Source organism: Ligilactobacillus salivarius (assembly GCF_035231985.1).
GTDB lineage: Bacteria > Bacillota > Bacilli > Lactobacillales > Lactobacillaceae > Ligilactobacillus > Ligilactobacillus salivarius.
Genome location: NZ_CP117983.1, coordinates 115,344 through 173,014, shown reverse-complemented (window position 1 = coordinate 173,014; position 57,671 = coordinate 115,344). Strand labels below are relative to the sequence as shown.

The following is a 57,671-nucleotide window of genomic DNA, read 5'->3' as shown; positions in this document are numbered from 1 at the left end:
CGATATAAAATACTTCCGACTACTACGGCCACCAAACGTGCAGTCAAACTCAATTCTCCATATGCTACTTCACCAATAATAATAGCAGCTAAACCAATAACGATTGTTCCCACACCCATGTTTACGTCAGCATAACCGTTATTTTGTGAAATCAATCCACCTGCTAAACCAATTAAACCGTTAGAAATCATGAGCCCTAATATTTTTGTATTGTCAGTATGGATTCCTAATGAACGTGCCATTTTTTCATTATCACCAGTAGCGATAAATGCTTGTCCAATATCAGTATTTAGAAAAACTGCCAATAAAATTACGATAACTATTGTAAAAATAATTCCCACACAGACACTGTCAAAACCGTCTGGTAAATTCTTTAAAAATTCTGGTGAGAATAATGTCTTTTGATGCATCAAACCAACATTGGCTCTTCCAAGTATGCGTAAGTTAATAGAGTAAATACCTGTCATTACTAAAATACCTGCTAGTAAAATAGGAATTCTACCTTTTGTATAAAGTAAACCTGTCATTAATCCTGTTAATAATCCTGCACCAAAAGATAATGCAGTTGCGACAATTGGATTAACTCCATGAACCAAAGCTGATACACATACAGCTGCACCAAATGGGAATGTCCCTTCAACTGTCATATCAGGGAAATTTAAAATTCTAAATGTTAAGAATAAACCTAACGCTAATATTCCCCATAATAAGCCTTGACCTATTGCTGATGTTACTAAACTCATTTTATAATTTCCCCCTTCTCATTTGCTTGCTTTATAGCACTCGCTGGTACTTTCAAACCAAGCTTATCTGCTTGTTTTTGATTAATAACTGTAGAACCTTTTTTCACTGTTTCGACTGGCATTGTTGCTGGATTCTTACCCCTAAGTTCTTGAGCTGCCATCTTACCTGTTAATTTTCCTAATTCATATTGACTAACACTAACAGTTGCTACACCGCCACCTTTAATCATTGAGTCAACACCTGGGAAAATTGGAATATTCTTCGCATTAGTATTCTTTACTAAAGTAGAGAAGCCAGAAGCAACGGTATTATCAGAAGGTACATAAACAGCTTGTACTTCACTTGCCATAGTTGCAGATACTTGATCAATATCATTAGTAGAAGTTATTGTATAAGTTTTAACTGTAATTCCTGCTTTTTCAGCTAACTTCTTAAATTCCTTATATTCGGCAGTTGATGAATCATCGCTGGATGTGTAAATTACTCCAATGTTTTTCAAGTCTGGCATGAATTCTCTAATCAACTTCACTTGAGCAGCGACAGGTTCCTTGTGCATTACCCCAGAAACTGTACCACCTGGCTTTTCTAAAGTTTTTACCAAACCAGTTCCAACTGGATCACTTACAGCTCCCATTGTAATAGGAATCTTACTGTTTTCATTTGCTAGTGATTGAACTGCAGGTGTAGCAATTCCAATAAGTACTGATGCTTTTTCCTGTACAAATCTATCACTCATTGTCTTTAAGTTACTTTGATCACCTTGAGCATTTTGGTAATCAATCTTCATAGTCTTACCATTTACAAAACCTTCTTCTTTCAATCCATCCACTATTCCTTGATGGATTTGATCTAAAGCTGGATGACTTAATGTTTGTAAAATAGCGACTGTAGGCATTTTATTTTTGCTTTCTTCTTGCTTTTTTTCTACGTTAAAAGCTACTCCTAAAAATACTGCTAATGCAATAATTGTTGCTATTAATCTTTTCATTTTTCTTAAAATCCTTTCTTTGAAATTTATCTTCAATTATTTGTTCAAATTGTCGTACCAACAAAAAAGGCACCTCCCACATTTTGCAGGAGATGCCTAAAAAAACAAAACCCGCACGAAGTACTTAATCCGTGCGGGCAATTGAAGAAATATAATATATAGCCAGCACAGATACGACAATCTGACAAGGTCGTATCTGCACTCACAGAAACAACCCTAATACTGGCTTTGCCAACGAATATTCAATTCATTAATCTTAGAGTTATTCATAATACTTCTTCCTTTCCGTCATTTGTTGTAATTGATTATACAAAAGGCTTTATATTATTGTCAATATATTTCTTAAAAATAAGTTAATTTTATTTAACCAAGGAAAACGCTTGCAATAAAGAGAAATATATGTTATAAAATAAGTGTAAGGAGTCAAAGGATTCCCACAATTAGTACGAATCATACAACTGAATAGTCGTTGTTGCAATAAGTCCTTAGAGGGTGATAGAACCAACAACTTGAGTTTAGACATTTTAATATGTCAGAAAATCTTGATTTTGAATTGCGTTACTAATTGGATTAATTAGGAGATCTTGTTAGGTTATGAACCAACAGATAGAAAATATTTTTAAAGGTGTGGGAACAATTGAGTAGAACTCCTTATTATAAGATTAACAACTCTTAGCTTCATTGAAGACAGGGAACATTAGATTCCAAGTGATATTAAAGTTAAATGAAGAAGCTAAGGGTTGTTTTGTTGTGTTTTTAATTAGAATTTAAAAAGCAGTACTGGTGAAAATACCAATACTGCTTATTTTTATTGTCGATACATTTTTAATTCTAAAAAGTCATCGTTATATTTTTCTAGATATGTTTGACCTAGGTCAGCATATACTTCCATTTTACTCATCTGCTTCTTAGTAGGATAGAATTGCTTATCAGAAGTTATAGACTTAGGAAGTAATTTAGCTGCTTTATCATTTGGCGTAGCATAACCAATATATTCTGCATTTTGTGCAGCATTCTTTGGTTCTAACATGAAGTTAATGAATTCATACGCACCTTTAACATTCTTAGCTGTCTTAGGAATAACAATATTATCAAACCACAAGTTAGTTCCATCATCTGGGATTACATAGTGAAGATGAGAATTATTATCTAACATTTCTGATGCTTCCCCCGAATATGTTACTGCCAAAGGCGCTTCATCGTTTTGCATATACGTTTTAATTTCATCTGCTACAAAAGCTTTAGCATTAGGTGTTAGATTCTTTAACTTATCATATGCCTGATTAATCTGAGAATCATTCTTAGAGTTTAAAGAATATCCTAAACTATTTAGCCCAATTCCTATGAACTCTCTAGCACCATCAATAAACAAAATTTGCTTACGGTACTTAGAATTCCACAAGTCATTCCAATTAGTTATTTCACCTGGTTTTATATACTTATCGTTATATACAATTCCCAGTGTTCCCCAGAAATAAGGTACAGAATATTTATTATGCTTATCAAAACTTAAATCCAAGAATTGTGGATCATTGTTATCCATTCCTTTTATCTTGTGTTTATCTAATGGCAATAGCAATTTTTCCTTTGCCATTTTTTGAATCATATAATCACTTGGAACAGCAATATCATATGGTGTTCCACCTTGCTTAATCTTAGTAAACATTGCTTCATTAGAATCGAAAGTTTCGTAATTAACTTTATATCCTGTTTGTTTTTCAAACTTCTTTACCAATTGTGGATCAATGTAATCTCCCCAATTGTAGATATTTAACACTTTCTTACTACTGCTATTCGTTTGTGTATTTTCTGTACGATTAAGTCTCATAACACCTAAGGACAAGCATACAATAATTACAATAATTCCTGATATTAGTGCTAGTAATTTTTTCATTAGTGTAGCACCTCTTTTCTAACTTGCTTACCTTGGCGGCGATGGTTGGCGCTATTATCACGACTGATAAAATAATAACCTATCACTAAAACTAAAGAGAATAAAAATACTAACGCACTCAAAGCATTAATCTCTAAACTGACTCCTCGTCTAGCACGTGAGTAAATTTCAACTGACAGAGTTGTAAAGCCATTTCCTGTAACAAAGAATGTAACTGCAAAATCATCCAATGAATATGTGAATGCCATAAAGTATCCTGCAATTATTCCTGGTGTTAGGTAAGGAAGTACAACATTTGTTAAAACTTGCCAGTGGTTTGCACCTAGATCATAAGCTGCCATCGTCAAAGAATCTTGCATTTCTTGTAATTTGGGCAATACCATCAAAACTACAATTGGAATACTGAAAGCTATGTGGGATAATAGTACGCTAGCAAATCCTAATGATAAACTATGTATCCAGGAACCTAATAATGTAAATAGAATTAAGAAACTAGCACCTATAATAACATCTGGCGATACAATCAAAATATTATTTAATGATAATAAAGCCAGTCTTGTTCTGCGTTTTTGGTAACGATAAATTGAAATTGCACCAAAAGTTCCTATCATAGTCGCAATCAATGCAGATAAGAAAGCTAAAATAAAAGTTTCTAACAAGATTATCAATAATCGCGTATCAGCAAATAATTCTTGAAAATGAACCCAACTAAAACCTTCAAATCTATTCATCGTTTCACCGCTATTAAAGGCATAAAATATTAAGTAAAAGATTGGTGCATATAAGAAGATAAACATTACCCATAGATACACATTTTTCCAATTAATTTTCTTCATCTATTTATGCCCCCTTTTCTCGCCGGTAATTACCATAACAATGAACATTATAACAATCAAAACAACACCAATTGTTGAACCCATTCCCCAATTTTGTGTTACCAAGAAATGTTCTTCGATAGCAGTACCTAGAGTGATTACCCTATTTCCTCCTATCAAACGTGTCAACATAAATAGTGAGAGCGATGGAATAAATACTGCTTGAATTCCACTTTTTACCCCATTCATAGATAATGGCATTACAACTTTAAAGAAGGTTTGCCATTCATTAGCACCTAAATCTCGACTAGCACGTAAAACTGACGGATTAATTTCTTCAAGGGCATTAAATATTGGCATTATCATGAAAGGTATTTGAATATAGGTCGCAACAACAATAAAACTAAAATCAGTAAATAATATCTGTTTAGGTCCTATTCCAAAAAAACTAAGAAAATGATTTACACTTCCGTCAATTCCAAAAATACCAATAAAGGCATAAGCTTTTAACAACAAATTAACCCAGGTTGGTAAGATGACTAACAATAGCCAAAGTTCTTTATGCTTTAACTTCGTCAAAAAATATGCCATGGGATAACTTACTAAAACCGTAAAAAAGGTAATAATAAAAGCATATAGGAATGAGTTAAAAGTCATCATTAAATACTTGCCTGAACCGAAATAATTTCCATAGTTACTTAAAGTGAAGTTCCCATGGATGTCTATGAAAGAATAATAGACAATTAACAACACTGGAGCAATTACAAATAAACCTATCCATAGATAATAAGGGATTGTTAATAAAGGATTTATCTTTTTCATTTACTATTCCCCCTATTAATCATTATAGCTATCCAAACGAGCATCAAAATCTTCTTCTGATTCATTGAATCTCATAACATGGATATCTTCAGGTCCAAATGAAAGTCCAATATTTTCACCTGGTACAGCTCGCTTGGTAGAATGTACTAACCATTTATTACCTAAGGCATCTGTACAACGAATTTCATAATGAACCCCTCTGAATAATTGTGTATCTACTTTAACCTTCAATTGTCCCTTTTCTGGGCTTGTCAAAACTAAATCTTCAGGTCTGATCACAACTTCAACTGGTTCGTTAGGCTTCATTCCCCCGTCAACACAAGGAAATTGTTGATCAGCAAACTCTACCAACTCATCTTTAATCATTATTCCATTTACAATGTTAGATTCTCCAATAAAATCTGCCACATAATGATTAATTGGTTCATCATAAATATCTACTGGCGTTCCACTTTGAACAATATTACCATTATTTAAAACAAAGATTTCATCACTCATCGCCAAAGCTTCTTCTTGATCATGAGTAATAAAAATAAATGTTATTCCTAGTTTTTTTTGTAATGAACGTAATTCATATTGCATTTCTGCTCTTAACTTTTGATCCAAAGCTGAAAGCGGCTCATCTAACAAGAGAACCTTGGGATCCAATACGATCGCTCTTGCAATTGCAACACGTTGTCTTTGACCACCTGACATTTCAGATATAGCTCGATCTTCATAACCATCTAAACGTACCATGCGCAAGGCCTCAGTAACCTTTTCCTTAATTTTATCAGCTGGAACTTTCTTTATTTTCAATCCAAATGCGATGTTATCGTACACGTTCAAATGTTGGAATAATGCATAGTCTTGAAATACTGTATTAACTTGTCGCTTGTTAGCTGGTACATCATTTATTCGTTTACCATCAAAATAAACGTCCCCCGATGTAGCATCAGACAAACCTGCAATAATATTCAAAATTGTAGTTTTCCCACAACCTGAAGGACCCAGCAGCGTATAGAATTTACCCTCTTCTATATCAAAACTTACATCTTTCAGTACCTGAACATCGTCATCATAGCTTTTAACAACATGTTTAAATGAAATTAATGGCTGCTTCAACTTTTTCACCTCGTTATCTTTTATTGTCTTCAAAAGATAAATTGTAGCACACTTTTATATATAAAAAAAGAGAAGTGCAAACCCTTTACACTTCTCCTCTGAAATATATATTTACCTATTACATTAAGAAATATTGAACACAAGCTGCAATTAAACCACCTGCTAATGGGCCAAACATTGGAACCCAAGCATAACCCCAGTTTGAATCACCTTTATTAGGTACTGGTAATACTGAGTAAGCAAATCTTGGAGCCCAGTCACGAGCTGGATTCAAGGCAAATCCTGTTGTTCCACCTAAAGCTTGACCAACTACCATGATTAGTAAACCAACAATCAATGGCTTCAATCCTTTTGTAAAGTCTCCTAAGTTTAATAATGTTAGGATGAATACAAAAGTTGCGATTGTTTCACTTAAGAAATTGTATAAGCCATTGTTAATAGCAGGACCTGTTGCAAAAATTCCTACTACATTACCGTCATTAGCGTCTTTGGCATTCTTAAATTGTGCTCCATATTGGATGATGACTAAAACTGCACCAACAAAGGCTCCTAAGAACTGACCTAATAAGTATGGCAATACTTGATCCCATGGGAAGAATCCAAAGATTGCGAATGGGATTGTAACTGCAGGATTTAAATGTCCTTGAGAACCAAAGCTACCAGCTACATAAACACCAAATGTTACAGCCATACCCCAAGCAATTGTGATGAATAGCCAACCTGAATTACGTGCATATGATGTTTTAAGGTTAACACCAGCACCCGTGCCCACACCTAGTACGATTAGGACCATTGTCCCTAAAAATTCTCCTAAAAACCCGTTCACACAAATCACCTCTATTATCTAGTTTTATCAGCAGTTTACTTTAAATATGCTAAGCTTGATTCTGCAATAGTTTCATCTAATTGCTTAGCTGCAGCTGCTTTTTCTTCTTCATTCCATTCCATAATGCGTGCCATTTCATCAACAAAGGCATCTTTCTTCATCATTAATTCATCTTTATGGAAGAGAACATAGTTTGTACGACGTAATAAGAAGTCTACTAAATTCAAGGTCATTTCTTCGTTTACAGAGTAATGTAAGCTCAATGTATCAGCTAAAGTTAAACCTGGAGCTGCTTCTACATCGTCTGCGTAAGAAATTACACGACTTGTGTTTGAACCAAAGCGATTTGCTAAGTCAGCAGCATCTGCAGCTGGCATACCTTTGTCCATCGCAATCTTTTGGTAGAATTTCATTGTTTCATCAACGTTTGTAGGATCGAAGTGTCCACCTGAAACTTGTAATTTCTTGGAATCAACTTCGCGTACATCTTTATTAAATAATTCTTTGAATAACTTACGGATTAATTCCATTGCCCCAGCTGCCATCTTACGGTAGTCAGTAATCTTACCACCAGAAAGTGTGATTAAACCATCATCACCTACTTTAAGTGAAGAACCACGAGATACTTGTGATGGGCTTAGAGTCTTTTCTGCTGAAGCTGTCTTCAAGCTACTGATTGATTTTTCAACTTCGCCACGACTTGCTTCATCTTTACTGTATGCTACAGCTATCTTAATTAAGTTTTCGAAACTTTCATCTGATACTTTACCAGTGTTAGATCCACCACCGTTATAGTCAGAACTTCCATTACCAGATAGAAGTGGTCTTAAACCTGCCCAGCTTGCTTCGATATCATTAATTGTAATTTCAGCTTCTGGGTATCTGTTGTTGATAGCTTTTAATAAGTAATCTACATCAGCTTGTTCAACTCTTGGATGCTTGTAATCACCAGTGTAGTCTGTGTCTGTTGTACCAAAGTATGTTTTGTTTTCACGTGGAACAACGAAAATCATACGACCGTCACCAATTCCAGAATCAAAATATGTTGGTTGAGGAACTCTTAGACGTGAGCTATCTACAACTAAATGCACACCCTTAGTTGGACGAATTACTTCGCCTTCACCATTCTTGTCATCTAAGCCTAATGTCTTAGTTACCCATGGACCTGTAGTATTAATTACCATCTTAGCTTTGATTTCAAATTCTTCATCTGTTAATAAGTCTTTAGCTTTTACACCATTAATACGCCCATTATCATCATGAAGAACACCTACAACCTTAACGTGACTAGCCATTAAGCCACCTAATTCATCAGCTTCTTTAATGTTTTCAATAACTAGACGAGCATCATTATTTACATAATCAAGGTAAACACCTGCACCTAATAACTTATCGCTCTTCAAGTTTGGTTCGCGTTGTAATACTTCTTCACGAGAAATTGTGTAGTTAGCATATTGTGTGCCTGTTACTCCAGCTAAACGGTCATATAAGTCCATCGCAATCTTAACACTGAACATGTCGAATGTTGAACTTGGATCGTCATAAATAGGTAATAACATTGGGAAAGGTCTTGGAATATGTGGAGCAATTCCTTGAACAACTGCACGTTCTTGTACAGTATCTGCAACAACACCTACATCAAATGTCTTTAGGTATCTGATACCACCATGAACTAATTTTGTAGAACGAGAACTTGTTCCTTCAGCAAAGTCTTGCATTTCAACTAAACCAGTCTTCAAACCGGAAGCTGTAGCTTGGAGGGCAACACCTGCACCTGTAATTCCCCCACCAATTACTAACAAATCTAATTCTTCATTCTTTAATTTATCAACTGTGTTTTTACGTGTTTTAATTGAAAATGTCATTGTATCTTCCTCCTAAAGATTTTCGTTTATTTTATATTTGAATATACGTGTTGCTTCTACTGCGTTCTTCCATCCAGCATATAGATATTCTCTAGCATCATCGGACATTTCTGGTTCAAATCTACGACCAACTGTAAATAATTCTTTCAATTCATCTGTGTCTTTCCAGAAACCAACTGCTAATCCAGCTAAGAAAGCTACACCTAGAGCTGTTGTTTCTAAGTTTCCAGCTCTTTCAACTGACTTATTAAGCAAATCAGATTGGAATTGTAACAAGTAGTTATTCATAGCAGCTCCACCGTCAACACGAAGGACTGGAATCTTAATACCTGTATCTTTTTCCATCGTATCTAATACATCTCTTGTTTGGTAAGCAAGTGATTGTAAAGTAGCTTTAATAAAGTCATTCTTAGTTGTACCACGTGTTAATCCGAACACTGCCCCACGAGCATCACTATCCCAGTAAGGAGCACCTAAACCTGTAAAGGCTGGGACAACGTAAACTTCATTATGGTTAGTTGATTCATTAGCTGCTCTTTCTGATTCAGGAGCTGATTCAATAATTTCCATACTATCTCTTAACCATTGAAGTGCTGAACCAGATACAAATACTGAACCTTCTAAAGCAAAATTAATCTTGCCATCAATAGAATATCCAATAGTTGTTAACAAGTTATTCTTGGAAAGAACTGGTTTATTACCTGTATTCATTACAATAAATGAACCTGTACCATAAGTATTCTTAACTGTTCCATCTTCTAAAGCTAATTGACCGAATAAAGCAGATTGTTGGTCACCAGCCATACCGGAAATAGGAACTTGACTACCAAAGAAGTGGTATGCTGCAGTTTGACCATAGATTTCAGAATTTCCTTTAACTTCTGGTAATAGAGCTTCAGGAATATTCAATAATTCTAAAATTTCTTTATCCCATTTCAAATCATGAATGTTGAACAACATTGTACGACTAGCATTAGAATAATCTGTTACGTGAACTTTACCACCTGTTAATTTCCATGTAAGCCATGTATCAATCGTACCGAATAATAATTCACCTTTTTCAGCACGTTCTTGAGCGCCTTCTACATGATCTAAGATCCAACGAATCTTTGTTGCTGAGAAGTAGGCATCAATGATTAAACCTGTCTTTTCATGAATAGTATCAGAATAACCTTCATCAATTAATTTTTGTGCAATGTCACTTGTTTGTCTTGATTGCCAAACAATAGCGTTATAAATTGGTAATCCTGTTTCTTTGTCCCAAATAATAGTTGTTTCACGTTGGTTAGTAATACCAATACCTGCAATTTGTTTTGGTTGTATCCCTGAGCTAATAAAAGAATTAGCTATTGTTGATAATACTGCGTTCCAAATTTCATTAGCGTCATGTTCTACCCAACCTGGTTGAGGGAAATATTGACGAAATTCTTTTTGTCCTTCAGCAACTTTATTTCCTTTTTTGTCGAAGATAATCGCACGTGTACTTGTAGTACCTTCGTCGATAGCCATAATATATTTATCTGACATCATTAGACCTCCTTATGTACCTCTTTTAAGAAAACGTTTTCTTTAATTTATGAACTAAGCATATCATGTAAAATATAGTTTTTCAACATATAAAATAATTATCTTATTATTCACAAATTAGTGTTTTTAGTTTTGAAAACGCTTATTAATAAAGGGTATAGATTTGTGAATGAGATATTTTCTCATAATCTAATCATTTTTGCTCTTGTTGTGCATATCGAGAAAACGCTGATGCTGTAAGTGTTTAAAACATAATTTGCACACGTTGAGAAAATTATGTTAAGAATGTTACATTTGTGTTACAAAATATAATTTCGTATATTTAATCCATAAAAAAATCAGCGAACCAAATTTAATCAAAAATTTGATTCGCTGACTTCAAACTATTATTAATTATTTAACTAAACAAATTGTTTGGCATCATCCACTGGACTAAGATAAACATAATTCAAATTTGTTCTTTTACCAATTCTAGCCAATTCCTTGATAATATCCTTTTGTTCTGGTGTCAAATATAAGTCTTTTTTCACAGCATTCACTTGTAGATAAAGTACCAATCTTCCTGTCCAAGCCAATGGATGACTACTTGTTTTATACTTTTCATTTACATTTGCTAGAACTTGACGAATTTCTTCTACACCTTTACGATTATCATTTTCAAAACTGTCATATAACTCTACAACTAATCTTTGTAATTCTTGTACTTTTTCCATATTTTATCACTCCATACTTAAATCTAGCTCTAACTTCACTACTATTTTCAAGTAGGCCAATGATAATTATTGATAGTTTTGTGCACTTTCCTATCTTTTTTTCTCGAGAAATCATTATCTTTCTTCCTACAAGTCTACTGTATCATACGTCAAAGTAATATTTAACCCTTTTAGCCTCATGCTTTCTAAACATATCAGCATTTGAAAGTATATCATGATTATAATACTGACTAAGGTGTTGCTCTTTTGCTATCACTCAGTAATTACTTTATTTAAAATCCGAAATACCTGCTAATAAAAAAGTATGCTCAGTTTCCTAAACATACTTTTTAATACTCATTATTTCTCGTGAAATTCGCCTTCAATTACGTCGTCATTATCTTTGTCTGTTTTTTCTGGCATTATTACTGCTGCAATAATATAAAGGAATACTCCTGGGAAGAATCCAGTTACCATCATCAATGCAGCACCAATAATTCTAACTAGAGCCTTATCTGCTCCAAAATATTCTGCAAAACCACCTAATACACCAGTCAAAACTTTATCATTTGATTTAGTCAATTTTTTCATATTTATCTCCTCCTTAATTAATTTACAGTAATATCGCCATCATTACTTATAATATCTAATACATTATCTGAGTTAGAATTCTTCTCTAAAACATTACCATTACTTGTTGTTTGTTCAAATAATCTTACGTCGCCATCATTACTTTGAACTCGATAGCCATCAACTGTTACACGAGAAACTAGTACGTCTCCGTCAGTATCATCTATCTTGTATCCACCTTGAATTTGTGTATTACTCATCTTAATGTCACCATCATTATTACGTAAGTTACCACCTTGAATAGACAAATTATTGTAATCCACATCTCCGTCAGTAATATTCATTGCAACTTGCATCAATGATCCACCATTTAAGCGTACATCTGTGTCATTTAAGTCTAACTTACCATTACTTAACACCGTATTGGTCATACTAATATCTGAATCACCTGCAGATAATTCTACATTTCCAAAATTAGCATCTCTTAAATCTAGTTTAGTATCATGAATAGATGCCTTAACTTGATCTGCTTCAATTCCTGTCATATTAACCTGTGATAATAAAGAATCAGATAATTTAAGATTTAGTTCATCTAATTTACTATCCTTTGGTAAAGTAATTATCATCTTATTTCGATCAGAATTTCGATAATAATCATCATACATGCTCATTCCATTAAATCTTATGCTATGACTACTTAAGCGTCCTTTAATTTCTAGTTGATTACCAGACTTCTTTACCGTTGGGGAGCTAGATTTTGCACCTTCGTATCTTACAGAATAGTTCTTTCCTTCTCTAAATTCCACATTAACATCTTTAACATCTATATCAAGTTTGTTAATGTCTTTATAGGTATGAGCTTGAGTAACTTTAGTACTATCTGCAATAACAGGTTTTAAATCTTCAAAAACAATACTTTTATTTCCTTTAAGTCCAAAGCCAATTGCTAATAAAATAGCGCCAATAATGGAAATTATAAAACCACTTATTATTGTCTTTTTCATAGCTATCTAACCCCCTTTTTGTTGAAACGTCTGTAAATATATCGAATGAAGTTCGCTACCATTTTTACAACTGTTACTATTATCAAGTAAATTATTGGTAGAATAACCATTAATGCTCCGATACCAATAATTCCTATTCCAAGATAAAATAGTCCCACTCCTAATTTTGTAAACAATAGGAATATTCCTACATATAAACTAGTTAGGGTTATAAAGATAGCTGCTCCAGCTAAGGCAATAATTGTTACTGCTACTGCAAAAGCTACACCAATTGCTGCTACTAAAACTCCTAGTAAGGCTACCCCTATAATTAAAGTTGCTGGTGTCGCAAGTAATGCCAAAATGATTAGCCAAGCAGTCTTGATATTTGTCTTAGGTAAAATGCCACCACTTTCCTTACCATCATCCTTCAATGAATAATCTGCTAGTATTCGTAGACTTAATTGTCTAGGTGTTCCAACTTTTTCTTCAATTTCTGCACGTGTTTGTACCCCTGCATCTTCTAAATATTCTGTGTAGAAATCCTCAATATCTTTGATCTCACTATCATCTAAACGTCTTAAATATTTTTTTAATTCTTGTAGATACTTTGTTATTTCTGAGTTCATTATTATTCCCCCTCTCTATTTTTTTCGAAAATTGAATCCAAACTAACTTTATAGTCACTCCACATTTTTTTAACTCTTCCTAAATGTTCTTCCCCACTATTTGTTATGCGATAATATCTACGATTTCTCCCTTGATATGATTGATCATATGTTTCTAATAAACCATTATTCTTTAACCTGCGTAATACTGGGTAGAGTGTTGATTCTGAAATTGAAATTGCTCTTTGCATATCCTGTGTCAATGAGTATCCATAATAATCTTGCTTATCTAAAAGCGCTAATACTAAACCATCTAGTAAATCAGAACTAACTTGAATTTTCATCATCATCCCTCACTTTCTTTTATATCTTATCTTCAACTATATTATATATCATATAATATTACGTTATCAACCATAATATAGCATAAAATACAAAATTTTTGCATAAAAAAATCTATCAGAAAATTTTCTGATAGATTTATAAGTACTATAAGATATTTTTGGTACTTTAGGTCTTAACCTAATTGATTTAACATACTTCTGAAACTTAATCCTCCTGTGACTTTCCAAGTCCTAAAGATCTTTAATATACTTCTGAAATTACGCCTAAATTATATCATAAAAGAAAGTAGATCTTAACCTAATTGATTTAACATCCTTCTGAAACCACAGTTCCCGCATTTGTCGTTTCGTTTGTGGTCTTAACCTAATTGATTTAACATCCTTCTGAAACCGATCAAACAATGTTACTGCTTGTTTTAGAGGTCTTAACCTAATTGATTTAACATCCTTCTGAAACATGGTTTCTTAAAATGTTCTAGTGAGATCCGGTCTTAACCTAATTGATTTAACATCCTTCTGAAACATGCTAAAAAAGTAGATATTGAGGAGCTAGGGTCTTAACCTAATTGATTTAACATCCTTCTGAAACAAATTTCCTTTAAATGTTCATAACCATTCAGGTCTTAACCTAATTGATTTAACATCCTTCTGAAACAGGAATGATACCCAAATTTATAAAATCAAAGGTCTTAACCTAATTGATTTAACATCCTTCTGAAACGTTTCTCAGCATATTCAAGAAACTTCCTTAGGTCTTAACCTAATTGATTTAACATCCTTCTGAAACCACAGTTCCCGCATTTGTCGTTTCGTTTGTGGTCTTAACCTAATTGATTTAACATCCTTCTGAAACCGATCAAACAATGTTACTGCTTGTTTTAGAGGTCTTAACCTAATTGATTTAACATCCTTCTGAAACATGGTTTCTTAAAATGTTCTAGTGAGATCCGGTCTTAACCTAATTGATTTAACATCCTTCTGAAACACACTGACGGTAATTCGGAAATGATTCCAGGGTCTTAACCTAATTGATTTAACATCCTTCTGAAACTTTGATAAATGACATTGTTCAATGGTCTGTGGTCTTAACCTAATTGATTTAACATCCTTCTGAAACTTCTTCGGAGTACAAAAAGAGTACAAATAAGGTCTTAACCTAATTGATTTAACATCCTTCTGAAACAATTAGTTTATCTGGTTCAACATTACAAACGGTCTTAACCTAATTGATTTAACATCCTTCTGAAACATAACTCTCATGTTGTATTTTATGAAGACCGGTCTTAACCTAATTGATTTAACATCCTTCTGAAACAGAAGGCTATAAACAATTGCCACGAGAAGAGGTCTTAACCTAATTGATTTAACATCCTTCTGAAACTCATCAACCACTTGAGGGATATTTTGGGAAGGTCTTAACCTAATTGATTTAACATCCTTCTGAAACAGTAAGTCCTGCTGCGTAGCCGGCATTATAGGTCTTAACCTAATTGATTTAACATCCTTCTGAAACGTTGTCTTTATTAACTCCACCCATCGCACTGGTCTTAACCTAATTGATTTAACATCCTTCTGAAACTCTGAACCACAACTGTAGTTTTTGGTAATTGGTCTTAACCTAATTGATTTAACATCCTTCTGAAACCCTCCTAAACTTCAAAATTTTCTTTCAAGAGGTCTTAACCTAATTGATTTAACATCCTTCTGAAACCCACAAGCTTTGTAGCTGTACTTTCGTTGAGGTCTTAACCTAATTGATTTAACATCCTTCTGAAACCCAACGATTGTTCAGATAAAAATGTGCTTAGGTCTTAACCTAATTGATTTAACATCCTTCTGAAACACATATTAAATCACTCCTTTAAATCAGCTTGGTCTTAACCTAATTGATTTAACATCCTTCTGAAACTGTTGGTAGAGTAGGGGGGACGCGATGCAAGGTCTTAACCTAATTGATTTAACATCCTTCTGAAACTGTGGTCTACATGGTCTCGATTCATTCCCAGGTCTTAACCTAATTGATTTAACATCCTTCTGAAACTCTCCACCTAGTCTGTTAACTAATTTATCTGGTCTTAACCTAATTGATTTAACATCCTTCTGAAACATCTACTAGGCATTTCGAATAACTGGAAAAGGTCTTAACCTAATTGATTTAACATCCTTCTGAAACACATGAAAGAGAAGTTAGCGCAGATTGTTTGGTCTTAACCTAATTGATTTAACATCCTTCTGAAACTTAAATTTTGCCTTTTAGTCCTAGATGTAGGGTCTTAACCTAATTGATTTAACATCCTTCTGAAACTTTCAATGGTGCATGGTTATCAATTCCTACGGTCTTAACCTAATTGATTTAACATCCTTCTGAAACGTTAAACGAGCTTAAAAGAGTTTATATTGAGGTCTTAACCTAATTGATTTAACATCCTTCTGAAACTCTAAAGATGAACTTATCACTTTTTTAGAAGGTCTTAACCTAATTGATTTAACATCCTTCTGAAACAAGTGATTAGAACATTCAAACATGCTCCACGGTCTTAACCTAATTGATTTAACATCCTTCTGAAACTCGTGATACCTATTTCTTTAGCTCGTTCTAGGTCTTAACCTAATTGATTTAACATCCTTCTGAAACTATAGCATTGTTTCTTGGTTTTGCAAGTGTGGTCTTAACCTAATTGATTTAACATCCTTCTGAAACTGGATGCCCTCTTCTTTCTGGATCTATTAAGGTCTTAACCTAATTGATTTAACATCCTTCTGAAACTTGTCCTTGCCATTCCATCAAGTGTTGAACGGTCTTAACCTAATTGATTTAACATCCTTCTGAAACCGTTATTTTATAATCAAAATTTAACGATTCGTTAGTACCAATCAATATAATCCTCATCAATATAGTAATTATCACAGTTTTCAAAGAATCTCTGATCATTCTTTTCTGTGAATTCAATTATAAACATTGATGCGTTAGTCGCCTTAACAAGATTTACAAGTTCCTGAAACTCTTCTTTAGTGAGATAATGTGCGACATTGGTTAGACCTATAATTCTTTCTCTGTTTAGTTCCACATGTAATTTAACATCTGAAGATATTCTATCATACGCATTTTTCCATAGCAATGCCTCTGTATGTACCTGACAATACTTAAATAGTCTTGTTAAATCATTGTCATAATCTACTTGTAAAGGTATATCAATTTTATACAAAACCTCTCGAATACGATCATACAAACCATTTACTGATTTTAGTATTGCTTGTCTTTCAACATCTGTGATGTCTTCAATAATCTTCTTGATCAATACATTCATATATTTTTTGCTAATTTGGTCTGTTAACATTACATCCCCATCCCAATCAACGCTCGTACTTATATCTTTTCGATTATATTTATCATCACTTAATTGAATATTACTTCCGTACCCATTTAAAAAAGTATCAATAAATTCTTTATACACATTTACATTATTCGTTCCTAATACAGTGATTTTTCCAGCATTTATTTCAATATCCTTATGCCCGGTATAATATAATTTCATAGAATAATTGTCCTTTCTGCGCTATTTCTAACTTCTTTTATCTTTTTACCCAATAAAAAATGCATATCATTGTATTGCTTTTCAGTTAATATCAAAGATTGCACTACCCCTTTAGAAGGTAAGAAAGATTCTATGCGTTTTTCTGTAAATTCCGCTGATTTTTTGTTTACACAAACTCTTACATAAACAGAGTATTGAATCATAATAAATCCTTCATTTATTAAATTCTTTCTAAACTTCCTATATTCCTTTCTTTCCTCACTTGTTTCTACTGGCAAATCAAACATTATCATTAATCGCATTATTCGGTACCTCATTCGTAAATTCTACCTCCACATCAAATTCAACAGTTTCTTGATTTAAGTATTCAATTACATCTCTTACATACTTAGCAATTGCATTCTTTAACAGCATTTGTTTTTTATTGTATTTAATTTCTAAGTTCAATAAATCAACTAATCCATATTTAATGTCTGGTGTAAACTCTAAAAAATTCTTATCTGCCAACCAATAATCTACAACTGGTCTAAACGGTTCCATTAAATCTGATCCAAAGTTAAACATATTTTCTTGACTTTGATGATGAATTCCTAAATATGTTACATAACCTGCAGAAACAATTTCTTTATTTACAGCTGATAATAAAATTGAATATCCATAATTTAGTGCTGCATTCATAGGTGTAAAATCTTTTCTACTGTATTTTTTGCCAAATAGCTTTTCAAAATACTTTCTTGCCACTACGGCTTCACGATTGGTCATATCGTTTATTTCTAACTTATCTAATTCATTTTTCAAATCTTGACAATCTATTTGATAATTTTTGAGAACCTTTATTTGATTAATAATTTTACTTCTAACAATTTTCGTCCATAAAATTTCCTTTACATGATCATTCCATTCATATTGCTGTAAATATGTACCTAATGACCTATTATTGGAATAATAATTTACTGTTTCAGTCACAGGTTCATTTTTATTATCTGTAAAAATTACTTTGATTCCAGATTCTGCTAACTTACTTACTAACGCACTAGTGATAACTGCTTGAGTAGTTGAAATAAGTAATATATCCATATCTACTAACGGTATTTGATTAATCCCATCCTTATTTTGGACTATCATCGCATTATTAGAATACGATAACTTAGAATGTTGGGTGATAATTACATTTCTGAATCCCATAAATCTTCACTTGCCTTTCTACTATCAATTGTTTTATAATATACTTGTAGGTTTTAACCTCATTGATTTAACATTCTGAGTTGAAATCAAACAAAGCTTTTATAGCTGAGTTTTTCTTTTTGATCCATATAATTATGGACAATACATAAAAAGGAGTCATTTGACTCCTTTTTATTTTTTATTTCTAAAAAGAATTACTCTAAATCTTTCACTCTAACAACTCTTGAAAAAATTCCTGTTGGTGATTGATATATTAATTTAGCTTCTGGCGATAATTTTATACCACCTATTACTTGCATTTGACCTAGCTTGGTTTTTATTCCTAAAACCTTTAAGTCTGTTATCATTGCATTAGCGTGTAATCCAATTAAAATTCTGTTCAACACTTCAAATTTTCCAACTTGCTTTAGTTTATTGCCTTCATACACATTGTGGATAGGTAATTTCTTAAACATTTCCAATCCTTCATTTAGCCTTTGTCTAAATTTATTAATATCATATAATTCAAAATACTTGTTAACAACTGATAATATTTCTTCATATACATCTACTAATTCTTTGTCTGTTACTTTTGCTTCTTTATCTTTTTCCTTAGCTAAAATCTTTAACGCACGTTCTGACAAATGCAGTTGCATCGCATTATACTTATATTCGGAACTTCCTAAGGTATATTTTTGACCTCCATCTATGATCAGTTGTCCATAGTAAACTTTGTCTAAAATAACTTCAAAATTTTGTTCTGCTTTAGATAAACTTGCTTTTGCTATTTTTTTCAATAATGTTTTCTTTTCATCAGTATCATTTAATCTATCTAATTCATCAGTCCAAAGTCTAGGTACACCTACAAATTTATATATTACTCCCTTCTTCTTTTGAATCTTAACAAGCATCATATAACCACTTATCTTTCCTTTATAACCTCCATAAATATTTGTTGGTTTATCTTTCTTTATTGGAATCAAGTTAACCGTCTTAGCATTATATTTAGTTTGATCGTAAAACGCACCGTTTTTAGTAGTTACTTCTTTCGAAACTAACATATATTTGTAATCATTAATTTTTTGTATATAGGCTTTCATCTCTGGCACATTTAAAACAAATTCATTATTTACCTTATCATGTACATCTTCTGCTTCCTCATCTTCCAATTTCCATAAAAAGTTAAATTTATTCATATATTTCAAGTAATTACTATCTAGTTTTTTAAAATCATCATATACAAAATAACTGCGTAATTTAGGATAGGTTTTATACAGATATTGTCCAATAAAGGTTGTTAAATACCCATCTATTGCATGATGGTAATCGTTAACTTCTCGATTTTTTATCAACTCATATTCTTTTCTTAAATCACTATTCAGTCTTGCTCTTACTTCAATGATTTTTGTATCACTATATTGTTTTTTCAATGTGTTAGCAACTAATTTTACTACTTGGCTTGTTTCTACTAATTGACGCTTAATAAAACCTTGTTTAACATACTTGTTTATACTATCTGTCTTAGTTAATAAGTTGTTATATTTTTGCTTAGTTATTAAGTCTTGTTCATAAAGTTTACGCCAAAAGTTCCCCATCTTCGCTGCATACAAATCTGCAGCTGTCTTATCTGACTTTTCTTTATTATTTACATCTTTACGAGTTAACACTCTATTATTAAGAGAATCATCTTTTATAAATGATTGTGGAAGAATATGATCAATATCATACTTTTGATGTAATTCATCAATATTTATTTTTTCACCAGTATACATATCCCTACCTAACTGCATAAAGTATAGATAGTACCTATCTCTTATATTATTGGCGTTACTATCTAATTCTGATTGTAACTTTTCTAATTCATATTCAGATATTAGTTCGTCTGCAATTTTCTCATAAATTTCAGATATTTTCTTATAACGAGTATTCGTTAATTTACTCTTTCGTTTTTCCCGGGTAAATTCAATAGCTATAGATGTTGGCTCACACTGCATCACCTTTTCAATATCTTCGACAACTTTCATTACTTGTCTAATGGCTTTTTTATTTTGAGGAGAGGTGTACGCCTCATCTAATATATCTTCCAAATCATATTTATCAGCATACTCACCATTAATTTCAGCCAGCTTTGCTTGAATACTTTCATCATTTACAATTTGCATAAAATTATTAGATGTATTCCATAATGCATCAATAATCCTTTCACCATTCTCATTAGTAATCTGTGTTAGTAATTTCTTTGATAATCTTCCCCATCCTTTGAAATGAATATTTGATAATTTCTTAATCTGCTCGTCAGTCAACCATGATATTTCACTTAATTTCTCTTTGTAGATATTACCATCTTCAAAAATAGTTGAATATTCAATAATTTTTTCTAAATCTTCATTTTTACTGTAATCATCTACTACATTTCCTAATATTGCTTTTAAATCAATATAACTTGACAGTGAAGAATTAAACTTTTTGTTGTCGGTTAGTCCAGTAATACTTTCTGCATCACAATTTAAAGAAGTAGCTAAATTTTTCTTCGTCACACTTTTTTCAGTCTTAAATAGTTTAAGATAAACATTCTGCTTTTGTTCAATATCTAATTTTTTTTCATTTACTTTGATATTGTTCAATTCATTAAGTACTTTAAATTTCTCGTATAACAAACTAGAAGCAGGCAATACATCTTCACCAATTATATATGTATCTTTGGAAGTCATGCGTTTAATAAAACGATTAGCAGATTCTGTTCTATCAACTAAATTTTCAAAATTCCATGGAGTTATTGTTCCTTTTGATTTTCGAACCATCCACGCAAATTTTGTTTCTTTTTCGTTTTTATTAGACTCTGTCTTATCTACCAGTGGTCCAACATAGTATGGCACCCTAAAAGTAACTAGTTCATCTAATTTATATTTAGCAAACCTTCTATTCTTTTCTACAGGATTTTCTTCTGCTAACCATGGATAATACTTAGCCTGATTTTCAATAATTCTATCTAACTCTATTTGATGTAACTGATGAGGAATCACACCATTTTCACCAGTTCTTTGCTTAGGCATAAAATTACCTTCATCAATTAAGCCTATAATCTTTTTAGCCGTATCTGAATCATTGTCTTTAATGGTCTTCTTTACAGTTTTATAGAAATTTTCCTGTGCGTTAGCAGCTTTAGCTTTTTCATTATTAATATAATTACTGTAAGCATTCTTTAAGGTCTTTCTATCTTTTGTATTTAGAGTATTGATAAATTCCTTGTACATTTTTAAATGAACTTTGTGCATCTCATACTTTTCTATCATGGATTCAGATAATGTATATCCAGTCGGAACAATCATATTTAATTTGAACTTAAAGTAGATTTCTCTAGTCTTAGTTAGTAAATCCATTTGGTTATCATCTAGGGAATGTGATAATTCATTAAAAATGTCATCAATATTTTCATCATTAAACGTTATTTTTTTATTTTTATCACTCTCTATCAATGTTGAATCTTTAATCAATAATAAATCTTCAATATTAAATTTATATCCAAAAATAGCTTTAGAAAATGCAGTAACTATATTCTTTTTCTTCTTATCTTCTACTAATAGTTTCCCTACACTCTTTTGTTTATCAAGATTTTTAGTCTCTTCATCTAAGATTATTTTTTCTACATCTTCAAACTTTCCGCTGTTAAGAATAGCAACACTTTCATCACCAATAATATCCTTATATAAACTGTTAACCTCTTCTAGAAGGAATCCAATCGATGTTCCACTATTTTTATAGTTTTTTGCAGGAACATTTTCTAAGAAATTGCCACGATACTTGACAATATGGTGAATTGCTAAATAGATTTCTCTTAAATCAAACTTCTCATCTTTTTTCATTAAATCTCTTCGCAAATGATAAATTGTTGGATACTTATCATAGAAATTTGAATCAGATACATCTGGGAATAATAATGAACCTAAATACTTCTTATTACTGTCTTTTGGAGAAAGATTTGAAGACTTTAATCTAGCAAAAAAATACTCATCTACTTCTGCCATATACGGATCAAAAATTTCTTCTAATAGTTTCAATCGCCATTTTCTTCTATTAAGTCGTCTTCTTTGAGTTCTGAAACCTCGACGTTCTGCGGCGGTATTTCCTTCCTTAAACAAACGAGTTCCTATTAAATTCTTTCCTTTTTTTCTCTTAATTTTGAAATCATCGCCTATTACTGCCCATCCTATAGATGAAGTCCCTATATCTAATCCGATGTGATATTTTTCCATTTTATTTAATCCTCCTTTGTTTAAACACAATTAAATTATACAATAATTTTTATCAAATTTCCAAATATATAATAAATAATTTTAGACATGGATTTACCCTGATTGAAATGGCTATTGTTTTGTTTATCCAAAACAAAAAGGCATGCAGATCAGATCCACACACCTTTTAAACTATTCTTTATTTTTTACCAATTTATATTGTGCAACTAATGCTTTAGCATTTCCGCCATGGCCGAATTCTCTGAACTCATTGTCACTTTCATTTTCCCATTCGACATAATCTTCTTGATCTTCCCAGATATTAATCATCAAGAATTCATAGTCTTTTCTCTCATCATGGCCAACAAGTGTAGATTTTAAACCAACTGGACGATTGAATGAATCATCCCATTTATCTAAATGAGCATTAAAAATTTTTTGTTGCTCTGTATCCAAAGTTATATATCTAAATTCAAAATATCCATCCCATTCTTTAAGATTTATCGTGTGATAGATTCGATAATCTAATTGACTATGAAAAATACTTTCTTCGTTTGAAACATCTAATAGTGCAAACTTTTCTGAATCAGTTACAGATTCTAATAGTACCATTTGACGATCTTTATTGTTTTCAATAATTTCTTGTAGTTGTTTTTCAGGTCCAAAAGTTAAATTTAAATTTTTTAGCATAGTATTACTTCCTTCCAACCTTCTATCAAACTCTTTCAATCTAAGTATAACACCAAATTTGATCAAAAAAATAGCCTGACATTTTTGCCAGACTATTATTTATTTTTAATTTCAGATACTAATTTCTGTAAGTCTTTTACTACTTGTTCCTCAAACCATGGATTTTTCTTTAACCAAATTAAATTCCTAGGTGAAGGATGTACCAAAGGAAAGTACTCTGGCAGATACGTTTGATAATCTTTTACAATATCAGTTAATTTAGTACTACTTTTTAGATTCAAATATTTCTTAACAGCGTAGCTACCTACCAAAATAGTTAATTCAATATTTGGCATTAACTTTCTTAACTTTGGATGCCACTTTGCTGCAAAATTCTTTCGTGGTGGCAGATCTCCACCCTTACCTTTGCCTGGAAAATAAAAATCCATTGGCATAATCGCAAATAAATCTGAATTATAAAATTCATCGCGAGACACATCTAACCATGTCCTCAACCTATCCCCACTTAAATCATTCCAGACCATATGCGTATCTTGAGCTTTTTGTCCAGGTGCTTGACCTACTATTAATATTTTAGCCTTAGGATTAGCGTAATATAGAGGTTCAATCCCCTTTTCAGTGTATTCTTGATTTTGAGGATCTAGCTTTATCTCTTCAAAAACCTTTTGAAATTCATCAGCCGTTTTAATCATCTCATTTCACAATTTTTGGATTATGCAATGCTCGAACTCGGATAACTTCAGGAATTTCTAGTAACTCTTTCTTTAGTTCTTTGAGCTTTTCTTCTGAAATATCCGCAGCATCAATCATTGTATAAGCAATTTTACCACGTGAACGGTTAATCATGTTATCAATATTTATTTCTTCTTTAGCCAAAATAGTAGTAATTCTACCCACCATATTAGGAACATTTTGGTGAATAAGAGTTAGACGCAATGGAGCATCAAATGCCATTTCTACATTTGGCAAGTTAACGGAATTAACAATATCTCCAGTTTCAAGATACTTTCTCAAAGTATTAGCAGCCATCTTAGCTCCATTAACTTCTGCTTCTTCTGTTGTTCCACCTAAATGAGGAGTTACAATTATTTGTTTGTGATTTAAAATTTTCTCAGAACTGAAGTCTGTGATAAATAAACGTAATTTTTTAGCATTAAGTGCCTTGATTACTGCATCTTCATCCACAATTCCCCAGCGTGAATAATTGAGTAATACTGCCGTATCTTTCATCACATTAATCTCATCTTCACCAATGATATTTCTATTTTTATCAGTGTAAGGAATGTGAATAGTAATAAAATCACTTTGTTCTAGCAATTCTTCCAAACTTTCAGCTCTAGGAATATCATTGGAAAGTTGCCATGCTTTTTCAACAGAAATATATGGGTCATATCCAATTACTTTCATCCCCAAATCCATACATGCCTTAGCCACACGTGAACCAATATTACCTAAACCGATTATCCCTATTTTCTTTCCATATAACTCAGTTCCAGCAAAATGATTTTTACCTTTTTCTGTTTGTAAAGAAACATCTGCCCCAGCTAATTTTTGGGCCCATTTTACAGATGCAAAAACTGGTCTAACAGATAGTAATAACATTGTTATAATAAGTTCCTTAACCGCATTTGCGTTTGAACCTGGAGTATTAAAAACCGCAGTTCCTTGTGAAGTTGCCTTCTCTAAAGGAATATTATTTACCCCTGCTCCAGCTCGAGCAATCGCTAAAACACTAGTTCCAAAAGGTGTTTTATGCATATCTTGGCTTCTAATCAACAAAGCATCAGGTTTAGTACTTTTATTCACCGTGTACATATCTACTGGTAATTCATCTAGTCCTTCTTGTGCAATTACGTTATAAGTTTTTATATCTTTCATAATTATATTATTCCCCTTTATTTTTTAACTCAAATTCCTTCATAAAATCTACCAATACTTTTACACCTTCTAGTTCAAAAGCATTGTATAAACTAGCTCTCATTCCACCTACTAAACGGTGTCCTTTTAAATTCAATAGTCCTGCTGATGTGGCTTCTGCTATAAATTTTTCATCTAACTGCTTATTGCCAGTCACAAAAGGAATATTTGTTAATGAACGATCTTCTCTTTTTACTGGAGAACTAAATAATGTAGAATTATCTAAATATTCATATAGTAATTGTGATTTTTCTTCATTTAGAGCTTGCATCGCTGCTACTCCACCCTGTTCTTTTAACCATTCAAATACTAATCCTGCCATATAAATCGCAAAAACTGGTGGTGTATTCAAAGCTGATTGCTTATCAGCTTGCTTCTTGTAATCTAACATTGAGGGTAAATTGCTTACTTTTCCAATTAAATCACGTTTTACAATCACCACTGTTAGTCCTGCAATACCAATATTCTTTTGAGCACCAGCGTAAATTAATCCAAAATCATCTACATTATATTTTTGTCCTAAAATATTAGACGACATGTCTGCCACAATAGTTTGTCCGGCAAGTCCAGAAGGTAAGTCTCGATACATTGTTCCTTCAATTGTATTATTAGTAGTTAAATGAACATAATCATAATTTTTGTTCTTCAATTCAACTTGATGCACTAACTCAGTGTAGTTACTATCTTTAGAACTTGCGACAACATCTACATCAAATTTATGTAATAATTCTGCTTCTTGATACGCTCTTTGAGACCAATGTCCTGTATCTATATATCCGATTCTTCGATAATTATTAGCTAAATTTAGTGGAACTGCCGTAAATTGTAAAGTTGCTCCACCTTGTTGAAATAAAATATCATAATCATCTGGAATTTCCATTAAATATCTCAAATCTTCTTCTGCTTTTTGAAACATTTCTGTGTAAAGTGAAGATCGATGACTTATCTCCATTACACTCATTTGACTACCTTTAAAAGAAGTTAGTTCATCTTGTGCCTTTTTTATAACTTCTTTTGGTAACACAGCTGGACCAGCTGAAAAGTTGTATACTTTCGTCATTTCCTTCACCTTCCAAAATAAAAATTCAGTAACAATATGATATTCATTATTATATAATATAAAAACATTTCTAATAATAATCTAATATTACTACTTTAAAAATTATCGTAATTTCAAATAATTGTCAATTATTTTCTTAATAATATTTGCTACTTCCTGTAATACTTAACTCCTCACTATCATAATTTAACTTTTATGTAACATTTATGTAATTTAAAACTTCACAAATGAGTTATTTAGAATTAGGGTTCATTGTCCTATCTAGCTATATTCTTATTATTTTATTTAGCACACAATTATTACAAGATTTTACATAAATGTAATATATTTATATAGTTACTTGCAATAAAAAAGGGGTACAATGTAGATATTAAAATAATTTACTATAATCTTCAGGGATTATATTAAGGAGTGACTTACTTGAAAAAAACAGCACAGAAGTTATTAGTAGGTACAGTCGGTGCTGCAGGAGTACTTCTGGCATCAAGTACTGCCGCTAATGCCGATTCAACTACTACACATAAAGTTAAGCAAAATGAAACAGTTTGGGCCTTATCCAAGAAGTATGGTGTTTCTATTCAATCTATTGAAAAGTTAAACCGTATCAACAGCAATCATTTAATTATTACAGGTCAAACTTTACAAATTCCTTCAAAGGATGGCTCTCAAACTGTAAATAAAAATGATAATAAATCTACTTATACCATCAAGAGTGGTGATACATTATGGAGAATTGCCCAAAATAATCACATTTCTCTTGATGAGTTGTTATCTTTGAATAACTTGAATGCTAGTGACATTATCTATCCTGGACAAGTTATTAAGTTAACTTCAGCTGCTGCTACAAGCACATCAAGTACTCAACAACAAGTACAAGATAAAGCAGCTGTTACTACTCCAGCAACTGATAATCAAAGCAGTCAAGCACAAGCTACTTCTGCTTCCAGCAGTTCACAAGCTGTTTCAACAGCTCAAAGTAGCTCTGCTGCAACAACCGCTACTAGTTCTTCTGTAACTACTCCAGCTGCTTCACAAGCTGCTACTACAAGTTCAAGCAGTTCTGTTGCTCAACAACCTGTTGCTAGCTCTAGTTCTGCAGTTCAACAAAGTTCTTCACAGGTAACTACTCAAAGTAGTTCTGAAGTAAAAGATGACAATACACAAAAAGTACAATACACAGCTAAAGCTGGTGACTCATTGTACTCTATTGCTCAAAGTTTTGGAGTTTCAATTGATTCTCTTCGTTCAAATAATAATCTTGGTGCCACATTATTACCAGGACAAACATTAACAATTGTTAACCCTACAAAGACACCTAGCCAAGAAGAAAGTTCTTCTTCTAATAGTGTTGCTACAAACAATACTGCAGCTACTACAACTCAAAGTAGTAACTCACAACAATCAGCTGCAAGTAGTTCTAGTTCTGTTGCCCAAACAAGCAGCAGTCAACAACAAACTGTAACTACTCCAGCAGCATCAAGTAGTTCTGCTGCTAGCTCCAGTTCTGTTGCTCAAACAAACAATACTCAACAAGCAACTACAACTAATACTGCAGCTACAAACAACAACGCTACAACAGTTAATACTTCTAACGTAACTACAACAACTAATACTGGTTCTGCTTCAGCTAGTGCAATCATTAGTTACGCACAATCATTCATTGGTGTTCCTTACGTTTGGGGTGGATCTACACCATCTGGTTTTGACTGCTCTGGCTTAGTACAATACGTATACGCACACTATGGTGTTAACTTACCTCGTGTAACAACAGCTCAAGAAAATGCTGGTACAGTTATCCCTGTATCTGCTGCTCAACCAGGAGATCTATACTTCTGGGGTGCTAAAGGTTCTTCCTACCACGTTGCAATCGCAACTGGTGGTGGTAGCTTTATCCATGCTCCAGAACCTGGTGAAAGTGTAAAAGTTGGTAGCACTCAATACTTCCAACCATCTTTCGCAGTTCGTGTGCTTCAATAGAATACTTACCACAAGGACTTAGGAGTCTAGATCCTAAGTCTTTTTATATAGTAAAAAAATGGGCTGATATGCACTATATACATATCAGTCCATCTTTATTCTTTAATCTAAATCTGTACCATTTGATTCAATTACTTTTTTGTACCAATAAAATAAGTCTTTCTTTAAACGTTCCAAACTTCCATTTCCTTCGTCATCACGATCTACATAAAAAAAAGACTGATAATTTTACCAGTCTTTGTCTTATTATTAAGCTTTCTTCTTCAAGATCATTTTACCCAAATTCTTAAATCTATGTTTGAGAATAAATCCCATACTTGGTGCTTTACGCAAACTTTCACGTGGAATTCTAGCTTTAATAGCTCTTAAAGTTTGGCGACTATTTCTAGCAGAGAATCTAAAAGTACCATTGCTTTTTGTCCTAATTTCAAAACGTGGAATATATTTCCCACCGAAATAAACATCTGCTACTACATAAGTTATTTCATCCCATGGAATTTGGATATAATCCTGTAACTTTGTCTCGTTGTAGAATTCAAAGGCGTTGTCACCAACCATGATATTTCCGTAAAAAGGACCATTACGGTACCACGTACCTTTGCAAGACATATCCATTTTTGTGTTTAGTGACTTAACCATTTAAATCTCAACCTTTCTTTTTATAGTAAACCAATTACGTGGAATACAATAGCTAACACGAAGATTCCAAGAATAATAATGATTGGTGAAACTTTACGCTTCAAAAGATACATACATAAGAATGTTAGACCTAAAGCAGCCAAACCTGGAACTAATTGATCTAAGTTATCTTGTAAAGTTGTAACTTTTGTTTCGCTTAGTGAACGACCAGCAGCATATTGTGTAAATGCTTCTTTCAAACCTTTTGCGCCTGCTGGAAGTTTTTCCCAGTCAATATAAGCACCTTTTTGTTGTTTAACTGTGGAAACAACTGGAGTAAATGTGATAGATACCCAACGTTGAATCAAGGAACCGATAACGAACATACCCATCATGGAAGCTCCACGAGTTACCTTTTGTAATAAACCACCAGATAAGTCATCAGTGATAGCAGTACCAGCACGATAACCGAATTCTTGTGTATACCACTTAACAGCAGCTGCCATGATATTCCATAGAATGAAGAATACAAATGGACCAGCAACGTTACCAGATACAGCAAGACTTGCACCTAATGATAACATAATTGGACGTAATGTGAACCAAAATAGTGGGTCACCGGCACCAGCTAAAGGTCCCATCATACCAATTTTAACACCAGAGATAGCAGCATCATCAACATTTGCGCCATTAGCACGTTCTTCTTCTAAGGCAAGTGTTACCCCAAAAATAGGATTTGCCATAAAAGGATGTGTATTAAAGAATTCTAAGTGACGCTTCAAAGCAGCTGCACGATCAGCTTTGCTTGAATAAAGTTTCTTAATTGCAGGGATTAAAGTATAAGCAACCCCACCATTTTGCATACGTTCATAGTTAAAGGAACTTAATAGAAAGTAAGAACGCAAGAACATTTTAAAACGATCAGCTTTTGTTAATTTAATTTTCTTTTCTTCCATTGTTTTTCCCCTCCTAAGTTAGATGTCTTCCAAAATATCTCCAAGCGGATCATCTGAATCGCCAGAGCCATTTGATGAACCATTTGAGCTACCACCACTACCTTCAAGAGCAAGGAATAATATAGCTAAACATACACCGATAATACCTAAACTAATTAAAGTTAGTTGCTTAATAGCTGCAAGAGCAAATCCTAGGAAGAAGAATGGCCATACTTCACGACTTGACATCATATTGATAACCATAGCATAACCTACAGCAACAACCATACCACCACCGATTGTCATACCAGCTGTCAACCATTCTGGCATTGCTTCTAGTCCTTGACGTACAAGACTTACAGGGATCAACATCAAAAGTAATGCAGGAATAGCAACACGTAAACCTTGTAAAGTCATACCAATAAAGTGCCATGCTTGAATACCATTGATATCAGCCTTTTCAGCACGCTTATCCATAATGTGTGCGATAAATACTGTTGCTGTTCTAACGATCATAGTTAAACCTAAACCAGCTACAGCCAAAGGAACAGCCAAAGCGATAGCAGGTCCAATACCTTGTGCACCTTGGTTACCTTCAATAAGAATAATTGCAGAAGCTACACCGGCCAAAGCTGCGTCAGGAGCCATAGCAGCACCAACGTTAGCCCAACCCATTGTGATTAATTGTAAACTACCACCTAGCATAACACCAAGTTCTAGTTGACCTGTAACAAGTCCGATTAAAGAACAAGCTACAACTGGTTGATAAGTTTCGATTTGGTCGTTAACAGAACTACATCCTACGATAAAGGCTACGATAACGACTAAAATAATTTGAATCGTACTCATTTCATTAAACCTCCAAAATTAATTTTTCTCAGCTAATTTCTTTTCAGCTAATTTAATTAAGTCATCGATATTTGCAGGACTATCAGCTGGAACCCCACGAACATCAAATTTTACACCCATACTTTGTAATTCTTTGATCGAATCAACGTCTGTTTGATCAAATGATAAAGCCTTTGTTACGTTAACTTTACCTTCTTTATAAGCAGAAGAACCAAGGTTAATTTCTTTTACTTCTACCCCTGCCTTAACAGCTGCTAAAGCATCTTCAACTGATTCAAATAAGAGCATCGCACGAGTATCACCAAATCTAGGATCATTATTAGCTTTAGCCATATTCTTGATAGGTGCTACACTTACGCGAACTCCATTAGGTGCAGCTTGTTTAATCATGCTAGTTCTCAACTTGTCATGACAAACTGTATCTGAAACAACAATAATTCGATTTGGTTGAGTAGTATGTGTCCAACCTGTAGCAACTTGTCCGTGAAGTAAACGTGTATCTACACGAGCAAGAACATACTTGATATGTCCATCGCCTAAAACAGTACCTTCAGGGATTGTCTTCTTTTTGCCACTTGTCTTAACTGCTTTAGTATCAGATTCTTTTTTAACTGGCATTGCATCTTCTGGGAATGTCTTAATACCGTCATTACCAGTTGGAACAATTGCTCTAGCGATTTCTCTAGCAGATTCTACTGAGAAACGTTGTGTTAATGCTTCAATTACCATTGGAAGATTCATTCCCGCAACAATTGTCCACTTATCTTCATGTTCTTTAACTAAACTTGAAGCTTGGTTAAAAGGTGTTCCACCCCATAAATCTACTAAAAACAAAACTTCATCTTGATTATCAAGACTTGCAACGGCTTCTTGCATTTTCTTTTTAACATCTTCTGGACCTTCATCAGGCTTTAAGATACAACTCTTAAAATTTTCTTGAGGCCCAAAGATCATTTCAGCAGATTGATGAATGCCGTCTGCAAAACCACCATGACTAGCAAGAATAACTCCTACCATAAGTACTCCTCCTTACATATACGTTATCAGTTCTAATAATATGTAAATAATAATTTCTATACGTAATACTGATAAATAATTATTACTTCGCAATTGTAAACGATTTCTAAAATCTCAACAAGTGACCTCAATCACAATATCATTTCTCCTAAGTATGCTAAAAGACACAAAAATTTATGATTTCACTCGCTCTACTATGACATTTATCACGTTCATAGCTATGTTAAAAATGATATAATCAAGATATAAAACGCTTTTAGGAGAATTATTGTGAAGTATAAATTAACAAAGTTCATAAAAAAGAAAGATTTCGTTCGCTTAATCTCGATCGCTATTTTTTTATTAGGTATCATACTTGTTGTTTGGATTGGCTCGTTTTACATGCCTTTTGTGAAACAGCCAGTAAAGATTGGTTCAACCTACATGACCCTCAATAATAGCTTTTATAAAACCATTAATGAGGAAGTAAAAAAACAAGTTAGCCAAAATGGTGACATTTTATACACTCGTGATCCAGGATTAAGTGTTTCTAAACAATGTCAACAAATATATGATTTTATCGACAAAAAAGTAGATGTTATTTTAATCAATCCTGTGAATGGTGAAAGTAAACAAATTCAACATGCTTTAAAAATTGCCCATGATAAAGGTATAAAAATTGTCGTTGTAGACAGTCAGTTGAGCAATTCTTCTTTTGTTAATGCCAATGTTGTTTCTGATAATTTTAAAGCTGGCGTATTAGATGCAAAGTATATGATGAAAAATTCTCCCCAGGCTAAAATTTTAGTTCTGCGTCATTGGAATGCTTTGTCTGTAAAAGAACGATATCGAGGCTTTGTTAGCGAAATTAAAGATAATCCTAACTATCAGATTACAGAAAATCTTGAAACTCTAGGTCAGACTGACGTGGCTTTAAAAAATGTACAAGAACTGCTAGAAGTCAATCCTGATAAATTTGATATTATTATGGCAATGGATGATCAAAGTGCCGTTGGGGCATTAGCTGCTATGGACGCCCTAAATCTTCACAATAAAATTATGGTATATGGAATTGATGGTTCGACTAATATGAAGCATCTACTACTAAGTAATCCTAATGCACAGGCAACAGTGGCCCAATCTCCTATTAAGTTAGGCCAGAAATCAATCCAAGTCTGCTATAAGCTCGTCAAAGGAAAAAAAGTTTCCAAAGATGTTGTTGTACCAGTCTTCTTGCTGACAAAGAAAAATATCAATGATTACGATATATCGGGGTGGCAATAATGAGTCGATTAACCAAAGCAACTTATGTATATTGGTTGTTAGTAATGGTAAATTTTATTTCAGTAATGTTTGATGTATCTTTATATTTACTAATTACTAGTTACATTTCAAAAAAGAATCTTAGCTTATACCTCTTACAACAATTACAAGTCATGCCTGGTAATTTTAGATTACTTTTTTGGGTAGTATTTGTACTTTTTGGATACTTAGTTACTGTCATCTATTTACGCCGAACCTCAACCAATAAAAAGACGAATAAATTACTCTGGCTAGAATTATTACTAATAGTATTAATTTTTTGGCTAACTAAGGCAACTTATGGTGGTTTAGTCTTCTTAGCCTTTGCTGATATCTTTTTTTCAACTGATGACTTCCACACCATTAGTAATAAATTTTATTGGCTGATTTTCATTATCGTTGCTTCGGTATGCTTACTAGTATCAAATAGTAATTTTTTGGCAACTTTAATTTCCTTACCATCATTAGAAATTTATATTAGCTTTTTACCGAGTCATGTGGCAACTCTGTTATCTCTAATGCGTCTATTTCTTTTTATTATTAGTATCGTTATTTTTACTTTATCCTTATTTACATATGTCGTTTATATAACAAATGAGAAACGCAATATCGAAGAAGAGCTTAGAATGGTTGATCACGCTAATGTCGAACTTCAGCACTATATTAGTGTTGCCGAAGAGAACGCCGAATTGCGTGAACGAAAACGTATTTCCCGGGAAATACACGACACTCTAGGCCATGCTTTAACTGGAATTTCAGCTGGTATTGACGCTGTCCTAGTACTAATTGATATGGATAAAGATAGCGCCAAGGAGCAATTAAGGAATTTATCTGAGGTAGTACGTCAAGGTATTGTAGATGTACGTAAGTCATTAAATAAAATGCGTCCCGGAGCTTTAGAAAAATTATCCTTATACGATTCGATTGTTGATATGATTAGTCGCTATGATAATATTCCAACTTTAACGATTGATTTAGATTTTCAATGGCAAGGCGTTGATTTAGAGAAAACTACTGAAAATGTCGTCTTTAGAATTATCGAAGAATCCATTACTAATTCTATTAGACATGGTCATGCTGAAAAGATTTGGATAAGAATGACTAAAGATGATAAATACTACTATATTGAAATTCACGATAACGGTAAAGGTAGTCCAACTATCAAGCCTGGATTTGGTCTAACTCAGATGCAAGAAAGACTTGCTATTATCGGTGGTACTGTAACCTACCAAGGAGATCACGGATTTACTACAAAAATAAAATTCATTATTAAAAACTAGGGGGAAATATATTTATGATAAAAGTACTAATAGCTGATGATCAAAAGTTAATCAGGGAATCACTGAAAATTGTTTTAGATACCTATCAAGATATTCAAGTAATTGATACGGTTGGCGATGGTAAACAAGTCCTAGAAAGTATTGAAGAACAAGAACCAGATGTAATTTTAATGGATATCCGCATGCCTAATATGGATGGAACTGTAAGCACAAAATTAGTTAAGCAGTCCTACCCTCACATAAAAATCATTATTTTAACAACTTTTGATGATGATGATTTCATTTTTAGCGCACTCAAATATGGGGCATCTGGCTACATCTTAAAGGGTGTCTCTCCTACTGAATTACATGACGCTATCACCACAGTTTACAATGGCGGCTCCATGATTAATCCTAATATTGCTGCTAAAGTTGTAAAATTGTTTTCTAAAATGGCTCAAAGTGATTTTGAAATTGATGTAGATAAGGAAGGAGCGACTCTAATTACGGATGCTGAATGGCGTGTAATTTACCAAGTTGGACGTGGTTTATCTAATAAAGAAATCTCCCAAGAACTCTTTTTATCTGAGGGTACTGTCCGTAATCACTTATCACATATTCTTTCCAAGTTAAATTTACGCGACCGTACTCAATTGGCAATTTGGGCTGTTCAAAATGCTCCACGTAAGTAGGTAAATATCATGAAAAAAAGATATATTATTCTATCGATATTATTAATGATTCTAGTAATAATAAGTGGGATTTTTATTTATCAGAAAAAGCAAAAAGTTATTACTATCGGCATTTACAGTGATAGTAGTTGGGACGTTCCTAATGATAATGAATACAAATTCATTGACTATGTCGTGAAGAAATTCGAGAAAGAAAATCCAAATGTTAAGGTTAAATATGAAAGTGGCATTAATAAGAATGATTACTTAGAATGGTTGTCACAAAAGATTGTTGATAATAAAGCACCAGATGTTTTTATCGTTCCTTCTGAGCAATTTGGCTTTTTATCTTCTCTAGGAACTATGCGAAATTTAAATTATTTCATGGATTTATCTGGATTAAATACCGATGATTATTACCCTACTAATTTAAAAGCTGGAATGTCCGCAGGTAAGCAATATGCACTCCCACTCGAAAGTAATCCGATGATGATGTGCGTTAATACTGATTTACTCAAAAAAGAACACATTACTATTCCAAAATCGGGATGGACACTAAATGACTTCTATCGAATTTGTCATCAAGTTACAAAAGATACTAATCATGATGGTGTAGTGGATCAATTTGGCTATGCAGATTATTCTTGGAAAGATGCAGCCCAAGCCTATAATGCTAAATTATTCAATAGTCAAGGCACAGCTAGCTATTTTAATTCAGATAAAGTACGCCAAGCTTTAACCATGATGGAAAAATTATATAATTTACAAAAAGATTATAAAGTAACCGCAGATGACTTTGATAAGGGAAAAGTTGCTTTTCTTCCTATGACACTAGCTCAATATCGCACTTATGAATCATACCCTTATCGCGTTTCGCGCTATTCATCATTTTCTTGGACGTGCATTAGAATGCCTGGAGCTACTCCAGATATTAACTCAACCTATGTGAATACTTCCATGGTGGCAATGTCTTCTCAAAGTACACATCCACTTTTATCATGGAAACTTGTTAAATTTTTGTCTAATAATGGCGATGTTCAACAGAAACTCTTTACCTACTCTCAAGGAGCTTCCGTTCTTAAGAGTGTTATGAAGAGTAAAGATATTACCGAGAATTTACAAAAGGAAAATAATGCTGACAATGCTTTAACCGAGGAAAAATTCGCAAGTATTATGGCAAAATCACAAAAATATCCTGAATTCAAAAATTATAATAATGTCATGCAGACAGCTGATTATTTAATTAATATTGCCCTTGAAAATGGTAACGTTGAAGTTCAATTATCAAATATTCAAAATCAGATCCAAGAAGAATTAGCGAAATAGTTAAAAATGCTATTTTTAAGATAGGACCAATTTTCTAATTTATACAAACAACCGTTTACATTGCATAAATTAGAAAATTGGTCCTATATCTATATCGTTCTTTTTTACTTTTTATGATATTTTAGTCTTATACACTAAAATTAAGGAGGATATTTTTCATGATTGGAACATTCTTCAATGTCAGTACAATTCTAATTGGAAGTTTACTTGGAAATTACTTCAAGAAAAGCTTTGCTGATAAATATCAAGAAATTCTGATGCAAGCGATGGGATTAGCCGCCACTTGCTTAGGAATGCAAGCTGTCTTGCAAAATCTCCCTAAAAGTAAACTCCCTATCTTGTTTATTTTAAGTTTGGCAATTGGTGGCGTATTAGGAGTTAAATTTGACCTAGCTACTCGTTTTTCTAATTCTGTTAAAAAATTCAGTAATTCTAAATCATCTGAAGGATTGTCAACTGCTATCTTGCTATATTGTATGGGTACTTTATCCATTTTAGGTCCAGTTGAAGCTGCTTTACACCACAATTATACTTATCTTTTTACAAACGGTATTCTTGATGGCATTACTTCTATCATTCTAGCATCAACTTTTGGATTAACCATTATGTTAGCTGCACTTGTTTTATTCTTCTGGCAAGGTAGCTTTTATTTAATAGCCTTCTTGTTACAAAGTAGCGTTAATCCTGATTTTTTACATGAATTGTCAATTGTTGGCGGTGTTTTAATTCTAGCCTCTGGTCTTAGTATTCTTGGAATTAAAAAGTTTAAAACTATGAATTTATTACCATCGCTACTTGTATCTGGTATTCTCTTCTTTATTCTTCATTACATCGGTATAATTTAAAAAAGTTAAGTCTGATCCTTGAAATCAAATGATCAGATTTAACTTTTTTATTCGTGTATTTCTAATGGTGTTCCTGCTGGATCATAGAAAAATGTCATCGCCTTACCATTAAAGGTATCATTACGAATTGGTTCACATTCTACCCCTTTGGCAGTTAATTCTTTAACAGTTTCTTCTACACTATCAACTCTAAAAGCTAGATGACGTAATCCTTTAGCTTCTGGATAGGTTGGTCGAACTGGAGCTCCTTTTTTGATAAAGATTTCTAATACCATTTCTCCGAATCCAACATTAAATAATATATCATCTTTTTCTGGCCTAACATGCTTATCTAACAAAGTAAAGCCCAGTTTGTCTACATAAAACTCTTTCATCTCTTCGAAATTTGTTCCAATAATCGCAATATGGTGTACCTTGCTAAAATCCATTATTCTTCACCTTCTATTTCTATTGAACACCCATCTTCATTTACTATTCCATATGCATGCTTATTTTCATCGTTGCATACTTTTCCCAAGTCAATTTTGCCATAATGTTTATCTCTATCTGTTATCTCAACATCTTTGATAATTTCGACACCAAATCTTCGCAAAACTAATAATTGTTGTCTGCGCTCCTCTGCTTTTTCAATTGAAGTATTTAAAGTATATCCTTCATCTAAAAAATGTTTTATCAATCTTATATGATAATATTCATTAATTGTGAACTTTCTTTTATTTCCATCACCATCATTGATTGATTTTATATATCCTTTTTCCTCCCAATATCTTAATTGTCGAGAAGAAACACCGGTAGATTTGCTCATATCCCCTATTCCAATTTGGATATCATCCATCGCCTTTTTACCATCTGTATTTTGAAAAAACACAACTTTGCTCCTTTCTTTTGTCCATATATTATACATCAATTGTAACTTTTTTAACTCATTTGTCAACTTTCTTGACAAAAATAAAATTAGGGTGTAATATTTTCAAAGTTAAATTGTAAGCTATGAAAATATATTATTTAAGGAGGAAACAAAAATTGGCTGAAACACAAGCTACTGATATTTACGGAAAACCATATAACCGATCTTTATTAGTTCTCGTTTTAATGATTGGTTCTTTTTGTACTATTTTAAATGCTACTTTACTCGCAACTGCATTTCCAGCAATTATGAAGTCATTTGACATCAGCACCGCAACGGTTGAATGGTTAACAACTGGTTTTATGTTAGTTAACGGGGTTATGATTCCTATCTCTGCATGGATGATTAATAAGTTTAATACTCGTACAATGTATATTGGTGCTATGTCAACATTCTTTGTTGGTACTTTATTATCATTTATCGCCCCTAACTTTGCTACATTGTTAGCTGGACGTTTAATCCAAGGTTTGGGTGTTGGGGTATCTATGCCTCTTCTTCAAACAATCATGTTATCCATCTTCCCACCTGAAAAACGTGGTGCCGCAATGGGTACTGTAGGGATTGCGATCGGTGTAGCTCCTGCGATTGGACCTACTCTTTCTGGATGGATCGTTGATAACTTCTCATGGCGTGATTTATTCGGTATGATGCTTCCAATTGTTTTAGGTGTTATCATTCTTTCAATCTTCTTAATGAAAAATGTTATCCCTAACCGCGATCAAGATATCGATGTTATTTCTGCTATTACATCCATTATCGGTTTTGGTTCCATGCTTTATGGATTCTCCAAAGCTGGTAACGACGGTTGGACTGATCCACTTGTACTAGCATTTATTTTTGTTGGTATTATCTTCGTTATTTTATTTGGTTGGCGTCAGCTTAAGATGGAAGTACCATTCCTTGATATTTCTGTTTTCAAATATGGGGAATTTAGCCTTGCTGCCATCTTATCAAGTGTATCCAACCTTGCTATGATGGGAATTGAAATGATTTTACCATTATACATTCAAAATATTCGCGGAGAATCAGCTTTCCACTCTGGTTTAATTTTACTTCCAGGTGCGATGGCAATGGCCATTATGTCTCCAATTACTGGTCGCTTATTTGACCGTTACGGTGCTAGATACATGGCAATTACTGGTTTGACAATGTTATCTCTAGGAACATTACCATTCCTTTTCCTAACTAGTCACACTTCTATTTTATACATCACTATTTTCTATGCTGTGCGTATGTTCGGAATCGCAATGGTTATGATGCCTGTTACAACTTCTGGTATGAACGTCCTACCATTCAAGCAAATTTCTGACGGTACTGCTGTAAACAATACTTTCCGTCAAGTTGTTAGTTCAATCGGTACTGCTATTTTAGTATCTGTATTAAGTACAACTACTAAAGACAACATGCCTGCTAAGTCCTTACTTCACGCAACACCTTTAGCTTATCGTGATAAGGCTATTGACGCTGTTTTAAGTGGTTATACAGCCGCATTCTTAGTAGCTGCAATCTTCGCAATCGTTGCTTTAGCTCTAGCATTCTTCCTTAAGAAAGGAAATCGTGCTCGTGAAGCTGCTATGTTAGGAGGTAAAAAATAATGAGTATTATTTTACTAATTATTGCTTTAATATTCTTCTTTATTTGTTCCGTAATTCCATTTAATAAATATCACGGAATCATTGCCTTCTTTTTCTTAGTAATTGCTACTTTGAGTGGTGTCTCAATTGTTGCTAATGATACTTACCACTATGGTATGAAAGTGAAGACTACTACTACTCGTTACCAATTAGTTTCAGCTTCAGATAAGATGAACGTGCTTTTATATCAACCACTTGGAAATGAATCTGAAAAAGTTTATCTTTACAAGACTTCTTCCAAGCAAAAGATCAAACCTATAAAAACTAAAGACTCTAGTGCTAAGTACGTTATTACAAGTGATAAGCCAAATGTAACAATTACTGAAAAACGCTATGTTTACAAAGATGGCGTATCTAAATTCTTCTTTGGCATTCTTCACAATAATAATGAATTGAAGCATCGCTATTACACTTTCAATATCAATCGTGATTGGAATGTATTAACAGCTAAGCAAGCTAAAGAATTAGATAAGTTGGTTAAAAAGAATCAAGCTGCATTGAAGTCTCAAGTAGAAACTGAAGTTAAGGCTAAAGTTGCTGCTGCAATGCAAGCCAACCCACAAATGTCAGCTGAACAACAAAAAGAATTAATCCAACAAGCTCAAAATGAGGCTACTCAAGCTGCGATGCAAAAATTAATTCAATCTGTAAAAGAAAAATAATCAAGCATATAAAATAACCCACGATAAGTCTAATTTCTACTTAGATTTATCGTGGGTTTTATCTTATAGTAAATGCTTAACAACATTTTCTAAACCATGAACAATTCCATCTTCTTCATTTGATAGAGTGGTATATGTCGCAATTGATTTAACTTTATCGTTAGCATTTCCCATCGCTACCGAAGTACCAACTGTTTCGAACATCTTAATGTCATTTTCTCCATCGCCAAATGCTAATAACTCTTCTTTCTTTAAGTTATCTCTTTGTCTGATGTACTCAATTCCAAAACTCTTAACCGCAACTTCATTAGTAATTTCAAAGTAATTATAATTAGAATGATTTGCACTAACGCCATCTAATTTCATTCCTCTAATTATATCTACGACTTTATCGAAGTTTTCCATATTTGTTCCAACAATCATAATTTTATAAATAGGTTCAGTGTAGTCAATTTCATCATATTTCTTCAATGTTGGTTTGATATTAGTGATACTTGTCTCATATCTTGTACCATCATCTTCTTGTTGAGCATACCATTCATCTTTTGTATACCAACTTACTGACACGCCTTCGTATTTATCTTGAATTTTTTCAATTACTCGCTTGGCAGCTTCTGCTTGTAATGGATTAGAAGAAATTACTTCATTTCCATCTTTATGTGGGAAGAATATCAATCCACCATTAAAAGCAATTTGTTCACCTTTTAAATTTAAATCATCAATCGCAAACTGCATTTCCTTAGGAGCACGTGCAGTTACTAAAGTTAATGGCAAATCTATCTTTTGTAGATATTCTGCTGTTTTGGGATTAATTTGTCCCTTATCATTCAACAATGTTTTATCCATATCTGTAAATATATGCTTTATCATTTTGTCTCATCTTCTTTCACGTACTTTATCTTTATATCTGGTTTAAAATACTTACGATATTTTTCTTCTAATGGCACATCTGTAATTAATACGTCAATATCCTTTAAATTAGCGGACTTATATGGTGAGGAATTATTAGTTACAAACTTATACTTCTGAGCAATCAAAATAACTTTTCTTGATCGTTCAACAACTTTTTTAGCAATCGCTGCATCATAAGAATCCACTACCATAACTCCATCTGGTTGAATCTTAGAAGTTCCGATAAATGCAGCATCAAAAGTAATATTATCTAATTGGGACAATGTTTCCATTGAATATGTATAACGATTCCCCTTATCAATTTTTCCACCTAATAATTCCACTTCTGGCAACTTATTTAACATTAGTCTTACAGCATTATCAATTGAATTGGTCATAATTGTAGTATTAATTTGCCCTAATTGCTCACACATCTGCATCAATGTTGTGGAGGCACCTACAAAATATAAGCCACTTGGATTAAATTCTTCTCTAGCTAATCGAGCCATTTTAGCTTTAATTGGGGACTGAATGTGGGAACGTGTTACAAATCCTGGTACATTATTAAATTTAATTTCCATCAACCCACCATGAATTCGAGCTGCTTGTCCCGTAGATGTCAATCTCAATACATCTCTTCTAGCCGTATCAAATGCAATCCCAAAATGATCAGCTAATTCATGTGTTGTTAATTTATGTTTTTTTGCTAACATCTCTTTAATTTCTTCTAATCTTTGCTCTTGAGAAAGCATTTTCATCACCTCACAAGTTAATTCTAGCATATTTTACTGATTTCAGACGCATTTAATCAGCATATTACAATTTAAATTCAGTATATATCGGCATTTTAAGTTTTAAATACTGATCATTTTTTTATAAATACTAATATAATCAGATTATTAGTTCAGCATTTCATGACAAATGCTGAAAAAAGACGAAATTCATTTGAACTTCGTCTTTTCTCTTATATTGCATCAGTCAACATTTGCCACCATTTTATGAAAATATTAATTCCTTCTACATTATTATCAGATAATGCTTTAGTTTTTAAATTATTTGAACCATCTATAAATCCTAAATTACCAGCAACAGATATTTGATACTCTCCAACTACTTCACCTTGCTTGATTGGTGCTTCTATTGTAGAAGATTTTGGTATTAATTTAATCTGCAATGCCCTTTCTTTAATATTTTTAGGTACCCATAAACTTAAATCATTTCCGATTATTGCTGATACACTGCTTTGTTTTCCATACTTGACTTTAACATCCTGTCTTAACGCTTGATTTGTACTTATAGCCAAGTAATCATAATTATTGTAAATATAATTTAACAAATTCTTGGTTTGATCAAATCTAGCATCATTGTCTTTTGCCCCAGCAATTACTGTTATGATGCGATGACCATCTTTGTTAGTTGTTGATGCAAAACAATAACCTGCTGCATCTGATGTTCCCGTTTTAAGACCATCAACTTCTAAATGTGAATCATCTTGTAGTAATTCATTTGTATTATTAACAGTTGTAATTTCTCCATTATCGTTAAAATCGATCTTAGTTAATTTAGTCGTTTCTAAAATCTCTGGATACTCTTTAATCAACTTTTGCGAAATAATAGCCATATCTCGTACTGAAAATTCGTTCTCTGCATTTTCATCTGTATTAGGATAAATTTCATCGCCCAAATACTTAGCTGTTAGTCCATTCGCACTGTAGATCTTAGCATCTGTAATTCCCAAACTTTTGGCAGTTTCTCTCATTTTATCTATAAATTTTGTCTGTGTTCCTGAAATGGCATTACCAATCAACATTGTTGCAGCATTCGCTGATCCTACCAACATCGCTTGATATAACTGTTTTATAGTATAGCTATGCCCTTCTTTTAAAGGAACATTTGTTAACTCTGTATTATTACTGATATCTACTTCAGTTACAGTAGGAGTTACTTTAGTTTCCCAAGTAATTTTTCCTTCATGAATTGCTTGTAATAATATATAAGCTGTCAAAAGTTTGGACATTGAAGCAACTGGATATGTTTGTTTATCATCTTTGGCATAGATAATTTGTCCCGTTTTTGCATCTATCGCAATTGCAGATTTAGCCTCTAAATCTAGTTGTGGCAAAGTTTGATCAGCCTTGATTAAACTTAATTGTCCTACACCTGTTACTATTATCAAAGAAGTTAAGATACTTATTCCTAATTTTTTTAATTTCTTAAACACTATTTTTTCCTTTCTATACTTACATCCATCGAAATAATAGTATCATTATACAATAAGTTTATTTCAGATTGAATTTTCATACTTTTTTGTACATAATAGTCCCACATTTTTAATTCAAAGTCTAACTTACAAAAGAATTCTTGGAAAAAATCTCAAACTTTAAAAAACGTTAGAAATTACTTAATTCCTAGTGTTTTTTGAATATTGATATTTTAAAATTTATCTGAAAATCTAGTTTTTTCTATCTCTCAATAACATTCATTTTTTTCAATCTTCTATAAATTAGCACTACAACCAAAGCTTTAATTGTATCACCAGGAATAAATACTAAGTTAGATATCAGTGCTTTCATAAATGGCATGTGAGCTATGGCTGTCAACCCTACTGCTCCTAAAACATCTATGAAGATAACACCTACTGTCCAGACAATCAAAAGTTCTAGCCAGAAATTTGCATATGAAAATCTCTTTAGTCCGTAACCTATTAATGCTGCTGCAAATGGGTAAGCATAAATATAGCCAGCGGTTGCTCCAACAAAGACTGCAACTCCACCTCTACCACCTGTCATTAATGGTAATCCAACTGCTACGAGTAGTAAGAAAATAATAACTGATAAAAATCCACGCTTAGAGCCTAAAATAGCCCCAGCTAACATTATTCCCATGTTTTGTAAAACTAATGGAACAGGAATAAATCCCAAAGGAATTGGTGGTACAAATCCTAATACAATAATAATTGCTGTCATCATCGCAATTAATGCTACATTTTTTGTTTTCAATTCTCTTCCTCACTTTCTAATTCAAAACATATAGATATTATACCCTATACTTCGATAATTGTTAACCTATTTTTATATTTAAGTTAACAATAAACACAAAAATAAATCCCAGTAGTTTCCTACTGAGATTAATTCTAAAATGCTCCACCACCAGAGCCACCACCAAATCCACCAGAACTACCACCAGAAAAGCCACCGGATCCGCCTGATGGTGAGGAATAATTTCCCATTCCTCTGGTAAAGCTACTATTAAAATCATTACTAAAATTAGCAATTCCATTATGATAGATGAATGGATAGTAGTAAATAAAATTACTATTTTGCAGTTCTTCACTTGTAAAGTTATCAATTAAGGCTTTAGATACTTTTTTAGATAATCCTAAAGCAACTGCATATGGTAACAATCCTTCCCATAAAACAATGTCACCAACTTCTTTAAGATTAAATCTACCAATATCGTCCATCATACGATAAAAACCTCGCAGCTCTGTCATTCCAGCTGCACCTGTTTTGGTATAAATTGAACCTTTCATTATAAAGTATAGAATTGAGGCCACTAGTAACACTAAGCTTACCCCCATGACCCATAGAGCGGCTGAATTATCAGTGACAATGAGTCCCACAATTAATATTAACAGCAAAATACCAGAAATGATTGCTCTTCTAATCATAGCTGATTTTGCATTATCCGAAACCCATCCTAGTTTGCTAGCCTTAGTTCTAACTGATTTCTGCCAAGCCTTATACGCATTTACAACATTCATATGTTCATGCTTTTTCTTACCGTATTTCTTTATTTGTTTCATACTTACCTGCTTGGTATCACCTATTTTATTAAACAACAATTTTAATATTTCATTATTGGATAACGCTGTTTCATCCAGTAAGGTTAAAAGATAGTCTTTCTTTTTATTTGGGATTGGTTCAATTTTTATTACTCTTTTTACTGATAGCTCTAGTAAATAAGCACTTAACGCCTTGTTATCAGGATCTGTATCTCTAAATAAACTTTGCGCTACCGCAGCTTCATAATTTGGTAGCTCGAACACATGAGGGGCGTTCTTAACTGATAATGGACGGTAAGTCTTCTCCTTTAGTGGCATCAAATTATACAAGATACTTCCAAAAGATCCCACACAGATTACCACAAACATCGCTCCAGCCCAAAGTCTATCTTTTCTTTCCTGCGCTTTACGTTTTCGATTAGCTTCTAAGGCTAGTTGTTTTTCCTGTTTCTGAACCTCAGCCTTATGCTTTTCATTTCGTACGTTAGTATTCTCCGGAGTAAGAGCTACTGGAAATAAAATATGACTTTCTACAAAATTTTTAGCTGGTAATTCTGCCAAACTAAGTGTTACCTGCCCTGATTTCTTATCTACTTTTGTCGTTCCTGTTAACGGTCCATGACTCCAAGCTTGCAAATCAGAGACATCTTGTCCTGGCAATTTAATCGTCACTTTTACATTATTTAACTCTGTTTCCCAGCCATCGCCAATTACTTTAAAATTCAATTCAGCTGTATCTTTCCAATTAATAACAGCATTATTTAATACATATTGATATGTGAAATTCACTTCTTGATTATCAGCGTTATGATAGACCTTAAATAAATATCCTTTATCATCATGCGTTAGTTTATATGTATTATTTTCCGCACTATCATTTTGTTGGGCTTCTTGTCCATTAATCCATACTTGAGTTTGACTTATTTGCTGATTACTTTCCAAATTTTGACGATAATATACGCCGTGTGCTTCATCTGGAAAATCATAGCGAATATGTCTTTTAATTATTAATGATCCATTTTTTTGAACATCAACATTAACTGTATAGTCCTTTACATCATAATTTACATCAGCTTGAATATTCTTTATTCCTATTAGCGAGAGGAATATGCAACAAAGAATAAGTACTATGTTCCTTTTCATCATCCCACCTCTTTCTATTTCACACCTTAATTATACCAAATAAGATTTATCTACTAAAATTTCAAAATATCGTCAATTATTTTAACAAATCTTTAGTTATCGTTTACATTTACTTTATAACACTCTGTTAATATAAGAATCGTTGATACAGATAAGTGTTTCTTTTAGAAATGAGCTGATTAAAATGAATGAAAAAAATGTAGAAGTTAAAATTAATGAAAATGATATTGTCCCTGCACAAGTTATAAAAGTTAATAATAAAACAATTACTCTAAAAACCGAAGACAATGAGATTATTACGATTGATAGACCAAAAAGTACTATCAAAGATAAACTCTTCTTAAAAACTATGATTGATATTTTACGTAGTGGTATTTGGATTCCAGTAAATAAGAAGTTAAAACAATTACTACGTTATGATTGGTTTGATTCTCTAGAAGAATATCAATTTTTATAAAGAAAATTAAATAATTTCTCAATAATAAAAAGATTGCTAGAGATCGTTTTAATAATGATCTCTAGCAATTTTTACTTTTATATTCGATTAATTCCTTTTATCCTATCTTCAGTATTTAACAAGAAAATTACCGTTTTAAACATTCCCTTATTAATTAATCTTCTGAAAATTTTCCCACGCTTAGATAGTGCTTTATCAAAAATATTACTATCAAAACCTTCATACTGTCCTTCACGTACAATATCTTCTAACTTTACTTTAGCTTCTGTATAAGTCAAGCGTCCAGTTCTCACTAAAGGTGCAAAATAGCATTCAATTAAGAAAATTATCCCAGTTATACCAAAACGTATTTTAATTTTCTCGATCGTCGGGTCAGTCTCAAATCTAGATAATATTTCTAACATATACTTACGAAAAAACAATTCATTAGTTAGGTTATATTCATTGAATAGATGCACTGAACTAGATTCATGAACTACATAAAAATTACTATTTATTTTCACTATCTTGTCTGCCACTGATATTGCATTGAAAATAAATAAGGTATCTTCCCCTACACGTAATTCATCACTAAAGAATATGTTATTTTCAATTAAAAATGATCGCAAATATATTTTATTCTGTATTCCAGCGCTAATTACATGTTTGCCTAACATCGAAATTTCTGCCAAAACTTTTGCTCTGTTACCATCCTTATTTAGATCTATAGTCTCATTTCTATTCGTATCAAAAATTATTACCTCAGCGTTTTGGGCTAACTTTTCTTTCAAATCAACTACATCTACTAAGGCAAGTTCGTCATCACTATCAACAAAAGTTATATAACGTCCTTTACTATATTTAATTCCCGTATTTCTAGCTTTACTTACCCCACCATGTGAATTTTGTATTAATTTTAATGCTAATGGCTGACTCTTTTCATGTAAATTTTTAAAAATTTCCACTGTCTTATCAGTAGACCCATCGTCTATAGCTAGCACCTCTACTAAACTTTCTTAATCCTTAAAAGCCTCCGAAATACTAATAATAAGTCTCTCAATACTACTTTCTACATTATACATTGGTATTACAATCGTAATTAGATAATCTTCCACCCCTATTTTCTCCCTGAGTTTAATTAATTTTCTTGGTACAGTTTCTTAACAACATCTACATCGCGAGGTTGAATCGTATAATAAGATCCTGCCGGTTGCATAACTGATACTTCGTTGGTATGATCTAGTCCTATCGCATGTCCCAACTCATGTTCAGCAGTATTAATAATTCGTTGTTCACTATAACCATATGTGGCACTTTCTAGATAATATCGATTTAAATAAACTGTGGCCTTAATAATACGCTTAGTTTGCTCATCAGTTGTAGTATCTGTTGTTCCAGCAGTTCCATCATCATTTTCCATTAACTTACCTACTATGTCTGCGTCTTTCTTATCATTCACAATCTTAAATGTAAATGCACCGGTATTATTCCACTGCTTTATTGCTGACACAAAGGCATTGTATAAAGTACTATCATCAATGTCTATATAGACTGTAGCTGTATTGTTAGGCCAACGGTTATTGTCATATTTAACATTATCCGTTTGTACTTTATTCTTCTGTTCTCCACTTTCAAGTGTATAATTGGTCTTTTTTCCTAATAATTCTTCTACTTGATTTACATATGGCATTATCGCCTGTAAATATCGTGGTGTTGTTAAGACTTTTTGTATTCCTACTAGAATTACTGCTATAATTCCTAACCTTACTATTAGTCGAAAAATAGTCTTCACACTATCCCATCCTTAGCTTAATTTACCTGCTATTTTAACATACACTTAGTTATAAATTGTGTATCTTAAGACTTTTTTATAATCCTAAATCGTGTTTATCTGTTACAACTAAAATTGTATCTCCCTTATCAAAAGTCAAATTAGGGCCAATATCTGTCTGCAAATCATTATTTCGTCTAATCGCAATTACATTGAGACCATATTTTGAACGTAAATCTAATTCCGCCAATGGTTTATGTAACCATTCATCTTTAACATTTATTTCTATTATTGAAATTTTATCTGAAAGTTCTATGTAATCTAAGAAATTTTTTGCAACTAAATTATGAGCTGTTCGCACCGCACCATCGCGTTCAGGAATTACCACTCGATCAGCTCCAACTTTTTTAAAAATCGTTCTCTGTGTATCATCCGATGCTTTAGCTATTACTAAGGGTACCCCTGCATCTTTAGCTGCTATAATTGCCATGATCGAAGCACTGAGGTTACCTGACATTGAAACAACCACACCATCCATATTATTCAATCCCAGTTTCTCGTATGCCATTTCATTTAATGCATCGATTGAAATAGCCATCGTTACATCATCAGCAATTGCTGTGATCTTATTTTCATTCTTGTCTACTGCTAACACATCGGCTCCTATTTCCATTAATTCATAAGAAACGCTTCGGCCGAATTCTCCTAAACCGAAAACTGCATATGATCTGTCCATTCTTTTACCTACCTTCTTTTTAACCTACTCGAATATTTCCCGGGGCATACTTAAGATTTGCATGATGTTTTCTTCTCATTAATGCTAATAAAATAGAGATTGGCCCTACTCTACCTAAGTACATGCAAACTATGATTAAATATTTCGCTGCTGTTGTTAAATGTGGGGTTAAATCACGACTTATACCCACCGTTCCCAAAGCACTATAAACTTCAAAGACATTATCTGTCATATCTCCAGGTTGGATAAAGTACATCAGTAACACCGCTAAAATACTTGCTGCAACACTAATCAGTGTGATTGCAATTGCCTTTCTAGTTGTTTGACGTGGCACTTGGCGTTTGAAACAAATTGCTTCTGGTTCACCCTTTATTGTTGCTCTAACTTCAGCTAATATTACTGCTAATGTAGTTGTTTTAATCCCACCAGCTGTACCAGTTGGAGAACCACCAATAAACATTAAGAATACTGTCAACATTACTGATGGAATGGTTAAGTTTGCTTGAGGAATAGTTACAAAACCAGCTGTTCTAGTAGTCACAGATTGGAATAGTGCCTCTAACATCGCCTGACTATTTTTAACACTACCTAATGTGTTAGGATTACTTCTTTCAAAAAGATAATATAGGATTGCTCCACCAAATATCAAGACAAATGTTGTTGTCAAAACCATCTTAGTATGTTGTGACAGTGTATTTTTTAATCTTTTTCCCCTACCATTTTTGTAGTAACGGTACTGATTAACAAAACCTTTTATTAATTCATTCCATACTGTAAAACCTAGACCTCCACAAACAATAAGTAGCATTGTTACGATATTCAGCCACCAATTACCTGCATAAGCAATTAAACTATTATCTGCCAATAAGTCAATTCCGGCATTACAAAAAGCAGATACTGAATGAAAAATTGAATACCAACTTCCTGTAAGAAAACCAAAGTGTGGTATGAAATATATAGAATAAGCTATTGCTCCTAATCCTTCTATCATCAATGACTCTTTAATGACTCGAATTACAAAATTTACAATTCCTTTATTATTATCTAGATTAAAAGCATCAGCCATTAATAATCTATTTTGTAGTGATATTCGCTTACCAGTTGCAAAAAAGGCTAACGACATCAGCGTTATCGTTCCTAAACCTCCAAGCTGGATTAGCAATAAAATTACGATATGTCCTAGGCTCGACCAATGAGTTGCTGTCGTAACTGTTACTAATCCAGTAATACAGACACTTGTTGTTGCAGTAAATAATGCATCAACAAAATCTGTACTTTCTCCATCCGCACTCATAATAGGCAACATTAAAATCAAGCTACCAATCATTATCGCTAGTAGAAAACTCAAAGTAATAATTTGAATTCGAGACAAGCCCTGCCTCGTTCGCATTTTTCTTCTTCCGTACATATTAATCCCTTATTCTCTATAAAATAAAAATCATAACATTACAATTAATATATCATAATTTCTCGAATTACTAAAAAAGCATACTTAGAAATGATTTCCAAATATGCTTTTACTTTATGCTTCTAATATTACAAATCCGTACTGACCTATTTCGGATTTTTCATCTACAATATTTTGACCTAAAATTAATTTAGCATGTTTAGGTAAGACAAATTTTATTCCATTGTAGCCAAAATTAAATAAAGCAAATAATCTTCTTTTATCTTTTCTTCTGATAAAACTTACATAATCATAACTATCACTAATCTGGCCCCACTCAAAACTGCCTTCACTTAGAATTTTATAGTTTTGCAACCTAAAATTATTCAACACTTTGATAAAACGCATCATCTTATCGTCTTGATCTTCTTGGTTCCAATCCATTCCTGCTAGATTACTTGGAAAATCGTGTCCTGAAAGACCTAGTTCTGTTCCATAAGTAATCGCTGGACTACCCTTTAATAAATACATAAAGGTTAACAAGGAGCGCATCAAAGCCTTATTTTCGCGACAGCGCGTTAAAATTCTCGAAGATGTTAAATCATCCAATGTTCTTAAAGTCACTCGACTTAGCTTGGTATTTTGAGCTAACATTTGGCGACTTAATTGATACTTAAATTCACTAGCGGCGATTTTCTTATCTCTAGCAAAATTCAATAATAAATTACCCAAAGCATCATCTGTCATCGCATCAAAATCACCTAATTGAACTACACTAGTAGTGCTCAATTCTGATTTCCCAACTAGGTAAAAATCAGGTTTCATCTTCTTAAGGTTTCGGTTTAATAAATGTACAAATTCTCGACTCAATTTATCAGCATGATCCAATATTAATCCATCAATCTCAAAATGTTCTACCCAATATTTTATTGCTTGAATTAGATATGTTTGAACTTCTGGATTTTTTAAATTCAATGTTGGATAATGTGGATTTAACTCACTGAATTTATAATTAGCTCTGACAATATTTTTATTATGTGGATCTTGGCTATATTTAGGTGGAAATCCCTTAATATTAAACCAATCTACATATTTCGCATGTTGTCCCTCTTCTAGAATTTCACGCCATTGTCTAGAATTATCACTTAAATAAGCTAAATTCATTTTTAGTACTACTTTCATATTGCGGCGATGTAAGTTGCTGACTAACATCTTGAAGAGATCTTTATTGCCAAACTGGCTATCAATGCTATAAAAATCATTAGTAGTTAATTTAAATGGTCCATCACCTTCAAAAATAGAAGATAGCACAATGCCATTAATACCTAAATTTTGTAAATAATCTAGTTTACTCAAAATACCAGTTAGATCTCCGCCTAAAATTTGAGTTGTATTATCTTCATTCTCGGATAACTTAGCTAGATTATCGTTGCCATTAGCAAATCTATCAATTTGAATTTGATACCAGACTGTCTTTGTAACCCAATCTGGAATTTGCGTTACTTGTCGCATATCTCTATTTTCAATGATAAATCCATGTGGTGAATTAGCATTTTCTTCCGTAGCTTCACATAAACGCTGGGCGTCATAAAGTCCCACATTGCCGTAAGTATCTGTAACTTTAAATACATACTGTGCTTCATTTTTGTTTAATTTTAGTATGACTTCCCAATAATCATGATATCTAGTTGCGAAAATTTTCTGCATAAAAAAGCTTTCATATCTCCAGCTATCATTATTATTTCCGCTAACTTCACCTACCAAAACTGTTACATCCGCTAAATCATTGTGGGCTGATTGTAATTGAAGGTGTAGTTCATCCTTATTTTCATAATAAGCCATCTCACTTGCTGGTATATGTAATATCGCTGCTTTATTCAACTAACATCCCACCTTTACAATTTCTCTTAGCATTATTATACAACATCGCTTACATTTTAAGGAAAATAAAAAGTATCCGACCCCTAATTAAGTCAGATACTCTTACCATTTATTCTTATCTTGCAGTTACTGCTACTAAATTGTCACCATGATTTACTTTTGTATTGTCAATTCTATCAACAGAAGCATAGTTCATAGTGTTTGTAACAACAACCATTACTGTAGTGTCGTAGCCAGCTGCTTTGACTGCATCTAAATCAACAGTTCCTAACTTGTCGCCCTTCTTAACTTTTTGGCCTTGTTTTACGAATGATTCGAAATGTTGACCTTTCAAGTTAACTGTATCAATGCCGACATGGATTAATACTTCAGCGCCATTATCTGATTTCAAGCCATAAGCATGCTTAGTTTCATAAGCAACTGTTAATTCACCATCAACTGGAGCGTAGATTGTACCATCAGTTGGAACAACTGCAGCACCATTACCCATTGCTAGAGTAGAGAAAACAGGATCGTTTACGTCAGTTAATTTCTTTGATTCACCACTAATTGGAGCTGCAACAACTTCATCGTTTAATTTGCTTTCAGCAGCTACTTGTTCTTCAACTTTTGCTTCTGTTTCAGCAGCTTCAGATGCAGATACAACAGGAGCTACTTGTTCTTCTTTCATATGACCTTTACCGTAGATAAATGTCAAGGCGAATGCTACAGCGAAACTGATTAATTCAGCAACAACGTACATTGGAATTGATTTTGGATAAATGGATAGGAATCCGATAAATCCAGCAGCACCCATTGAAGCTGCGATAATGTGCATTAAGCCTGCAAATGCAGCTGCCACACCAGAACCAATTAAAGCACAGAAGAATGGGAATTTATACTTCAAGTTTACCCCGAATAAAGCTGGTTCAGTAATTCCTAGTAAAGCAGATACACCAGCAGATGAGGATAGACCCTTCATCTTCTTATCTTTTGTTAAGAAGTAAATTGCGAATGTTGCAGCACCTTGAGCAACGTTAGCCATTGATGCAACAACGAAGATAAAGTCACCGGCACCATGTCCGTTAGCAAATGCTGTAACTAATTGTGTTTCGATTGCAGGGAAACTTTGATGCAAACCTGTCATAACAATTGCAGAATATGTTAAACCAAAAATACCCATACCAACAAAACTTGTTGTGTCGTATAACCATACAATACCGTTTGTTAACATATCAGATACAGTCTTTAGAACTGGTCCAATTACTGTAAATGTTAAGAAACCTGTAATCATAACTGAAAGTAATGGTGTGAATGTGAAGTCAACAGCTGCTGGTAACCACTTGTGGAATCTCTTTTCCAAGAAGGCAAGTACCCATACGGCAGCGATTACAGGAATAACCTGATAAGCGTAGTTTGTTTGAGCAACATGCATTCCGAAGATGTCCCAGTATTTAGCAGTCTTACCTAAATCTGGAGAAGTCATAATCATACCAATAGCAGCACCTAAGAAACGGTTAGCACCAAAACGCTTAGAAGCTGAGATTGCAACTAGAATTGGCATGAAGATAAATGGAGCAGCAGACATTAATTGAATCATGTCTGATAAGCCCTTAATAACTGGAGATGTTGAAACAATTGACTTAGGTCCGAATAATCCAGGTTGAGTTAAGAAATTGTTCAAAGCCATCAACAAACCACCAGCAACTAAGGCAGGGATAATTGGTACAAAAATATCTGATAATAGCTTGATAAATGCCATTACTGGGTTAAACTTTTGACCTTGTTCAGCAACTTTCTTTAAATCATCAGTAGATAATTCCTTTAAACCTGTATCTTTAATCAATTCATCATAGACGTTATTTACATCGCCCGGTCCAATGATAACTTGATATTGTCCATTTGTTTTAAATGTTCCTTTTACATCTGGATCAGCATCGAGAGCAGCTTGGTTTACTTTCTTATCGTCTTTAAGTACCAAACGTAATCTCGTAGCACAGTGAGCGGCAGCGATTAAATTATCTCTACCAACAGCGTCAACTACATTTTTAGCAACTTTTTTGTGATCCATGATCTACACTTCCTTCTCATCTAAATTTACGCTTTCTTGAAAACGCTTAATGATTATTACACTATTTATGATAACGCATTTTTATTATATGTCAATCGTTTATCACAAAAAATATTTTATTTCTTTTAAAGACCCCATTAAAACGCTGATGAAATCTATATTCTCTCTACTTAATTAAATTTTATGAATATCGTTTAGCAATTTTGACTTAAAATTCTCCAAAAATCTCTATTTCAGATAAAAATCCAATATTTCATGACAATTTCATTGATTTGTTCCTTATTTAACCGCTTTTTTACATGCTATAATAATGCTTGTAGTTATGTTATACGATTGACATTTTTTCAATATTAAATATAATAACAAGTAAGAATACGTTTACAATAATAGGAGGAATTATTATGGAATGGACACGCGAATCACGTTATAAAAAATATTCTGAATGGGATGCGGAAACTTTATTGAAATTACAGGCACAAGCAACAGCTTCAAAATACCAAATGTCTTATCATATCCGCCCTCAATCAGGCTTATTGAATGATCCTAACGGTTTTTCTTACTTTAATGATGAATACCATGTTTTCTATCAATCCTATCCATTTGGTGCAGTTCATGGTTTAAAATCTTGGGTTCATTTAACTTCTCCAGATTTAGTTCACTGGAAGAACCTCGGATTAGCAATCAATGCTGATACTAAATACGATAGTCATGGTGCTTACTCTGGTTCAGCACGTGTTATCGATGATAAATTATTCTTAATGTATACTGGTAATCATCGTAGTAAAGAATGGGTTCGTTACCCTTATCAAATTGGTGCGATCATGGACAAGGACAACAATATTACTAAACTTGATAAACCTATGATTGAACCTGTAGATCATATAACAGAACATTTTCGTGATCCACAATTACTAAAACATCGCGATGAATACTTTGTTATCTTAGGTGCTCAAGATGCTGAAACAAAGACTGGTAAAATCTCACTCTTCCGTTCAAAAGATTTAAAGAACTGGCAAGACCTAGGTTATCTTGATTTTACTGAAGAAGAAATGGGATACATGGTAGAATGTCCTAATTTAGTCTTTGTTGATGATCAACCTGTACTTATTTTCTGCCCACAAGGTTTAGATAAGAAAGTTGCTAATTATGAAAATATCTATCCTAATATGTATATTGTTGGTTCAGATATTCGTTTAGACAAAGCTAAATTCAATACTAATCAAAAAGCACCTCTAAATCTTGACGATGGTTTTGATGTTTATGCTACACAAGCATTCAATGCACCTAATGGTAAAGCTTATGCTATTTCTTGGATTGGACTTCCTGACATCTCTTATCCAACTGATAGTGAAAACTGGGCTAACTGCTTAAGTCAGGTTAAAGAATTATCTGTAGTTGATGGTGAATTATACCAACGTCCTGTTCCAGCTATGGCATCACTTAGAGAAGAAGGAACTCTTGTTAGAAGTGAAGAAGTATTTGATGGCCAACAAATTGTCCACTCTGCAGCTTCAAAACATTATGAATTAAAACTTGATCTTACAGCTGGTCAAAATGGTAATTTATTCCTAGCAGCTAATAAAGATTTATCCCAAGGAATTGAAATTAAATTCTCTACTGCTGATGATGCTTTCCTTACAGTAGATCGTAGTAAGGCTGGTATTCCTTTCGCAGAAGATTACGGTACAACTAGAACTATTGCTTTGCCAGCTAACAAACAACTTAGCTTAGATATATTCGTTGACGGTTCTGTTTGCGAAATCTTTGTTAATAATGGTAGACATACCTTAACTTTAAGATTTTTTGCTCCTGATGGTAATAATAAGATTGCATTTATTAGTGATAAAAAGCTACAATATACTGGTACCTATTGGAATATGAAAAATATTTAGTTAAGGAGTGAAAGTTATATGCGAGCTAAATTAAGCGATGTTGCTAAAAAGGCTGGCGTTTCTCCTACAACTGTTTCACGTGTTATTAATAATTACGGTTATATTAGTGATAAAACTCGTAATAAAGTACATGAAGCAATGAAGGAGTTAAATTACCAACCTAACTCATTAGCCCGCTCGCTACACGGTAAAAAGACTAATCTAGTTGGCTTAATATTTCCTGGTGTTTCCAATCCATTTTTTGGTGAATTGGTCGAAGAAATAGAAAATAAACTTTTTGAAGATGGTTATAAGGTTATTTTATGTAATGCAGCTTATAATAAAGAAAAAGAACGTTCTTATTTGAGAATGCTTTTAGCTAACCAAGTTGATGGTATTATTGCTGGTGCTCACAATTTGGGTATTGATGAATATCAAGAATTTGGTTTACCAATTGTTTCTTTTGATAGAAGTTTATCTGAAAATGTTCCTATTGTTAGTTCGGATAACTATAAAGGTGGAGTTATTGCTACTCAAGAGTTGTACGATGCTGGTTGTCGACATATATATTTCGTAGGTAATCCAGTTCAAAAAGGTAATCCAACTGACCATCGACTTTCAGGGTATCGTGATACAATTAAAAAGTTAGGTTTAACCTTACATATTCATCCTGTATCTTTTTCAGAAACACCTATGCTTAAGATTATGGCAATTAAGCAACTACTTTCTGAGCACAAAGCAGATGGAATCGTATGTACCGATGATCTTACTGCATTGCTAGTCATTCAAGCAGCACAAGAACTTGGTATTAATATTCCTGAACAATTAAAGATAACTGGTTTTGATGGTACTAAATTTATCCAACAATATCATCCTGAATTATCAACTGTTGTTCAACCTACTAAAGATATTGCTGCTTTATTGGTTAAACTTCTAGAACGTAGAATTGCTCATCCTGATGAAGATCTAAAACAAAAAAGTTATATTTTACCTATTAGATTCATTAAGTCTAAAACAATTTCAGACAATTAAAAAAGTTCCTATCGAAAACCGGTAGGAACTTTTTACTATGCATATATCTATTCTATTATTCATAAGATAAATAAAAAAGCCAGGAATTACTTCCTAGCTCTCATTTGCACGGCGACTTCCTACCCTCGCAAGAGGCGTTCCTCTAACTACTCTCGGCGTTACGAAGCTTAACTTCTGTGTTCGGAATGGGAACAGGTGTATCCTTCGTGCCATCATCACCGCACTATTTACTTGAGATTTTATTCTCTCAAAACTAGATATCATTTATCTCTTTCACCGAAAACTCACGTTTTCTCTACTTGGTTAAGTCCTCGATCGATTAGTAAT

At 33.0% G+C, this 57,671-nt stretch carries 51 protein-coding genes, 2 rRNA genes, 1 pseudogene and 1 CRISPR repeat array (2 of these 55 cut by a window edge); of the genes and pseudogenes, 12 read left to right on the top strand and 42 right to left on the bottom strand.

Annotated elements, in window-relative coordinates; all coding sequences use genetic code 11:
• The 18 genes from PTA89_RS00695 to cas9 form a co-directional block, all read right to left on the bottom strand.
• On the bottom strand, nucleotides 1-743 hold the 5' portion of the coding sequence (locus PTA89_RS00695) for an ABC transporter permease (protein WP_003700784.1). Its footprint begins 154 nt before the window's first position; 743 of the gene's 897 nt are visible here — the first part of the coding sequence; its start codon is at nucleotides 741-743; its stop codon lies off the left edge, out of view.
• On the bottom strand, nucleotides 740-1,732 hold the full coding sequence (gene trpX / locus PTA89_RS00690) for a tryptophan ABC transporter substrate-binding protein (protein WP_003700783.1): 993 nt from the start codon (nucleotides 1,730-1,732) through the stop codon (nucleotides 740-742). The genes PTA89_RS00695 and trpX overlap by 4 nt, the downstream gene beginning before the upstream one ends.
• 808 nt (nucleotides 1,733-2,540) lie before the next feature.
• Nucleotides 2,541-3,626 (bottom strand): ABC transporter substrate-binding protein, encoded by a 1,086-nt coding sequence (locus PTA89_RS00685; protein WP_003707194.1) that lies wholly within the window; start codon nucleotides 3,624-3,626, stop codon nucleotides 2,541-2,543.
• A complete protein-coding gene (locus PTA89_RS00680) occupies nucleotides 3,626-4,462 on the bottom strand; it encodes an ABC transporter permease (protein WP_003709132.1) in 837 nt (278 codons plus the stop codon). Before PTA89_RS00680 ends, PTA89_RS00685 begins: the two co-directional genes overlap by 1 nt.
• Entirely contained in the window at nucleotides 4,463-5,263 is an 801-nt protein-coding gene (locus PTA89_RS00675) for an ABC transporter permease (RefSeq protein WP_003700777.1), read from the bottom strand.
• 15 nt (nucleotides 5,264-5,278) lie between these two features.
• On the bottom strand, nucleotides 5,279-6,367 hold the full coding sequence (locus tag PTA89_RS00670) for an ABC transporter ATP-binding protein (protein ID WP_003709129.1): 1,089 nt from the start codon (nucleotides 6,365-6,367) through the stop codon (nucleotides 5,279-5,281).
• A gap of 118 nt (nucleotides 6,368-6,485) precedes the next feature.
• Complete coding sequence (locus PTA89_RS00665; RefSeq protein ID WP_003700773.1) at nucleotides 6,486-7,193, bottom strand: MIP/aquaporin family protein; 708 nt, start codon at nucleotides 7,191-7,193, stop codon at nucleotides 6,486-6,488.
• Nucleotides 7,194-7,228: 35 nt separating this feature from the next.
• Nucleotides 7,229-9,058, bottom strand: coding sequence for a type 1 glycerol-3-phosphate oxidase (gene glpO / locus PTA89_RS00660; protein ID WP_003700772.1), 1,830 nt, complete (start codon nucleotides 9,056-9,058; stop codon nucleotides 7,229-7,231).
• A 12-nt stretch (nucleotides 9,059-9,070) separates the two neighbouring features.
• A complete protein-coding gene (gene glpK / locus PTA89_RS00655) occupies nucleotides 9,071-10,585 on the bottom strand; it encodes a glycerol kinase GlpK (RefSeq protein WP_324177247.1) in 1,515 nt (504 codons plus the stop codon).
• Nucleotides 10,586-10,986: 401 nt separating this feature from the next.
• Nucleotides 10,987-11,298, bottom strand: coding sequence for a bacteriocin immunity protein (locus PTA89_RS00650; protein ID WP_003700769.1), 312 nt, complete (start codon nucleotides 11,296-11,298; stop codon nucleotides 10,987-10,989).
• 339 nt (nucleotides 11,299-11,637) lie between these two features.
• Complete coding sequence (locus tag PTA89_RS00645; RefSeq protein ID WP_003704561.1) at nucleotides 11,638-11,868, bottom strand: PspC domain-containing protein; 231 nt, start codon at nucleotides 11,866-11,868, stop codon at nucleotides 11,638-11,640.
• 17 nt (nucleotides 11,869-11,885) lie between these two features.
• Nucleotides 11,886-12,851 carry a DUF4097 domain-containing protein gene (locus PTA89_RS00640; RefSeq protein ID WP_268857297.1) on the bottom strand — a complete coding sequence of 322 codons (966 nt, stop codon included), beginning with the start codon at nucleotides 12,849-12,851 and terminating at the stop codon, nucleotides 11,886-11,888.
• 2 nt (nucleotides 12,852-12,853) lie between these two features.
• Nucleotides 12,854-13,459: a DUF1700 domain-containing protein gene (locus PTA89_RS00635; protein WP_003704556.1), complete on the bottom strand. Its 606-nt coding sequence runs from the start codon at nucleotides 13,457-13,459 to the stop codon at nucleotides 12,854-12,856.
• 2 nt (nucleotides 13,460-13,461) lie between these two features.
• Complete coding sequence (locus PTA89_RS00630; protein WP_034982287.1) at nucleotides 13,462-13,782, bottom strand: PadR family transcriptional regulator; 321 nt, start codon at nucleotides 13,780-13,782, stop codon at nucleotides 13,462-13,464.
• A gap of 169 nt (nucleotides 13,783-13,951) precedes the next feature.
• A CRISPR array of direct repeats spans nucleotides 13,952-16,615; the repeat unit is 36 nt; unit sequence GGTCTTAACCTAATTGATTTAACATCCTTCTGAAAC.
• A gap of 31 nt (nucleotides 16,616-16,646) precedes the next feature.
• Nucleotides 16,647-17,318, bottom strand: a complete 672-nt coding sequence (csn2, locus tag PTA89_RS00625; protein WP_201897102.1) for a type II-A CRISPR-associated protein Csn2 — start codon at nucleotides 17,316-17,318, stop codon at nucleotides 16,647-16,649.
• Nucleotides 17,315-17,620, bottom strand: a complete 306-nt coding sequence (cas2, locus tag PTA89_RS00620; protein WP_003709117.1) for a CRISPR-associated endonuclease Cas2 — start codon at nucleotides 17,618-17,620, stop codon at nucleotides 17,315-17,317. Before cas2 ends, csn2 begins: the two co-directional genes overlap by 4 nt.
• The gene (gene cas1 / locus PTA89_RS00615; RefSeq protein ID WP_098034277.1) at nucleotides 17,598-18,503 is read right to left on the bottom strand and encodes a type II CRISPR-associated endonuclease Cas1; all 906 of its coding nucleotides are present in this window, start codon (nucleotides 18,501-18,503) and stop codon (nucleotides 17,598-17,600) included. The genes cas2 and cas1 overlap by 23 nt, the downstream gene beginning before the upstream one ends.
• A gap of 194 nt (nucleotides 18,504-18,697) precedes the next feature.
• Nucleotides 18,698-22,735, bottom strand: coding sequence for a type II CRISPR RNA-guided endonuclease Cas9 (gene cas9, locus PTA89_RS00610; RefSeq protein WP_268857295.1), 4,038 nt, complete (start codon nucleotides 22,733-22,735; stop codon nucleotides 18,698-18,700).
• Between cas9 and PTA89_RS10260 the strand changes: the two genes are divergently transcribed.
• Nucleotides 22,696-22,905 (top strand): prepilin-type N-terminal cleavage/methylation domain-containing protein, encoded by a 210-nt coding sequence (locus PTA89_RS10260; RefSeq protein WP_407659825.1) that lies wholly within the window; start codon nucleotides 22,696-22,698, stop codon nucleotides 22,903-22,905. The two genes, cas9 and PTA89_RS10260, sit on opposite strands and share 40 nt — an antisense overlap.
• A 1-nt stretch (nucleotide 22,906) precedes the next feature.
• Here PTA89_RS10260 and PTA89_RS00605 read toward each other — a convergent pair whose 3' ends face one another.
• From PTA89_RS00605 to serC, 4 genes are all read right to left on the bottom strand, one after another.
• Nucleotides 22,907-23,404, bottom strand: coding sequence for a hypothetical protein (locus PTA89_RS00605; RefSeq protein ID WP_034982288.1), 498 nt, complete (start codon nucleotides 23,402-23,404; stop codon nucleotides 22,907-22,909).
• A 95-nt stretch (nucleotides 23,405-23,499) separates the two neighbouring features.
• On the bottom strand, nucleotides 23,500-24,096 hold the full coding sequence (locus PTA89_RS00600) for a uracil-DNA glycosylase family protein (RefSeq protein WP_003709109.1): 597 nt from the start codon (nucleotides 24,094-24,096) through the stop codon (nucleotides 23,500-23,502).
• Nucleotide 24,097: 1 nt separating this feature from the next.
• Entirely contained in the window at nucleotides 24,098-25,282 is a 1,185-nt protein-coding gene (locus PTA89_RS00595; protein WP_324177246.1) for a phosphoglycerate dehydrogenase, read from the bottom strand.
• A 7-nt stretch (nucleotides 25,283-25,289) separates the two neighbouring features.
• The gene (gene serC / locus PTA89_RS00590) at nucleotides 25,290-26,381 is read right to left on the bottom strand and encodes a 3-phosphoserine/phosphohydroxythreonine transaminase (RefSeq protein WP_223687002.1); all 1,092 of its coding nucleotides are present in this window, start codon (nucleotides 26,379-26,381) and stop codon (nucleotides 25,290-25,292) included.
• A 420-nt stretch (nucleotides 26,382-26,801) separates the two neighbouring features.
• On the opposite strand from serC, the gene PTA89_RS00585 reads away from it, so the two are divergent.
• Entirely contained in the window at nucleotides 26,802-28,358 is a 1,557-nt protein-coding gene (locus PTA89_RS00585) for a C40 family peptidase (protein WP_324177245.1), read from the top strand.
• 102 nt (nucleotides 28,359-28,460) lie between these two features.
• Here PTA89_RS00585 and PTA89_RS00580 read toward each other — a convergent pair.
• The 5 genes and pseudogenes from PTA89_RS00580 to PTA89_RS00560 all read right to left on the bottom strand — a co-directional run.
• Nucleotides 28,461-28,574, bottom strand: a pseudogene (locus tag PTA89_RS00580) (family 1 glycosylhydrolase); the annotation flags it as partial.
• A gap of 33 nt (nucleotides 28,575-28,607) precedes the next feature.
• Complete coding sequence (locus PTA89_RS00575; RefSeq protein ID WP_003701867.1) at nucleotides 28,608-28,997, bottom strand: DUF956 family protein; 390 nt, start codon at nucleotides 28,995-28,997, stop codon at nucleotides 28,608-28,610.
• 20 nt (nucleotides 28,998-29,017) lie between these two features.
• Nucleotides 29,018-29,932: a PTS system mannose/fructose/sorbose family transporter subunit IID gene (locus PTA89_RS00570; RefSeq protein ID WP_095842310.1), complete on the bottom strand. Its 915-nt coding sequence runs from the start codon at nucleotides 29,930-29,932 to the stop codon at nucleotides 29,018-29,020.
• Between the two features lie 18 nt (nucleotides 29,933-29,950).
• Nucleotides 29,951-30,760 (bottom strand): PTS mannose/fructose/sorbose transporter subunit IIC, encoded by an 810-nt coding sequence (locus tag PTA89_RS00565; RefSeq protein ID WP_003700745.1) that lies wholly within the window; start codon nucleotides 30,758-30,760, stop codon nucleotides 29,951-29,953.
• Between the two features lie 18 nt (nucleotides 30,761-30,778).
• Entirely contained in the window at nucleotides 30,779-31,777 is a 999-nt protein-coding gene (locus PTA89_RS00560; RefSeq protein WP_003705039.1) for a PTS sugar transporter subunit IIB, read from the bottom strand.
• A gap of 270 nt (nucleotides 31,778-32,047) precedes the next feature.
• On the opposite strand from PTA89_RS00560, the gene PTA89_RS00555 reads away from it, so the two are divergent.
• From PTA89_RS00555 to PTA89_RS00535, 5 genes are all read left to right on the top strand, one after another.
• Nucleotides 32,048-33,040, top strand: coding sequence for a substrate-binding domain-containing protein (locus tag PTA89_RS00555; protein ID WP_268857291.1), 993 nt, complete (start codon nucleotides 32,048-32,050; stop codon nucleotides 33,038-33,040).
• Nucleotides 33,040-34,338: a sensor histidine kinase gene (locus PTA89_RS00550; RefSeq protein ID WP_268857290.1), complete on the top strand. Its 1,299-nt coding sequence runs from the start codon at nucleotides 33,040-33,042 to the stop codon at nucleotides 34,336-34,338. Before PTA89_RS00555 ends, PTA89_RS00550 begins: the two co-directional genes overlap by 1 nt.
• A 14-nt stretch (nucleotides 34,339-34,352) precedes the next feature.
• The gene (locus PTA89_RS00545) at nucleotides 34,353-35,009 is read left to right on the top strand and encodes a response regulator transcription factor (RefSeq protein ID WP_268857289.1); all 657 of its coding nucleotides are present in this window, start codon (nucleotides 34,353-34,355) and stop codon (nucleotides 35,007-35,009) included.
• Between the two features lie 9 nt (nucleotides 35,010-35,018).
• Nucleotides 35,019-36,314, top strand: coding sequence for an ABC transporter substrate-binding protein (locus PTA89_RS00540; RefSeq protein WP_268857288.1), 1,296 nt, complete (start codon nucleotides 35,019-35,021; stop codon nucleotides 36,312-36,314).
• A 158-nt stretch (nucleotides 36,315-36,472) separates the two neighbouring features.
• The gene (locus PTA89_RS00535; RefSeq protein WP_268857287.1) at nucleotides 36,473-37,159 is read left to right on the top strand and encodes a DUF554 domain-containing protein; all 687 of its coding nucleotides are present in this window, start codon (nucleotides 36,473-36,475) and stop codon (nucleotides 37,157-37,159) included.
• 47 nt (nucleotides 37,160-37,206) lie between these two features.
• Here the strand turns inward: PTA89_RS00535 and gloA2 are convergent, their stop codons facing one another.
• A complete protein-coding gene (gloA2, locus tag PTA89_RS00530) occupies nucleotides 37,207-37,587 on the bottom strand; it encodes an SMU1112c/YaeR family gloxylase I-like metalloprotein (RefSeq protein ID WP_003707229.1) in 381 nt (126 codons plus the stop codon).
• Nucleotides 37,587-38,027 carry a MerR family transcriptional regulator gene (locus PTA89_RS00525; RefSeq protein WP_268857286.1) on the bottom strand — a complete coding sequence of 147 codons (441 nt, stop codon included), beginning with the start codon at nucleotides 38,025-38,027 and terminating at the stop codon, nucleotides 37,587-37,589. Before PTA89_RS00525 ends, gloA2 begins: the two co-directional genes overlap by 1 nt.
• Before the next feature lie 155 nt (nucleotides 38,028-38,182).
• Between PTA89_RS00525 and PTA89_RS00520 the strand changes: the two genes are divergently transcribed.
• Together PTA89_RS00520 and PTA89_RS00515 are read left to right on the top strand one after the other, a co-directional pair.
• Nucleotides 38,183-39,661, top strand: a complete 1,479-nt coding sequence (locus PTA89_RS00520; protein WP_081536640.1) for an MDR family MFS transporter — start codon at nucleotides 38,183-38,185, stop codon at nucleotides 39,659-39,661.
• Nucleotides 39,661-40,362, top strand: coding sequence for a DUF4811 domain-containing protein (locus PTA89_RS00515; protein ID WP_268857285.1), 702 nt, complete (start codon nucleotides 39,661-39,663; stop codon nucleotides 40,360-40,362). Before PTA89_RS00520 ends, PTA89_RS00515 begins: the two co-directional genes overlap by 1 nt.
• A 63-nt stretch (nucleotides 40,363-40,425) precedes the next feature.
• On the opposite strand, the gene PTA89_RS00510 is transcribed toward PTA89_RS00515, so the two are convergent.
• The 5 genes from PTA89_RS00510 to PTA89_RS00490 form a co-directional block, all read right to left on the bottom strand.
• Nucleotides 40,426-41,232, bottom strand: a complete 807-nt coding sequence (locus PTA89_RS00510) for an HAD family hydrolase (protein ID WP_268857284.1) — start codon at nucleotides 41,230-41,232, stop codon at nucleotides 40,426-40,428.
• Nucleotides 41,229-42,005 carry a DeoR/GlpR family DNA-binding transcription regulator gene (locus PTA89_RS00505; RefSeq protein ID WP_003701918.1) on the bottom strand — a complete coding sequence of 259 codons (777 nt, stop codon included), beginning with the start codon at nucleotides 42,003-42,005 and terminating at the stop codon, nucleotides 41,229-41,231. The genes PTA89_RS00510 and PTA89_RS00505 overlap by 4 nt, the downstream gene beginning before the upstream one ends.
• A 212-nt stretch (nucleotides 42,006-42,217) precedes the next feature.
• On the bottom strand, nucleotides 42,218-43,474 hold the full coding sequence (locus PTA89_RS00500; RefSeq protein ID WP_268857283.1) for a serine hydrolase: 1,257 nt from the start codon (nucleotides 43,472-43,474) through the stop codon (nucleotides 42,218-42,220).
• 241 nt (nucleotides 43,475-43,715) lie between these two features.
• On the bottom strand, nucleotides 43,716-44,252 hold the full coding sequence (locus PTA89_RS00495; RefSeq protein ID WP_178847590.1) for a biotin transporter BioY: 537 nt from the start codon (nucleotides 44,250-44,252) through the stop codon (nucleotides 43,716-43,718).
• A 134-nt stretch (nucleotides 44,253-44,386) separates the two neighbouring features.
• A complete protein-coding gene (locus PTA89_RS00490) occupies nucleotides 44,387-46,183 on the bottom strand; it encodes a DUF2207 domain-containing protein (RefSeq protein ID WP_324177244.1) in 1,797 nt (598 codons plus the stop codon).
• A gap of 181 nt (nucleotides 46,184-46,364) precedes the next feature.
• Here PTA89_RS00490 and PTA89_RS00485 point away from each other — a divergent pair, with 181 nt between their 5' ends.
• A complete protein-coding gene (locus PTA89_RS00485; RefSeq protein WP_134354392.1) occupies nucleotides 46,365-46,637 on the top strand; it encodes a hypothetical protein in 273 nt (90 codons plus the stop codon).
• Between the two features lie 77 nt (nucleotides 46,638-46,714).
• Here the strand turns inward: PTA89_RS00485 and PTA89_RS00480 are convergent, their stop codons facing one another.
• The 6 genes from PTA89_RS00480 to PTA89_RS00455 all read right to left on the bottom strand — a co-directional run bounded on the left by PTA89_RS00480 (nucleotide 46,715) and on the right by PTA89_RS00455 (nucleotide 54,441).
• Nucleotides 46,715-47,617: a glycosyltransferase family 2 protein gene (locus tag PTA89_RS00480; protein ID WP_324177243.1), complete on the bottom strand. Its 903-nt coding sequence runs from the start codon at nucleotides 47,615-47,617 to the stop codon at nucleotides 46,715-46,717.
• Between the two features lie 137 nt (nucleotides 47,618-47,754).
• Nucleotides 47,755-48,408, bottom strand: a complete 654-nt coding sequence (locus PTA89_RS00475) for a matrixin family metalloprotease (protein ID WP_003709069.1) — start codon at nucleotides 48,406-48,408, stop codon at nucleotides 47,755-47,757.
• A gap of 76 nt (nucleotides 48,409-48,484) precedes the next feature.
• Complete coding sequence (locus PTA89_RS00470) at nucleotides 48,485-49,123, bottom strand: potassium channel family protein (protein ID WP_003700714.1); 639 nt, start codon at nucleotides 49,121-49,123, stop codon at nucleotides 48,485-48,487.
• Between the two features lie 19 nt (nucleotides 49,124-49,142).
• Nucleotides 49,143-50,531, bottom strand: a complete 1,389-nt coding sequence (locus PTA89_RS00465; protein WP_324177242.1) for a TrkH family potassium uptake protein — start codon at nucleotides 50,529-50,531, stop codon at nucleotides 49,143-49,145.
• 114 nt (nucleotides 50,532-50,645) lie between these two features.
• A complete protein-coding gene (locus PTA89_RS00460; protein WP_034982308.1) occupies nucleotides 50,646-52,391 on the bottom strand; it encodes an alpha amylase N-terminal ig-like domain-containing protein in 1,746 nt (581 codons plus the stop codon).
• 115 nt (nucleotides 52,392-52,506) lie between these two features.
• A complete protein-coding gene (locus PTA89_RS00455; RefSeq protein WP_276470064.1) occupies nucleotides 52,507-54,441 on the bottom strand; it encodes a sucrose-specific PTS transporter subunit IIBC in 1,935 nt (644 codons plus the stop codon).
• Nucleotides 54,442-54,842: 401 nt separating this feature from the next.
• On the opposite strand from PTA89_RS00455, the gene PTA89_RS00450 reads away from it, so the two are divergent.
• Nucleotides 54,843-56,333 (top strand): sucrose-6-phosphate hydrolase, encoded by a 1,491-nt coding sequence (locus PTA89_RS00450; RefSeq protein ID WP_113896000.1) that lies wholly within the window; start codon nucleotides 54,843-54,845, stop codon nucleotides 56,331-56,333.
• 18 nt (nucleotides 56,334-56,351) lie between these two features.
• Nucleotides 56,352-57,344, top strand: coding sequence for a LacI family DNA-binding transcriptional regulator (locus tag PTA89_RS00445; RefSeq protein ID WP_003700709.1), 993 nt, complete (start codon nucleotides 56,352-56,354; stop codon nucleotides 57,342-57,344).
• Nucleotides 57,345-57,450: 106 nt separating this feature from the next.
• On the opposite strand, the gene rrf is transcribed toward PTA89_RS00445, so the two are convergent.
• Both rrf and PTA89_RS00435 read right to left on the bottom strand, forming a co-directional pair.
• Nucleotides 57,451-57,567 (bottom strand): 5S ribosomal RNA (gene rrf / locus PTA89_RS00440).
• Nucleotides 57,568-57,643: 76 nt separating this feature from the next.
• Nucleotides 57,644-57,671, bottom strand: a 23S ribosomal RNA gene (locus PTA89_RS00435); it runs 2,889 nt beyond the window's last position.

What these genes read in the sequence shown, in the direction of transcription:
- trpX (WP_003700783.1), bottom strand. Translation starts at nt 1,732, where the DNA reads ATGAAAAGATTAATAGCAACAATTATTGCATTAGCAGTATTTTTAGGA.
- PTA89_RS00685 (WP_003707194.1), bottom strand. Translation starts at nt 3,626, where the DNA reads ATGAAAAAATTACTAGCACTAATATCAGGAATTATTGTAATTATTGTA.
- PTA89_RS00680 (WP_003709132.1), bottom strand. Translation starts at nt 4,462, where the DNA reads ATGAAGAAAATTAATTGGAAAAATGTGTATCTATGGGTAATGTTTATC.
- PTA89_RS00675 (WP_003700777.1), bottom strand. Translation starts at nt 5,263, where the DNA reads ATGAAAAAGATAAATCCTTTATTAACAATCCCTTATTATCTATGGATA.
- glpO (WP_003700772.1), bottom strand. Translation starts at nt 9,058, where the DNA reads ATGACATTTTCAATTAAAACACGTAAAAACACAGTTGATAAATTAAAG.
- glpK (WP_324177247.1), bottom strand. Translation starts at nt 10,585, where the DNA reads ATGTCAGATAAATATATTATGGCTATCGACGAAGGTACTACAAGTACA.
- PTA89_RS00650 (WP_003700769.1), bottom strand. Translation starts at nt 11,298, where the DNA reads ATGGAAAAAGTACAAGAATTACAAAGATTAGTTGTAGAGTTATATGAC.
- PTA89_RS00645 (WP_003704561.1), bottom strand. Translation starts at nt 11,868, where the DNA reads ATGAAAAAATTGACTAAATCAAATGATAAAGTTTTGACTGGTGTATTA.
- PTA89_RS00640 (WP_268857297.1), bottom strand. Translation starts at nt 12,851, where the DNA reads ATGAAAAAGACAATAATAAGTGGTTTTATAATTTCCATTATTGGCGCT.
- PTA89_RS00635 (WP_003704556.1), bottom strand. Translation starts at nt 13,459, where the DNA reads ATGAACTCAGAAATAACAAAGTATCTACAAGAATTAAAAAAATATTTA.
- PTA89_RS00630 (WP_034982287.1), bottom strand. Translation starts at nt 13,782, where the DNA reads ATGAAAATTCAAGTTAGTTCTGATTTACTAGATGGTTTAGTATTAGCG.
- csn2 (WP_201897102.1), bottom strand. Translation starts at nt 17,318, where the DNA reads ATGAAATTATATTATACCGGGCATAAGGATATTGAAATAAATGCTGGA.
- cas2 (WP_003709117.1), bottom strand. Translation starts at nt 17,620, where the DNA reads ATGCGATTAATGATAATGTTTGATTTGCCAGTAGAAACAAGTGAGGAA.
- cas1 (WP_098034277.1), bottom strand. Translation starts at nt 18,503, where the DNA reads ATGGGATTCAGAAATGTAATTATCACCCAACATTCTAAGTTATCGTAT.
- PTA89_RS10260 (WP_407659825.1), top strand. Translation starts at nt 22,696, where the DNA reads ATGAAGTCCCTATATCTAATCCGATGTGATATTTTTCCATTTTATTTA.
- cas9 (WP_268857295.1), bottom strand. Translation starts at nt 22,735, where the DNA reads ATGGAAAAATATCACATCGGATTAGATATAGGGACTTCATCTATAGGA.
- PTA89_RS00605 (WP_034982288.1), bottom strand. Translation starts at nt 23,404, where the DNA reads ATGCTAAAAAATTTAAATTTAACTTTTGGACCTGAAAAACAACTACAA.
- PTA89_RS00600 (WP_003709109.1), bottom strand. Translation starts at nt 24,096, where the DNA reads ATGATTAAAACGGCTGATGAATTTCAAAAGGTTTTTGAAGAGATAAAG.
- PTA89_RS00595 (WP_324177246.1), bottom strand. Translation starts at nt 25,282, where the DNA reads ATGAAAGATATAAAAACTTATAACGTAATTGCACAAGAAGGACTAGAT.
- serC (WP_223687002.1), bottom strand. Translation starts at nt 26,381, where the DNA reads ATGACGAAAGTATACAACTTTTCAGCTGGTCCAGCTGTGTTACCAAAA.
- PTA89_RS00575 (WP_003701867.1), bottom strand. Translation starts at nt 28,997, where the DNA reads ATGGTTAAGTCACTAAACACAAAAATGGATATGTCTTGCAAAGGTACG.
- PTA89_RS00570 (WP_095842310.1), bottom strand. Translation starts at nt 29,932, where the DNA reads ATGGAAGAAAAGAAAATTAAATTAACAAAAGCTGATCGTTTTAAAATG.
- PTA89_RS00565 (WP_003700745.1), bottom strand. Translation starts at nt 30,760, where the DNA reads ATGAGTACGATTCAAATTATTTTAGTCGTTATCGTAGCCTTTATCGTA.
- PTA89_RS00560 (WP_003705039.1), bottom strand. Translation starts at nt 31,777, where the DNA reads ATGGTAGGAGTTATTCTTGCTAGTCATGGTGGTTTTGCAGACGGCATT.
- PTA89_RS00550 (WP_268857290.1), top strand. Translation starts at nt 33,040, where the DNA reads ATGAGTCGATTAACCAAAGCAACTTATGTATATTGGTTGTTAGTAATG.
- PTA89_RS00545 (WP_268857289.1), top strand. Translation starts at nt 34,353, where the DNA reads ATGATAAAAGTACTAATAGCTGATGATCAAAAGTTAATCAGGGAATCA.
- PTA89_RS00540 (WP_268857288.1), top strand. Translation starts at nt 35,019, where the DNA reads ATGAAAAAAAGATATATTATTCTATCGATATTATTAATGATTCTAGTA.
- PTA89_RS00535 (WP_268857287.1), top strand. Translation starts at nt 36,473, where the DNA reads ATGATTGGAACATTCTTCAATGTCAGTACAATTCTAATTGGAAGTTTA.
- gloA2 (WP_003707229.1), bottom strand. Translation starts at nt 37,587, where the DNA reads ATGGATTTTAGCAAGGTACACCATATTGCGATTATTGGAACAAATTTC.
- PTA89_RS00515 (WP_268857285.1), top strand. Translation starts at nt 39,661, where the DNA reads ATGAGTATTATTTTACTAATTATTGCTTTAATATTCTTCTTTATTTGT.
- PTA89_RS00510 (WP_268857284.1), bottom strand. Translation starts at nt 41,232, where the DNA reads ATGATAAAGCATATATTTACAGATATGGATAAAACATTGTTGAATGAT.
- PTA89_RS00505 (WP_003701918.1), bottom strand. Translation starts at nt 42,005, where the DNA reads ATGCTTTCTCAAGAGCAAAGATTAGAAGAAATTAAAGAGATGTTAGCA.
- PTA89_RS00490 (WP_324177244.1), bottom strand. Translation starts at nt 46,183, where the DNA reads ATGATGAAAAGGAACATAGTACTTATTCTTTGTTGCATATTCCTCTCG.
- PTA89_RS00485 (WP_134354392.1), top strand. Translation starts at nt 46,365, where the DNA reads ATGAATGAAAAAAATGTAGAAGTTAAAATTAATGAAAATGATATTGTC.
- PTA89_RS00470 (WP_003700714.1), bottom strand. Translation starts at nt 49,123, where the DNA reads ATGGACAGATCATATGCAGTTTTCGGTTTAGGAGAATTCGGCCGAAGC.
- PTA89_RS00465 (WP_324177242.1), bottom strand. Translation starts at nt 50,531, where the DNA reads ATGTACGGAAGAAGAAAAATGCGAACGAGGCAGGGCTTGTCTCGAATT.
- PTA89_RS00455 (WP_276470064.1), bottom strand. Translation starts at nt 54,441, where the DNA reads ATGGATCACAAAAAAGTTGCTAAAAATGTAGTTGACGCTGTTGGTAGA.
- PTA89_RS00450 (WP_113896000.1), top strand. Translation starts at nt 54,843, where the DNA reads ATGGAATGGACACGCGAATCACGTTATAAAAAATATTCTGAATGGGAT.
- PTA89_RS00445 (WP_003700709.1), top strand. Translation starts at nt 56,352, where the DNA reads ATGCGAGCTAAATTAAGCGATGTTGCTAAAAAGGCTGGCGTTTCTCCT.